This window comes from Mycolicibacterium sp. 624, from assembly GCF_040548615.1.
Classification (GTDB): Bacteria; Actinomycetota; Actinomycetes; order Mycobacteriales; family Mycobacteriaceae; genus Mycobacterium.
In genome coordinates this window covers 1-57,671 of sequence record NZ_JBEPRZ010000003.1, presented here as the reverse complement: position 1 = coordinate 57,671, position 57,671 = coordinate 1, and the positions used below count along the sequence as shown (strand labels likewise).

At 66.2% G+C, this 57,671-nt stretch carries 51 protein-coding genes, 1 tRNA gene and 1 rRNA gene (1 of these 53 running past the window's edge); 26 read left to right on the top strand and 27 right to left on the bottom strand.

Features of this window, described 5'->3' with window-relative positions; all coding sequences use genetic code 11:
• Positions 1-37: the 5' end (the start) of an NAD(P)/FAD-dependent oxidoreductase gene (locus ABIA65_RS13175; RefSeq protein WP_354523818.1), read on the bottom strand. It extends 1,418 nt beyond the left edge of the window; only the first 37 of its 1,455 coding nucleotides appear in the window; the start codon lies at positions 35-37; its stop codon lies off the left edge, out of view.
• Positions 37-1,584 carry an FGGY family carbohydrate kinase gene (locus tag ABIA65_RS13170; RefSeq protein ID WP_354523817.1) on the bottom strand — a complete coding sequence of 516 codons (1,548 nt, stop codon included), beginning with the start codon at positions 1,582-1,584 and terminating at the stop codon, positions 37-39. Before ABIA65_RS13170 ends, ABIA65_RS13175 begins: the two co-directional genes overlap by 1 nt.
• A 110-nt stretch (positions 1,585-1,694) precedes the next feature.
• Between ABIA65_RS13170 and ABIA65_RS13165 the strand changes: the two genes are divergently transcribed.
• Positions 1,695-2,468: a DeoR/GlpR family DNA-binding transcription regulator gene (locus ABIA65_RS13165; RefSeq protein WP_241405050.1), complete on the top strand. Its 774-nt coding sequence runs from the start codon at positions 1,695-1,697 to the stop codon at positions 2,466-2,468.
• 16 nt (positions 2,469-2,484) lie between these two features.
• Here the strand turns inward: ABIA65_RS13165 and ABIA65_RS13160 are convergent, their stop codons facing one another.
• Genes ABIA65_RS13160 through ABIA65_RS13150 form a run of 3 tightly spaced genes read right to left on the bottom strand, consistent with a single transcriptional unit; the run spans position 2,485 to position 6,118 of the window.
• Positions 2,485-3,276, bottom strand: a complete 792-nt coding sequence (locus ABIA65_RS13160) for a bestrophin-like domain (protein WP_354523816.1) — start codon at positions 3,274-3,276, stop codon at positions 2,485-2,487.
• Positions 3,273-4,670, bottom strand: a complete 1,398-nt coding sequence (locus tag ABIA65_RS13155; protein WP_354523815.1) for an FAD-binding oxidoreductase — start codon at positions 4,668-4,670, stop codon at positions 3,273-3,275. The genes ABIA65_RS13160 and ABIA65_RS13155 overlap by 4 nt, the downstream gene beginning before the upstream one ends.
• The gene (locus ABIA65_RS13150; protein WP_354523814.1) at positions 4,667-6,118 is read right to left on the bottom strand and encodes an APC family permease; all 1,452 of its coding nucleotides are present in this window, start codon (positions 6,116-6,118) and stop codon (positions 4,667-4,669) included. The genes ABIA65_RS13155 and ABIA65_RS13150 overlap by 4 nt, the downstream gene beginning before the upstream one ends.
• A gap of 188 nt (positions 6,119-6,306) precedes the next feature.
• Between ABIA65_RS13150 and ABIA65_RS13145 the strand changes: the two genes are divergently transcribed.
• The 6 genes from ABIA65_RS13145 (at position 6,307) to ABIA65_RS13120 (ending at position 11,384) form a co-directional block, all read left to right on the top strand.
• On the top strand, positions 6,307-6,849 hold the full coding sequence (locus tag ABIA65_RS13145; RefSeq protein WP_354523813.1) for an excalibur calcium-binding domain-containing protein: 543 nt from the start codon (positions 6,307-6,309) through the stop codon (positions 6,847-6,849).
• A 223-nt stretch (positions 6,850-7,072) separates the two neighbouring features.
• A complete protein-coding gene (locus tag ABIA65_RS13140) occupies positions 7,073-8,437 on the top strand; it encodes a flavin monoamine oxidase family protein (protein WP_354523812.1) in 1,365 nt (454 codons plus the stop codon).
• 339 nt (positions 8,438-8,776) lie between these two features.
• Positions 8,777-9,349, top strand: coding sequence for a VldE C-terminal domain-containing protein (locus tag ABIA65_RS13135; RefSeq protein WP_354523811.1), 573 nt, complete (start codon positions 8,777-8,779; stop codon positions 9,347-9,349).
• A gap of 43 nt (positions 9,350-9,392) precedes the next feature.
• The gene (locus ABIA65_RS13130; protein ID WP_354523810.1) at positions 9,393-10,070 is read left to right on the top strand and encodes a VldE C-terminal domain-containing protein; all 678 of its coding nucleotides are present in this window, start codon (positions 9,393-9,395) and stop codon (positions 10,068-10,070) included.
• Between the two features lie 323 nt (positions 10,071-10,393).
• Complete coding sequence (locus ABIA65_RS13125) at positions 10,394-10,909, top strand: hypothetical protein (protein ID WP_354523809.1); 516 nt, start codon at positions 10,394-10,396, stop codon at positions 10,907-10,909.
• The gene (locus ABIA65_RS13120; RefSeq protein WP_354523808.1) at positions 10,860-11,384 is read left to right on the top strand and encodes a hypothetical protein; all 525 of its coding nucleotides are present in this window, start codon (positions 10,860-10,862) and stop codon (positions 11,382-11,384) included. The genes ABIA65_RS13125 and ABIA65_RS13120 overlap by 50 nt, the downstream gene beginning before the upstream one ends.
• A gap of 362 nt (positions 11,385-11,746) precedes the next feature.
• Here ABIA65_RS13120 and ABIA65_RS13115 read toward each other — a convergent pair whose 3' ends face one another.
• Positions 11,747-12,220 carry a winged helix-turn-helix transcriptional regulator gene (locus ABIA65_RS13115; RefSeq protein ID WP_354523807.1) on the bottom strand — a complete coding sequence of 158 codons (474 nt, stop codon included), beginning with the start codon at positions 12,218-12,220 and terminating at the stop codon, positions 11,747-11,749.
• Between the two features lie 106 nt (positions 12,221-12,326).
• Here ABIA65_RS13115 and car point away from each other — a divergent pair, with 106 nt between their 5' ends.
• The 18 genes from car to ABIA65_RS13025 all read left to right on the top strand — a co-directional run bounded on the left by car (position 12,327) and on the right by ABIA65_RS13025 (position 37,404).
• Positions 12,327-15,836 carry a carboxylic acid reductase gene (car, locus tag ABIA65_RS13110; RefSeq protein WP_354523806.1) on the top strand — a complete coding sequence of 1,170 codons (3,510 nt, stop codon included), beginning with the start codon at positions 12,327-12,329 and terminating at the stop codon, positions 15,834-15,836.
• 15 nt (positions 15,837-15,851) lie between these two features.
• On the top strand, positions 15,852-17,279 hold the full coding sequence (locus ABIA65_RS13105; RefSeq protein WP_354523805.1) for a DHA2 family efflux MFS transporter permease subunit: 1,428 nt from the start codon (positions 15,852-15,854) through the stop codon (positions 17,277-17,279).
• Positions 17,280-17,314: 35 nt separating this feature from the next.
• Positions 17,315-18,130 (top strand): oxidoreductase, encoded by an 816-nt coding sequence (locus ABIA65_RS13100; protein ID WP_354523804.1) that lies wholly within the window; start codon positions 17,315-17,317, stop codon positions 18,128-18,130.
• A 131-nt stretch (positions 18,131-18,261) separates the two neighbouring features.
• The gene (locus ABIA65_RS13095) at positions 18,262-19,503 is read left to right on the top strand and encodes a PucR family transcriptional regulator (RefSeq protein WP_354523803.1); all 1,242 of its coding nucleotides are present in this window, start codon (positions 18,262-18,264) and stop codon (positions 19,501-19,503) included.
• An 87-nt stretch (positions 19,504-19,590) separates the two neighbouring features.
• Positions 19,591-21,636 (top strand): fatty acid desaturase, encoded by a 2,046-nt coding sequence (locus ABIA65_RS13090; protein ID WP_502919557.1) that lies wholly within the window; start codon positions 19,591-19,593, stop codon positions 21,634-21,636.
• A gap of 711 nt (positions 21,637-22,347) precedes the next feature.
• Positions 22,348-22,914 carry a TetR/AcrR family transcriptional regulator gene (locus ABIA65_RS13085; protein WP_354523801.1) on the top strand — a complete coding sequence of 189 codons (567 nt, stop codon included), beginning with the start codon at positions 22,348-22,350 and terminating at the stop codon, positions 22,912-22,914.
• Positions 22,915-22,962: 48 nt separating this feature from the next.
• Positions 22,963-23,931 carry a quinone oxidoreductase family protein gene (locus ABIA65_RS13080; RefSeq protein WP_354523800.1) on the top strand — a complete coding sequence of 323 codons (969 nt, stop codon included), beginning with the start codon at positions 22,963-22,965 and terminating at the stop codon, positions 23,929-23,931.
• 30 nt (positions 23,932-23,961) lie between these two features.
• Positions 23,962-24,387 (top strand): nitroreductase family deazaflavin-dependent oxidoreductase, encoded by a 426-nt coding sequence (locus tag ABIA65_RS13075; RefSeq protein WP_354523799.1) that lies wholly within the window; start codon positions 23,962-23,964, stop codon positions 24,385-24,387.
• Positions 24,388-24,470: 83 nt separating this feature from the next.
• The gene (locus ABIA65_RS13070; protein ID WP_241405040.1) at positions 24,471-24,713 is read left to right on the top strand and encodes a hypothetical protein; all 243 of its coding nucleotides are present in this window, start codon (positions 24,471-24,473) and stop codon (positions 24,711-24,713) included.
• Between the two features lie 9 nt (positions 24,714-24,722).
• The gene (gene frdA, locus ABIA65_RS13065) at positions 24,723-26,462 is read left to right on the top strand and encodes a fumarate reductase (quinol) flavoprotein subunit (protein ID WP_354523798.1); all 1,740 of its coding nucleotides are present in this window, start codon (positions 24,723-24,725) and stop codon (positions 26,460-26,462) included.
• A 28-nt stretch (positions 26,463-26,490) separates the two neighbouring features.
• Positions 26,491-27,234: a succinate dehydrogenase/fumarate reductase iron-sulfur subunit gene (locus ABIA65_RS13060; protein WP_354523797.1), complete on the top strand. Its 744-nt coding sequence runs from the start codon at positions 26,491-26,493 to the stop codon at positions 27,232-27,234.
• Positions 27,231-27,623 carry a succinate dehydrogenase/fumarate reductase transmembrane subunit gene (locus ABIA65_RS13055; protein WP_354523796.1) on the top strand — a complete coding sequence of 131 codons (393 nt, stop codon included), beginning with the start codon at positions 27,231-27,233 and terminating at the stop codon, positions 27,621-27,623. Before ABIA65_RS13060 ends, ABIA65_RS13055 begins: the two co-directional genes overlap by 4 nt.
• Positions 27,620-27,985 (top strand): fumarate reductase subunit FrdD, encoded by a 366-nt coding sequence (frdD, locus tag ABIA65_RS13050; RefSeq protein WP_354523795.1) that lies wholly within the window; start codon positions 27,620-27,622, stop codon positions 27,983-27,985. Before ABIA65_RS13055 ends, frdD begins: the two co-directional genes overlap by 4 nt.
• 1,400 nt (positions 27,986-29,385) lie before the next feature.
• Positions 29,386-30,216: a toll/interleukin-1 receptor domain-containing protein gene (locus tag ABIA65_RS13045; RefSeq protein ID WP_354523794.1), complete on the top strand. Its 831-nt coding sequence runs from the start codon at positions 29,386-29,388 to the stop codon at positions 30,214-30,216.
• A gap of 73 nt (positions 30,217-30,289) precedes the next feature.
• Positions 30,290-30,901 (top strand): hypothetical protein, encoded by a 612-nt coding sequence (locus ABIA65_RS13040; RefSeq protein WP_354523793.1) that lies wholly within the window; start codon positions 30,290-30,292, stop codon positions 30,899-30,901.
• Between the two features lie 155 nt (positions 30,902-31,056).
• Positions 31,057-34,914, top strand: coding sequence for a DUF8371 domain-containing protein (locus ABIA65_RS13035; RefSeq protein WP_354523792.1), 3,858 nt, complete (start codon positions 31,057-31,059; stop codon positions 34,912-34,914).
• Between the two features lie 113 nt (positions 34,915-35,027).
• Positions 35,028-35,939 (top strand): hypothetical protein, encoded by a 912-nt coding sequence (locus ABIA65_RS13030; RefSeq protein WP_354523791.1) that lies wholly within the window; start codon positions 35,028-35,030, stop codon positions 35,937-35,939.
• A gap of 1,093 nt (positions 35,940-37,032) precedes the next feature.
• Positions 37,033-37,404: a hypothetical protein gene (locus ABIA65_RS13025; protein WP_354523790.1), complete on the top strand. Its 372-nt coding sequence runs from the start codon at positions 37,033-37,035 to the stop codon at positions 37,402-37,404.
• Here the strand turns inward: ABIA65_RS13025 and ABIA65_RS13020 are convergent.
• The 9 genes from ABIA65_RS13020 to ABIA65_RS12980 all read right to left on the bottom strand — a co-directional run bounded on the left by ABIA65_RS13020 (position 37,386) and on the right by ABIA65_RS12980 (position 44,978).
• A tRNA-Pro gene (locus tag ABIA65_RS13020) sits at positions 37,386-37,459 on the bottom strand. The genes ABIA65_RS13025 and ABIA65_RS13020 overlap by 19 nt on opposite strands.
• A gap of 119 nt (positions 37,460-37,578) precedes the next feature.
• Entirely contained in the window at positions 37,579-38,346 is a 768-nt protein-coding gene (locus ABIA65_RS13015) for a sulfite exporter TauE/SafE family protein (RefSeq protein WP_502919570.1), read from the bottom strand.
• A 49-nt stretch (positions 38,347-38,395) separates the two neighbouring features.
• On the bottom strand, positions 38,396-39,340 hold the full coding sequence (locus ABIA65_RS13010) for a sulfite exporter TauE/SafE family protein (protein ID WP_354523788.1): 945 nt from the start codon (positions 39,338-39,340) through the stop codon (positions 38,396-38,398).
• A gap of 254 nt (positions 39,341-39,594) precedes the next feature.
• The gene (gene der / locus ABIA65_RS13005) at positions 39,595-41,010 is read right to left on the bottom strand and encodes a ribosome biogenesis GTPase Der (RefSeq protein WP_241405027.1); all 1,416 of its coding nucleotides are present in this window, start codon (positions 41,008-41,010) and stop codon (positions 39,595-39,597) included.
• A 25-nt stretch (positions 41,011-41,035) separates the two neighbouring features.
• Positions 41,036-41,722: a (d)CMP kinase gene (gene cmk / locus ABIA65_RS13000; RefSeq protein WP_354523787.1), complete on the bottom strand. Its 687-nt coding sequence runs from the start codon at positions 41,720-41,722 to the stop codon at positions 41,036-41,038.
• Complete coding sequence (locus ABIA65_RS12995) at positions 41,719-42,465, bottom strand: pseudouridine synthase (protein WP_354523786.1); 747 nt, start codon at positions 42,463-42,465, stop codon at positions 41,719-41,721. The genes cmk and ABIA65_RS12995 overlap by 4 nt, the downstream gene beginning before the upstream one ends.
• 1 nt (position 42,466) lies before the next feature.
• Positions 42,467-43,291 carry an SMC-Scp complex subunit ScpB gene (scpB, locus tag ABIA65_RS12990; protein WP_354523785.1) on the bottom strand — a complete coding sequence of 275 codons (825 nt, stop codon included), beginning with the start codon at positions 43,289-43,291 and terminating at the stop codon, positions 42,467-42,469.
• Complete coding sequence (locus tag ABIA65_RS12985; protein WP_241405023.1) at positions 43,288-44,118, bottom strand: segregation/condensation protein A; 831 nt, start codon at positions 44,116-44,118, stop codon at positions 43,288-43,290. The genes scpB and ABIA65_RS12985 overlap by 4 nt, the downstream gene beginning before the upstream one ends.
• Complete coding sequence (locus ABIA65_RS12980; protein ID WP_241405022.1) at positions 44,115-44,978, bottom strand: ParA family protein; 864 nt, start codon at positions 44,976-44,978, stop codon at positions 44,115-44,117. Before ABIA65_RS12980 ends, ABIA65_RS12985 begins: the two co-directional genes overlap by 4 nt.
• A gap of 107 nt (positions 44,979-45,085) precedes the next feature.
• Here ABIA65_RS12980 and ABIA65_RS12975 point away from each other — a divergent pair, with 107 nt between their 5' ends.
• Positions 45,086-45,844, top strand: coding sequence for an O-methyltransferase (locus ABIA65_RS12975; RefSeq protein WP_354523784.1), 759 nt, complete (start codon positions 45,086-45,088; stop codon positions 45,842-45,844).
• Positions 45,845-45,869: 25 nt separating this feature from the next.
• On the opposite strand, the gene xerD is transcribed toward ABIA65_RS12975, so the two are convergent.
• From xerD to rrf, 12 genes are all read right to left on the bottom strand, one after another.
• Complete coding sequence (gene xerD / locus ABIA65_RS12970; protein ID WP_354523783.1) at positions 45,870-46,853, bottom strand: site-specific tyrosine recombinase XerD; 984 nt, start codon at positions 46,851-46,853, stop codon at positions 45,870-45,872.
• Positions 46,850-47,464: an NUDIX domain-containing protein gene (locus ABIA65_RS12965; RefSeq protein ID WP_354523782.1), complete on the bottom strand. Its 615-nt coding sequence runs from the start codon at positions 47,462-47,464 to the stop codon at positions 46,850-46,852. The genes xerD and ABIA65_RS12965 overlap by 4 nt, the downstream gene beginning before the upstream one ends.
• Complete coding sequence (pyrG, locus tag ABIA65_RS12960) at positions 47,457-49,262, bottom strand: CTP synthase (RefSeq protein ID WP_241405018.1); 1,806 nt, start codon at positions 49,260-49,262, stop codon at positions 47,457-47,459. The genes ABIA65_RS12965 and pyrG overlap by 8 nt, the downstream gene beginning before the upstream one ends.
• 135 nt (positions 49,263-49,397) lie before the next feature.
• Entirely contained in the window at positions 49,398-50,330 is a 933-nt protein-coding gene (locus tag ABIA65_RS12955; RefSeq protein WP_354523781.1) for a copper transporter, read from the bottom strand.
• A gap of 11 nt (positions 50,331-50,341) precedes the next feature.
• Complete coding sequence (steA, locus tag ABIA65_RS12950; RefSeq protein WP_354523780.1) at positions 50,342-51,526, bottom strand: putative cytokinetic ring protein SteA; 1,185 nt, start codon at positions 51,524-51,526, stop codon at positions 50,342-50,344.
• A gap of 106 nt (positions 51,527-51,632) precedes the next feature.
• On the bottom strand, positions 51,633-53,396 hold the full coding sequence (gene recN / locus ABIA65_RS12945; protein ID WP_241405015.1) for a DNA repair protein RecN: 1,764 nt from the start codon (positions 53,394-53,396) through the stop codon (positions 51,633-51,635).
• A complete protein-coding gene (locus ABIA65_RS12940; RefSeq protein ID WP_241405014.1) occupies positions 53,396-54,319 on the bottom strand; it encodes an NAD kinase in 924 nt (307 codons plus the stop codon). Before ABIA65_RS12940 ends, recN begins: the two co-directional genes overlap by 1 nt.
• Positions 54,316-55,122: a TlyA family RNA methyltransferase gene (locus ABIA65_RS12935; protein ID WP_354523779.1), complete on the bottom strand. Its 807-nt coding sequence runs from the start codon at positions 55,120-55,122 to the stop codon at positions 54,316-54,318. The genes ABIA65_RS12940 and ABIA65_RS12935 overlap by 4 nt, the downstream gene beginning before the upstream one ends.
• 6 nt (positions 55,123-55,128) lie before the next feature.
• Positions 55,129-55,329 carry a hypothetical protein gene (locus tag ABIA65_RS12930; protein ID WP_241405012.1) on the bottom strand — a complete coding sequence of 67 codons (201 nt, stop codon included), beginning with the start codon at positions 55,327-55,329 and terminating at the stop codon, positions 55,129-55,131.
• Between the two features lie 8 nt (positions 55,330-55,337).
• Positions 55,338-56,360 (bottom strand): HAD-IIA family hydrolase, encoded by a 1,023-nt coding sequence (locus ABIA65_RS12925; protein ID WP_354523778.1) that lies wholly within the window; start codon positions 56,358-56,360, stop codon positions 55,338-55,340.
• A gap of 1 nt (position 56,361) precedes the next feature.
• Complete coding sequence (locus ABIA65_RS12920) at positions 56,362-57,186, bottom strand: tetratricopeptide repeat protein (RefSeq protein ID WP_354523777.1); 825 nt, start codon at positions 57,184-57,186, stop codon at positions 56,362-56,364.
• Between the two features lie 147 nt (positions 57,187-57,333).
• Positions 57,334-57,446, bottom strand: a 5S ribosomal RNA gene (rrf, locus tag ABIA65_RS12915).
• Positions 57,447-57,671 lie beyond the last annotated feature (225 nt).

The window sequence follows — 57,671 nt, the reverse complement described above, 5'->3', positions numbered from 1 at the left end:
CGCCGATGACCGCGATGTCGTAATGCTGTGTGCTCATCAAATCCGTTCCTCGGACCGCCGTTGGGCGGCAGTTGTCAGCGCGGGCGGCTCAAGCGCGGGAGTCGCCTCGACGAACTCACGCCACCTGGCTCGCTCGAGATTCCGTTGGCTCTCGGGCAGTGTGGGTTCGACGGTGCAGGTGAACTTGGCACGTGCGGCAAGTCCGGCCAGATCCAGTTCGCCGGCGCCGATGGCAGCCAGGCCCGCCACCCCTGCCGCGGTGTTGTCGTGGTGATCGGCGATGGCGATGGGGCGTCCGCAGAGGTCGGCCTGGCGCTGCATGAGCGCCTTGTTTGCGCTCAATCCACCGTCGGCGCGCAGCACCGCCGCTGCGCCGAGTTCGGCATCGATGGAGTCGACGACGTCGGCGACACGGTGCGCGATCCCGTCGACGACGGCGAACGCCAGGTCTTCCCGGGTGGTGGAGGCGCGCAGACACGCCAGCACGCCGGCGGCCTCGGGTCGCCACCACGGCGCACCGATTCCGGTGAAGCTCGGCAGGAAGAGCGGGTGTTGCATGCGCAGGTCGTGGTTCGACACCGCCGCAGCGGCGGCCGCCAGTGCTGTGACCTGCGAGGCGTCCTGCGCGAGGCCGAGGCTGACGAGCCAGTCGATGGCGGTCGCGGCGCTGAAGACACCGCCCTCGATCGCCCATGCCTTGGGCTCACCGGACACTGTCCACCCGTAAGTCGGCATGAGGCCATGGCCCGGGCGTCGGGGTTGGGCACCGACGTTCGTGTCGATGAAACAGCCTGTGCCATAGGTGATCTTGGTGTCACCCGGCGCGATGGCGCCGAGAGCGGCCAGTGCCGCCAGCTGGTCGGCCGCGCTGGCGTACAGCGGCGCTCCCAGCGTTGTCGGCAGCGGTTCGGGCAGGACGGTGTCAACGATGGCGGGCAACAGGTCGATGTCTATTCCGAAGGCGGCCGCGGTCGCTGGGTCGAACCGCAGATCGTCCAACGCCATCAGTTGGGTCCGACTGGCGGTGGACGGATCGGTCAGATACGCCCCTCCTGCCAGGCGATGGATGAAGAACGTATCGAGTGTGCCGATGGCCAGTGTCCCGGACGCCGCCGCGGCGGCCACTTCCGGGAGGTTCTGCAGCGCCCATGCGATCCGGGCCGCGGAGTAGTACGGGTCCAGCCGCAACCCGGTGACGTCCTCGATCCGTGCCGCCGAGGGCGTCGCCCGCACGCTGTCGACAATCGCGCCGGCGCGACGGTCGGACCACAGGATGGCCGGTGAGAGCGGTTCGCCAGTGCGGCGGTCGAACGCGATGATCGATTCGCCCTGATTGGCAAGACCGATGCCCGCCAGTTCGGCACCCGGCACCGATGCGACGGCTTCGCGGACGGTGTCCTCGATCGCGGCAAGGAGAGCATTGCCGTCCTGCTCATCCCAGCCGGGGCGCGGGTGCCTGGTGAGCGACTGGCGCCGAGCGGACGCGACACAGGTACCGGAGTCGTCGTACAGATTGGTCCGGGTACTCGTGGTGCCCTGGTCGACACCCGCCCACACGCGGACCGGCGTTTGATGCGCCACCATTCGTGAACCTCCCAATCGAGACGACGATCACACGATCGAATCACAATCGATCATTTCTGACAACTTAATGATCGATACTGATCGTTAGTGATCATCAGTAGAGTGCATCTGTGCCCGACCAACACGCCGAGGAGCGCACCGCGCACCTACTGGACCTGATCTCGCGCCAACAGTTCGCCTCCATTGACGACATGCAGCGTGCAACCGGTGCCAGCGCCCCGACGATTCGCCGTGATCTGGCGGCGCTGGAGAAGCGTGGATTGGTCAGGCGCGTCCGAGGGGGCGCGTCGCTGACGACGTCCTCCAGCACGCTGGACGAGGCCTTCGAGCTTCGGCGCAAGCGAAACGCGCGTGAGAAGGGCGCCATCGCGCTGGCGGCGTCCAAGTTGATCGATCCGCCGGCATCGCTGCTGCTCAACGATGGCAGCACGACCCTCGCGCTGGCCGAGGAGTTGGTCTCGCAGGCAAAACCGTTGTGGGTGGCGACATCTGCACTCAACCTCGGGGAGCGCTTGGCCAGCGTCTCGGCCATCGAGGTGGTCGTGATCGGCGGGGCGTTGCGGGCATCCTCGTTCGGCACCAGCGGCCCTCTGGCCACCGCGGCACTGTCTCAGATCACCGTGGACACGACGTTCCTCGGCTGCGACGGAATCGATCTCGAGCTCGGGCCGCGCTACAACAGCCTCCTCGACGCGGAGGTCGCGGCGGCGATGGCTCGACAGGGACGCCGGGTCGTGGTGCTCGCGGACGGCAACAAGGTCGGGCAGCGCTCCCGCGCCGGATCCATCGACTGGTCAGACGTCGACGTGCTGGTGACCAATCAGGTGGGCCCCGAATGGCAGGAGCGCCTGCGCGCCGCTGACGTCGAGGTGATCCAGGTCTAGCCGCTGGTCCAGGCCGTTACGTAACGGGTTGGGACAGCACCCATTCCACTTCCTGCAGCGGGTCTGAGGAGGTCGAGATCGCCCCGACGTACGGATGGGACAGTTCCAGTACGAGAAAGAGATTGGCGGCGACGATCGTGCCGACGATGGCCACCATCGGGTAGTGCAGCACGGGTCGCTCGACGCCGTAGATGACGACGGTGCCGACCACCATCGCGCTCGTCAGGAAGATCACCACCCACAGCGGCCAGGGCGGTCCGGTGTCATCGCGGGCCGTGAGCACTCGCACGGTCCGCGCCTGACTGACCTTGTCCAGGTTCGCAAACGACGTCGCGAGCATCCTCTGCTGGGTGTCGGTCGTGGTCTTGACCTGGCCATAGGCGGCGTAGAGGCGGGCCAGCGCATTGTCGGCCTCACGCGAGCGAACCTCACCCGCTCGGGTCCACTCGTCCACGGCGGCCCGCTCGTAGTCCAGAAGGCTCTGCCGGACGCGGTCGCGGTCTGCGGTGTCGAACACGACCGAGTCCCTGGCCATCTGTGCCGCGGCGGCGCCCTCGGCGCGTGCATTGAGGTCTGCGGTGTTGACCTGACCCCACATCGAGGACACCACGAAGCCGATGAAGAACGCGTAGACGAATCCGATGAAGCCGTAGGTGAACTTGGTGACGTCGTTGTGCCCGTCCTGCGTGAGCACCGGGAACCGGCGCCGCAGGTACATCTGGGCGAGCATCGCTCCGCCGGCCACGACGACGATCAGGCCGACGAGCAGCAGCCCGGCGGGGATGTGGGTCACGATCCATCGGCTCACGTGTCCCTGTCCTCCGGTGGCGGGGCGGGGGGAATGCTCTGCTCGAAGCTGAACACGTTGTGCGGGTCGTACGTCGCCTTGATCGTGCGGAGGCGGTCGAGGTTGGATCCCCAGTAGGCGCTCCCCCAGTCCGCCGTGCCGACATTCGGCACGTTCACGTAGGCGCCACTCACGAAGGGCCGCAACGCCTCTCCGAACTCGTCGATCCAGGACTGGCACGTCGCGGTCAGTGGGTCGGCCGTCGCCGGTAATCCACCACGGGTGCCCCAGCCGGCGCCGGGCTCGGCGTAGAAGAGCGCGTCGCGGTGCGCGAACGCCGCGCCGCCGGAGGGCTCACTACCCGTGACGGCTCCCCCGAGGGCGTTGGCGAAGTAGTTGCAGTCCGGCGTCGGGGCCCTCGACATGAACCAGGCGACCAGGTCGATCGCGGCAGCCGGGAACGGGTCACTGATGAACTGCGAGAGGAACTTCCAGTTCGCGGGCTCCTGGAGGGTCGGGACCTGGAAACCCGCGTAGGTGTCGGCCCAGCTGGCGCTCGTCGATGACACCACGGGACTGCCCACTGACAGGATCGGCGCCAGCAGCCGCATCGCCTCGTCTTGCGACCCGGATGCGAGAACGCCGATCAGTGCGATCTCCTCGCGGTGGATCTCGAGCTGGCTGGTGAGGCGGTCGTCGACGTGAGGGGCGGAGCGCTGCCACGCGTCGAAGATCGCCGAGAGGTCGTCCAGGCCTGGCCATGTCGCGGTGACGTAAACGGTCTGCGACAGTGGATGAATCCTGTAGGTCAGGGACGTGACGATCCCGAAGTTGCCGTTGCCTGCTCCGCGCAGCGCCCACAGGAGGTCGGCGTTCTCGGTCTCGTCGACGGTGATCGCTGTGGCACCACCGCCGTTCGACGCGATGACGACCTCCGCCGCCAGGAGGTTGTCGCAGGCCATCCCGAAGCTGCGGGTGAGCAGCCCGAAGCCGCCGCCGAGCGTCGCGCCGACCAGTCCGACGGTCCCCTCGGTCCCGGTCGGCGCCGCGACGCCGGCCCTGCCGAGTTCGGTCACGGCCTCCAACTGGTTGAGCCCCGCGCCGACTGTCGCCGTGTTCGAGACCAGGTCGATCGATGCCGACTTCATCTCGCTGACGTCGATCACGATCCCGTTGTCGACGCTGGACCAGCCCTCGAGGCAGTGCCGACCGCTCCGCACCCGAACCGGGGCACCGTTCTGCCGCGCCCACGTGAGGGCGTTGACCACATCGCGCGTCTCCTGGGCGAACACGATCACCATCGGTTCGTGGGTGAAGAGCAGGTTCCAGCCGGCGCTTGCCGTCGGGTACTCGGAGTCGGCCGGACACACGACTCGGCCGGTCAACCCGGCCGGTCGTGCAGTGGCCGAGGTCATTCGGTGGCCTCGGCGTCAAGCACCTCGCGGTGGAACACCAGCATGGTGGCGAAGTAGACGCCGCCGGCGAGGATCAGGCCAAGCACAATCAGGACGGGCACGAACGCGGCCTCGGGGGTGACGAGCACAAAGAGCACGAACGCCACCCAGATCATCGCCGCGACGGCGACCGGCAGTTCGAAGCGCCCGAGGCTGAAGCCACCCTCCTTGTGCTCCAGGCGTTTACGCACCACCAGGTAGAGAATGACGATCGCGCCGTAGATGAGTGCGGGCAGGATGGTCGATCCGATGATGAGCTGCAGCAGTGCCTCACCGGGCAGTGCGAGCATCAGGACAATCCCCACGGCCAGGATCAGGATGGTCGCCGGCACCGGGGTCTGCGTGCGCGGGTTGACCCGTCGCATCAGGGCGTGCGCGGGGAAGCGCCCGTCGCGCGCCATGGCGAACACCTGCCGCGAGCAGGCGGCCATCACCACCATCCCGGCACCGAACATCGCGAACACCAGTCCTGCCAGCAGGATTCGCTCCGCGACGGGGCCGAGTTGGCTCCGGATGATCGCGGCCACCGGTGAACCGCCGGTGCTCACCGCGGTGACGTCCTTGATCGCGACGGTGAGAGCGATCAGGAACACCAGCCCGAGCACGCCCGCCGCGACCACCGATGCCACGATCGCGCGCGGAACACTACGGAAGGGGTCCTTGGCCTCCTCGGCGAGATTGGCCGCGGAGTCGAAGCCGACAAGTGTGGTGAGGCCCATGATCATTCCGGCCATCAACCCGCCGCCGATGGCGAAGTAGTCGGGCGAATCGGCGGTGATGCCGCGGGAGGTGAGATTGTCGACGTCGCCGCTGCCGGTGAACACCATGACGGCCGCCAGACCGATCACCAACACCACGACGATGGCCAGCTCAACACCGACCGCGCCGGAGGTGATCATGCCGAGCAGCCGCGTGGAGGCGATGACCAACGCGGCCTGAACGATCATGATCGCCACGGTGATCAGCCGGGCCGTACCCTCGTCCTCCGCCATGCCGAGCAGCGGCATCAGTGCCTGGCTGGCCAGCGCATTGTCGAGCGCCACGACGGCTATGGCAAGGTACCAGAACGTCAACCAGCCGAACAGCCAGCCGATCCTGGGGCTCGCCAGTCGCGAGGCCCATTGGTAGGACGAGCCGCTCAACGCGATGCGGGCCGCGAACTGCGCCACCACCAGCGCCACCAGACCCTGCCCGACCGCGGCGGCGATCCACAGCCAGATCCCCACCGGACCCGCGCTGACAAGCACATCGTCATACGTCGCGAAGATGCCGACGGCCACCGAGATGAACGCGAACGAGATCGCAAACACCTGAAACGAGCCCAGAGTTCGCTTCAGCTCCGGCTCGGAGCCACTCCCCTGACTCTGTTCGTGCGCGGTAGCGGGGTCCGCCACGTTCTCTGCCGTCATGTGACAACCGACCTTCCGTGGCGGGTAGTGCACGAACAGTAATTGACCGGAGGAGTACATTCGTCCTGAAATTTGCGATTGCGTCAGAATCGACGTCGGCGATCCGGGTGGCATCCACGCCTACCAGCGACGTTGGCCGGAGATCACCGGTCCTGCCAACCGCAGCAGAATTGCCCGGGGGGGACGCCGTGACCAAACAACCATCACCCACGCCTGGCTGGTACCCAGACCCGAGCGGCATAGCAGGGCAGATGTATTGGAACGGTGACGAATGGGGATCACCACCACCCAAACCGCCGTCCGACAAACGTCGACTGCTCATCGCCGGCGGTGTCGGCGGCGCAGCGCTCCTGGCAATCGCTCTCGGCAACATGGGTTCTGGCAGCGATAACGCCACGCCAACGGCAGCGACCGTGACGAAGACGATGACGGTGACGGCCTCGCCGACGACGGTGACGGAGACGTTTCCGCCGGCGATTTCGACAGTTACCGTCACAGCGGCGGCTCCTCCCGTTCCCTTCTTCGAACCACCGGCCCCAGAGTCCGAACCACTGCCTCCCGCGCCGGAAGCACCGCCATCCATCGTTCCGCTGGTGCCTCAGATCCCGTCGAGCGCCTACTACGGAAGTTGCGCGGCAGCGCGTGCCGCTGGCGCGGCACCCCTCTATGTCGGCGAACCCGGCTATCGCTCAGGTCTGGACAGGGACGGCGACGGCGTCGCCTGCGAGTGATGAGGTCGGTATGACGACGCCTGCCTGGCGCGAGACCTGTCGGACATCCCGCCGCTGACTGCTTGCCGACGCAATCGGGTGGCACCCGCGTTATTGACATCCACAACAGCTCCGAGTACGCGTACTAGCTGGACATGTATTTCGCCCGCCTTGATTCGCGGGCGCGAGCAGCACTGTGCCCGGCCGGGGCGGCCGCGCGCAGACAAACCAATGGGGTTAGCTCATGGCCGACGTGGACTTCTGCGTAGTGGGAGCTGGATTCGCTGGATTGACCGCCGCGCTGCGCCTGAAACAGGCGGGTCATTCGGCGGCGTTGCTGGAGGCACGCGATCGCGTCGGTGGCCGCACGTTCACCGAGGCCCGCGACGACGGGGCGTGGATCGATCGGGGTGGTGCCTGGATCGGACCGGGACAGGACGCCATCTACGCGCTCATGAACGAGTTCGGGGTGCCGAGCTACAAGCAGTACACCGACGGCGAGGCCATGATGTTCGTCGACGGCAAGAAGTACAGATACAAGGGCACCATTCCGCTGTCGATGAGCCCGTGGGCCGTCGCGAATATCGGCACGGTCTTTCTCGAACTGACGCAGATGTGCAAGTCGATTCCGGTGCACGCCCCGTGGGAGGCACCCAAGGCGCAGAAGTGGGATCGGCTGAGCTGGGCGGCGTGGCTGGACCGGCACACCCTGTCCAAGGCCGCCCATGAGCTGCTGGAATCCTCAATTTCCGGGCTGTACACCTCGGCGGCCTCGGAGGTGTCGCTGCTCTTCGTGCTGTACCAAATGGCCTCGTCCGGTGGGCCGGGCTTCGTGCTGGGCGTCAAGGACGGCGCCGAGGACGCCCGGCCAGTCGGCGGCATGGGTGCCATCCACCGGGCGGTCGCGGCCGAGCTCGGCGACGCGATTCATCTGTCGAAACCGGTCCGCCGTATCGCCCAGGACGCCGATGGGGTCACGGTGCACGCCGAGGACATGGTGGTGCGCGCGCGTCGGGTCGTCGTGGCGGTGCCGATCTCGATCGCCAGCCACATCCTCTACGAACCGATGCTGCCGGTGGATCGATCGTTTCTGCACCAGCGGATGCCCACGGGCGCGGTGTACAAGATCGCTCTGGTCTACGACACACCGTTCTGGCGCGCCGATGGCCTGTCGGGCCAGTCCTTCGCACCGGGGTCACCGGCGAACCTCACGATCGACTCCTGCACCGACACCGGTAGCCCCGGAGTGCTGACCGTCATCACCGAGGGGCCCGTCGCGCGCCAGATCGGACAGCTCACCGAGGCCGAGCGCAAGAAAGTGGTGCTCGAGGCCGTCGCCGAGCGGTTCGGCGATAGGGCCCTGACGCCTATTGACTACGTCGAGCAGAACTGGGCGATCGAGCGCTACTCGGGCGGCGGGATGATCGCCCACACCCCACCGGGTGTGCTCACCGAGTTCGGGCCCGCCCTGCGCGAACCCTGTGGCCGCATCCACTGGGCCGGCACCGAGAGCTCGGCTGTGATGTACGGATTCATCGACGGCGCCGTCCGCTCCGGCGAGCGCGCCGCCAAAGAGGTGATGGCGCGCGAAGCGGTGGCGGTCGCCTGACCCAAGCGCCCACTTCCATAGGCACTGCCGAGACAATTGGTCAAGAGTGTCAACATGCGGCGTTGCTCACACTGGCCAAGTCAGTGTGATGTGTTCTCTCCCACCCGCATACGCACCCAAAAAGTCAGCGACTGGTTTCACGCATTCGAAAGATGCTGAATCACAGCACATTTCAGAGTCGCGCTGTCGCGACTAGCGCGAAATGGCCGCTGCGCGCGATATTTTCACACCACACCAGATATGTAGCGACGATTTGCTTTTCCCCGTAGACCCGCCGGTAGGGTCCCCGCGGTGAGAAGGCACAGGTTAACCAACGCCCGGCGCCGCTGTCAGGTAGCCGTGGCAGCGGTAATCGTCCCGGCCGCCACATTGCTCGCCACAGGCGCCGACACCGCCCCGAGCACGGTCGCTGCGAGCACCGAGGAAACGGCGCCCAGTGCCGTGGAGCTCGTGACACCACCCCCGCCGATCCAGGCAACCCCACCCGCGGCCCGACTGGTGGTCCGGCACGTGTTGCCCCCCGGTGTCGCACCCGAGAAGGGTCTCCAGGTCGAGACCATCCTGGCGGCCCGCGCGGTCAGCGGGATGTTCCCCGAGATCCTCAACATCGGTGGGGTACGGCAGGACTCCATGCGATGGCATCCGAACGGTTTGGCGATCGACGTGATGATCCCGAACTATCGCTCGGCCGAGGGCAAGGCCCTCGGTGACCGCATCGTCGCGTTCGTCCTCGAGAATGCGGAGCGATTCGGCCTGAACCACGCGCTCTGGCGGCAGACCTCCTACGGTCCCGGCCGCGCTCCGCGTCAGATGAGCAGCCGCGGCTCGGACACCCAGAACCACTTCGACCACGTGCACATCGCCACCAACGGCGGCGGGTACCCGACAGGCACCGAAACCTACTTGCGCTGAGTCTCGGCCGCTTTCGGCCACACGCGTCTGACGTGCCAGTAAAGTGCTGCTCGTGGGCAGCAAACCGTTAGCCAACGGACGGGGCCGCGCATTCGCGCTCGCGGCCTCGGTCCTGCTGGCCGCAGCCATGGTCTACGCCCAGAACACATCGGCGCCCTGCTGCGATGAGACTGCGGCGGTGGCGCCGACAGACCCGGGATCGGCAGCGCCCGGCGCCTCCGATGTCGCCAGCCCCGCGAAGGCGGAGTTGATGGCGGCGAGCACGCCGTCGGCAGCCTGGGACTTCCAGTTCGCGCTACCCGCAGGCATCACGCCGGAGCAAGGCCTGCAGGTCAAGACCATCTGGGTGGCCCGCGCCATCAGCGTGTTGTTTCCCGAGATCACCACGATCGGCGGGGCCCGGCAGGACCCCTTGAAGTGGCATCCCAACGGGTTGGCGATCGATGTGATGATCCCGAACTACCACTCCGAGGCGGGTATCGAGCTCGGCAACCAGATCGCCGGGTTGGCACTGGCCAATGCGGAGCGCTGGGGCGTGCTCCACGTGATCTGGCGCCAAGGCTTCTACCCCGGCATCGGCGCGCCAAGTTGGACCGAGAACTACGGCAATGAGACGGCCAACCACTTCGACCACGTGCACATCGCCACCAACGGTGGCGGGTATCCGACCGGCAAAGAGACCTACTTCATCGGGTCGATGAACCCAGCGCCGTCGAACTGAGCGCTGGCCGGCGCTCGCGATCTGAACTGCCGCCATCTGCCCGGCGACGTAACCCGCATGCCATCCTCGAGTTGTGGCGCGAACATGGTTGTCGGTGACGGTGGAGCTGCTCGGTGGACGCGGCGAGGAACTGTGGCCATGGCCCGGCTTCGTCTTCGCGGTTGGACCGTCGCATACCTTCATGGACCTCGCGAATGCCATCAACGACGCGTTCGCCCGCTGGGACAGGTCTCACCTGTCGATATTCATCCTTGCCGATGGAACGATTGGTCACCGACACAGAGACCGGCGCCGAGCTGGCTGGGTCGATCGGTGGACCCGTCATGGAACCGGTAGACATCGAGTCGGCCAAGGTCGCTCGGCTCCTGATTCCCGGTGCGGAGTTCCAGTTCAACTTCGACCTGGGCGATGACTGGACTCACCGCTGTGTGGTCGGCGACGAAAAGGTCGACGCCGCGGAGGTGCTGGGAATCACGCCAAGGAAGCCCCTGCCTTACTGGGGATGGGGCAACATCCCGGACCAGTACGGGCGCCGGTGGGCCGACGACGACGGGCAGAGTCGCGTTCCGAGCAGACCCCCCCAACCCCATCCGATGGTGCTACACGCGTGGCCCGGACAGCAGCAGGTGCCTTGCCTCGACCTGCCCGAGCTGCGCCAAGCCATGGGTGCAGGAGATGCGGCGCGCTTCCTCGCCGCGTTGAGCGGACGTGACGTCGACGACGCGCTGCAACAGGTGGGGGGCCGGTCTGCCGATGGCGCTGGAGCAGCGACGGGAGCAGGCCGAGTCGGTGACGCTGTCGGTCATCAACCGGCTGACTTGGCGCGCTGGCCCGGGTGACGAGGCGCTGGCCGAGGACCTGCTCGCGTGTCTGCGTGACGAGCCGTTTGCAGGGCGTGTGGTAGCGGTTGACCTCGAGATGCTCGGTACCGAACAGGAGGGGGACCTGGGCATGTCGACCGGTGGCTACGTCGACCTGCGCACCGGGGACGTGCACGACGACAGCAGCACTGACCCGATGATGGTCGGGGAGGACGCCGCAATCGACGTGGAAGAGCCCGGCCGTTGGCTCCGATTCGATCGGACCGGTCCGCGGGACGGTTGGCGTGATATGGCGGATTTCGCTGCGCGGCAGCATGATCCGGCGCTGCGGGAGCGGATGCAGACGGCGATCGAGGGCAAGGTCGCGTTCCACCGGTTTCGTGACCTCGTTCACCAGGAGAGCCTCGCCGAGCAGTGGTACGCCTTCTCCACCGACCGGCAGCTGGGTCGTGCCCGCGAGTTCCTCGCCGGCGAGGGTATTCGCGTGCGCTGACGAAATCCCCGCCCACGCCGGCCGTGCCCTACTCATACTCTCAATATGCCACGCAGAACGGCCTAATTGACCGGTCATCGATGGGCCTCAGGTGGGACGCACTGCAAGACCCTCTCATCCCTTGCCGATGTGCCCAGAGCACATCAACGGCTCGGTTATGGCCCACTTCAGTCGCGCCGCGGGAGCGTGTACTTCAGCTCAGCTCCCCGCAATTCCATGGAAGTCCAGCCGAAACCACCTCAAAGAGGCTTCAATGTGAGCGGCGATGGCGCTACGGGAACTGGAAGCTGCACAGGTCGGCGGCCAGTCCACGAGTACATCGCAGACCGGACGGTCGAACACGTTTCGCATGCATTGACACGTCAACCGCGCCGCGCGGCCTCGATATCGGCCGCCGACACCGGATGCCCTGCACCACAGCGAATCTCAACCTCAATGGGCGCCCCACACTCCGAGTGCTTCAACTCGACCCGGCCCCCGTCGGCGCGGACCCAGCGGTCACCCCAGCGCATCAATGCCAGCAGCGCAGGCAGGAAGTCCTCGCCCTTCTCGGTGAGGTGGTAAGCCTCCCTGCCGCGCTGGCCGGGTTGGTGGTACGGCCGCTTCTCCAGCAACCCTTCGTCGACGAGCTCCCTCAGCCGGGTGGCGGTGATCCTCTCGCTGAGCTTGGCCCGCCGGGAGAACTCCTCGAACCGGTGCGCGCCGTAGAACGCTTCCCGCAACAGCAACAGGCTGGCGCGGCGCCCGACGACGTCCAGCGCCGCCGCGACGGAGCAACCGTCCGCCGACCAGGCATCACGGTCGCTGAGCCCGCCGGTGAGTGTCATGGAGGTCATAGCAGCCATCGTGCCAGCTGACTTGCCTTCAGTAAAGTCAGGCGCCTAGGGTCTGACTAGACAAAGGCACAGCCAGAGAGTGTGGGCATCGAGCACAGGAGACCGCGTGACCGCTGGGATACCGACCGCAACCGCGGTCGACGCCGACCCCCAACTCCAGGCAGCCGTTCCGCGTCCCGACGTGCTCGGCGCGGCGCGTCGCCCCGGGTTGCGGTTGTCGCAGGTACTGCAGACCCTGGCCCAGGGATACTCCGACCGTCCGGCACTGGGCACCAGGGACCGCGAGACGATCCGCGACGAAGCCGCCGGTCGCAGCGCCACACGATTGCTCCCCGCGTTCACCACCGTGACCTACGGCGAGCTCTGGTCCGATGTCCGCGCCGTGGCCGGCGCGTGGCACCACGACCACCGTGATCCCATCCGGCCGGGTGATTTCGTGGCGGCCATCGGTTTCTCCAGTGCCGACTACCTCACGATCGACTTGGTGTGCGGCTACCTGGGACTGGTGTCAATACCGCTGCAGCACAACGCCACATCATCTCGGCTGACACCCATACTCGACGAGACCAGGCCGCGGGTACTCGCAGTCGGTGCGGCCTATCTCGAACTGGCCGTGGAGTCGGCACTCGGGATGAACCAGCTGTCACGGGTGGTCGTGCTGGATTACCGCGCCGATGATGTGCAGCACGCCGAAAGCCTGCAGCACGCCCGCGACACATTCTCGGCCGCGGGGATGGACGTCACCATCGAAACCCTGCCTGCGCTCATCGCGCGGGGCAGGAATGCCCCCGACGCCCCGATCTACACCGACGGATCCGACGACCGGCTGGCGATGATCCTCTACACCTCCGGCAGCACCGGCACACCCAAAGGTGCCGTGTGGACGGAGCGGATGGTCGCCACACTGTGGACGATTCCCACGAAATCGACCGAGTCGGCGGTGATCAACGTCAACTTCATGCCGCTCAACCATCTGGGCGGACGGCTGCCACTGGCGGCGTCGTTCCAGACCGGCGGCACCAGCTACTTCGTCGCCGAGAGCGACCTCTCGACGCTGTTCGAGGACTGGGCGCTGGCGCGACCCACCGACCTGGGCCTCGTCCCCCGCGTCGTGGACATGCTCTTCCAGCGTTACGCACAGATCATCGATCGGCTGGTGGCAAGCGGCGCCGACCCGGACGTCGCCGAACAGAACGCCAAGACCGAGGTGCGCGAAAAGCTGCTCGGCGGACGGGTTCTCGGCGGGTTCGTCAGTACCGCCCCGCTGGCCGCGGACATGCGCTCGTTCCTGGAATCGACTCTGCACACCGAATTGGTGGACACCTACGGACTGACCGAGATCGGCGCAGTCACCACCGACGGCAACGTCGTACGGCCACTGGTCATCGACTACAAGCTGATCGACGTCCCGGAGCTGGGCTACTTCAGCACCGACCAACCCCATCCCCGTGGCGAGCTACTGGTCAAGAGTGCCGCCGCCATGCCCGGTTACTACAAGCGCCCAGAGCTCACCGCCGAGGTCTTCGACGCCGACGGCTATTACCGCACAGGCGATGTCGTGGCCGAAATCGCACCGGATCGGCTGGCCTATGTCGACCGCCGCAACAATGTCATCAAACTGTCCCAGGGTGAGTTCGTCGCCGTGGCCCATCTGGAAGCCATTTACGCCGGCGCCCCACTGATCCGGCAGATCTTCGTCTACGGCAACAGCGAGCGCCCCGCCCTGCTTGCCGTCGTCGTCCCCACCGACGATGCGTTGGCCACCTACGGCGGGGCCAACGCCGAACTGAAGGCTGCCGTGCGGGCCGGACTCTCGAAGACGGCCCGCGAGGCCGATCTACAACCCTACGAGCTGCCGGTCGACTTCCTGATCGACACCGAGCCGTTCACCTCCGACAACGGGCTTCTCTCCGGAGTGGGAAAGCTGCTGCGCCCCAAACTGAAAGAACGTTACGAGTCCGAGCTCGAGCACATGTACGAGCAGCTGGATGCCTCCCGGGCCGACGAAGTACGGGCGCTGCGGGACGCGGCGCGCCACCAACCGATCATCGACGTCGTCGTCCAGGCGGCCGCAGCACTGCTCGGCACACCCATCGCCGAAGTCACCCCCGGTGATCGCTTCCTGGACCTGGGCGGAGACTCTCTGTCGGCGCTGACGTTCTCGAACCTGCTGCAGGAACTTTTCGCCGTGGAGACTCCGGTGGGAGTACTGACCGGGCCGACAACGACACTGGGCGACATCGCGGACTACCTCACGCGCGAGGCCGGGGACGGGCCATCCGGCCCGACTGCGGCCAGTGTGCACGGATCGAGCACCGGCTCGATACATGCCGCCGATCTCACCCTCGACAAGTTTCTGCCGAAAACCCTTCTGGCGGAGGCCGCTGCCATGCCGCCACCCGAGGACAGCGCACCCGGCGTCGTTCTGTTGACCGGCGCCAACGGCTATCTGGGTAGATTCCTGGCACTGGAATGGCTGCAGCGCCTCTCAGAGACCGGTGGCACACTGATCTGCCTGCTGCGCGCCGCCGACGACGACTCCGCCCGGGCACGTCTGGAGGACGTCTTCGACAGCGGCGACGCCGGACTGCTCGAGCACTTCCGGACGCTGGCCGCTCATCTTGAGGTCATCGCCGGCGACATCAGCCAGCCACAATTCGGCCTCGACCCGCACATCTGGGACGGCCTTGCCCAGCGGGTCGACCTCATCGTCCACCCCGCCGCCCTGGTCAACCACGTGCTGCCGTACCGACAACTGTTCGGCCCCAACGTCAATGGAACGGCCGAGGTCATCCGGCTGGCACTGCGCACCCGGCTCAAACCCGTCAGCTACCTGTCCACGGTGTCGGTCGCGATGACCGTCGAGCCCGGACGCTTCCAGGAGGACGGTGACATCCGCGAGATCAGCCCGGTGCGACCGATCGACGACTCCTACGCCAATGGATACGGCAACAGCAAATGGGCCGGCGAGGTGTTGCTGCGCGAAGCCCATGATCTCTGCGGTCTGCCGGTGTCGGTGTTCCGGTCGGGAATGATCCTGGCCCACCGCCGCTACGCCGGTCAGCTCAACGTCCCCGACATGTTCACCCGCCTGATCTACAGCCTGCTGGTCACCGGTCTGGCCCCCCGATCCTTCTACGAGACAGGCCCTTCGGGGCAGCGTGCACGTTCCCACTACGACGGCCTGCCCGTGGACTTCGTCGCCGAAGCGATCACCGCGCTGGGAAGCGCAGCCGGTCCCGGCTTCCGCTCCTTTGACGTGATGAACCCGCACGACGACGGTGTGTCCTTGGACGTGTTCGTGGACTGGATGATCGAGGCCGGACACGCCATCAACCGGGTGGACGATTACGGTGACTGGCTCAATCGGTTCGACACTGCACTGCGTGCCCTCCCTGACCCACAACGGCAGCATTCGGTGCTTCCGTTGCTGACGGCCTACAGCCGACCGGAACCGCAGGTGCTGGGTGCGCTCGCCCCCGCGGAGGGGTTCCGGCACGCCGTGCAGCAGCAGAACATCGAAGGCGCCGAGGACATTCCACACCTGTCGCGACAACTGATCGAGAAGTACGTGTCGGATCTGTTCGCCCGCGGCCTAGTCCCGCAACGCGGCTGACGTCGAGGCCACGACATGACCACCTCCGCCAACACCCGGCCGGGCGCCGTCCTGGTGATCACCTCATCGGCGGCTTTCCTGGCGACGCTCGATCTGTTCATCGTCAACATCGCCTTCCCCGCCATCAGCGCTGACTTCCCAGACGCCGACTTCGGCCAGATGTCCTGGGTCCTCAACAGCTACACCGTCGTCTTCGCCGCGGTTCTGGCTCTGGCCGGCCGCCTTGCCGACCGCTACGGACACCGGCGGGTCTTTCTCATCGGGCTGGCGATCTTCACCGCCGCATCCGCGGCCTGCGCGCTCGCGCCCCACCTGTGGGCGCTGGTGGCCGCCAGGACCGTCCAAGGCGTCGGCGCTGCGCTGATCACACCGACCTCATTGTCGTTGCTGCTCAACGCCTGGCCCCCCGAACGGCGCGCCAAAGCGGTCGGCACCTGGGCCTCGGTGGGAGCGGTCGCAGCCGCTCTCGGGCCACCGCTGGGCGGCCTGCTCGTCGCTGCGGGATGGCAATGGGTATTCCTGGTCAACGTTCCCATCGGCGTCGTCACCATGGTGGCCGCGGTACGCATCCTTCGCGAATCCGACATCGCCTCGATCGGAAGACCCGATCTGCTCGGCGCTGCTTTCCTGGTGCTCGGGGTCGGTGCGCTGGCCTACGCGTTGGTCGAGGTTCCCGAGCGTGGCTGGGGCGCAACAATAGTGATCACTTCACTCCTCGTCTCTGTGGTGGGCATGAGCGCGGTCGTCATCCGATCGCGCCGCCATCCAGTGCCCGCGTTGGATCTGGTGGTGCTGCGTGTCCCCCAGTTCGCGCTGGCCACTGTCATGATGCTGGCGTTCTCGTGCGGATTCGCCGGGATGCTCCTTGTCAACGTGCTGTACCTCACCTCCACCTGGGGCTGGTCTGCTCAGGCCGCCGGTGTCGGCCTTGCGGCCGGCCCGGCTGTCGTTGTCGTCGTCGCCCGGCAGGCGAATCGTCTTGCGGCAAGGCTGGGGATCGGAGCCGTCGCCACCCTGGGCGCCCTGAGTTTCATGGCCGGTGCGCTCTGGTGGCTGTGGCGGCTCGGCCCCTCGCAGAATTACCTCGGCGGCTTGCTGCCCGGTCAGCTGCTGACCGGGCTGGGGGTCGGGCTCATCCTGCCCACCCTGTCCTCGGTCGTGGGGTCCGCGCTGCCGGGACCACGCTGGGGTTCGGGTTCGTCGCTGATCAATGCCGCCCGCCAGGTCGGCTCCGTACTGGGCATCGCGCTGATCGTCACCGTGGTCGGGACGCATATCGCGAGCGCTCCGACGGCGTTCGCCTCCATCCGCTCGGGCTGGGCGCTGCTGGCCGCGGCCGGAGCTGCCAGTGCCGTCGTCGGCCTGGCCTTGATCGCCGTGGAGTCTCTGGCACACAGGCGTTTACGAGGAACGCGACACGAGAGTCCGCTGAGAGCAGCATGACCACACCACCGCACACAAGTCAGGAATGAACCCACATGCCATCATCGCACCCCGTCGCACTCATCACCGGCGCCAACTCCGGTCTCGGTAAGTTCGCCGCCCTCGGTCTTGTCGAGGCTGGTTTCGACGTCGTCGGCACCAGCCGCAACACCAACGGGCTGGAGCGACGCCGCGGCGTGACGCTCCGCGACCTCGACGTCACCAGCGACGAGTCGGTCGCCGCGCTCGTCGAGGGCGTGATCACCGACTTCGGGCGCATCGATGTCCTGGTCAACAATGCCGGCATGGGACTCGCCGGGGCCACCGAGGAGAACTCGATAGCGCAACAGCAGAAGCTGTTCGACATCAACGTCTTCGGCGTCATCCGGATGACCAGGGCCGTGCTGCCGCACATGCGGGCCCAGGGAAGCGGACGGATCATCAATATCTCCTCCATCTTCGGATTCATGCCCGCCCCGTACATGGCGGCCTACAGCGCGACCAAACACGCCGTCGAGGGATACTCCGAGTCCGTGGACCACGAGGTCCGCGGCCACAACATCAGGGTGTTGCTCGTCGAGCCGGGCGGCACCAGAACCGGTTTCGACGACAACACCACGGCACCGGACCACCCGCTGGATGCCTACGCACGACAGCGAAACCTCGCCAACCAGGTGGTGGCCGAGCAGGTCAACGGCGGCGATGACCCCACGACGGTAGCCAAGGCCATCGTGGCCGCCGCCACCGATGTGAACCCCAAGCTGCGCTACCCGGCCGGCGTGAAGGCGCGCCAGCTCAGTGCCATGCGCCGTGTCGTTCCCAGCCGCATCTTCGACAAGCAGTTGCGTAAGACCTTCGAGCTCACAGTCTGAATCGGCGTGGAAGGGCCGGAGGTTCTCGCCCCCGCCGGTGTCCGGGGATTGTGCGGTGGGTATCAAGTCCGAATCCATGCGGCAAACCCGGATCGTGGTGCTTGCTGCGCCGGCGCCGTTAGGGTGCATTGATGGACGCGCGAGAACCACCGGCCCGCGGCGCGATGGCGGGCACCGGGATCGCCGCATCTTTGTTGACGAATGTGTCCGGCCTGGCCGAGGACATGCTGGAATATCTGGCTGATCGAATACCGGAGGTCGGAGCGGACGCCGAGCTTCGCGGACTGACCTTGGGATCGTGCTCGTCGAATCTTGAAGCGGCACTGTCGATGTTTCGTCACGGGATCGATGTGGCGGCGGCGCAGGCCCCAGTGACAGCGCTCGAGCATGCACGAGCAATGGCGTCGAGAGGACATAGCGTCGATGTGATGCTGCGGTTCTACCGTCTGGGTCACGAATATTTCACCGAGAAGCTCTCCGTCGCGCTCACCGACAACATCGGGGACCCCGTTGTCGCCCTGAGTACGTTCATCGATCTGGAGCGTTTCGGGTTTCGCTACATCGACCGAATCTCCAGCCTGGTTGCTGCCGAATACGTCGCCGAGCTCGACCGACGTCAAAACCAGGCACGCGCCGAACGCGACGAAGTCGTGCGGGCACTGCTCGCCGGTGAACGCATCGACAACGCACGCGCCGAACGTATGCTCAGCCATCGGCTCACCGGCCGACAAATCGGATTCGTGTGCTGGACCGACGATCGCAGTGTCAACCTCGACCGGTTCGCCAGACACGTCGGCCGGCATCTCGGAGCAAGTCACTCACTCGTCGTGGCAGATGGCCCACTCGCAGTGTGGGGATGGGCACCGGTTAGCGGGGACATGCCCACCTCGCTCACGAAGATGGCGACCGAACTTCCGAGCGGGTACAACAACGTTCACATCGCCGTCGGCTCACCGCATCCGGGGGCGGCTGGGTTTCGGACCTCCCACCTCGAAGCCATCCGCACCCGTCGGATCATCGACCTGTCTGGCCGCGTGGCGCCCTCGATCACAGCGTTCACTGATATCGCGCTGGTGGACGCCATCTCGCGCGACCTGGATACAGCAAGAGCTTTCGTCGCCGCTCAACTCGGCGACCTCGCCCGCGACGATGCCAAAGTGCGGGACGAACGCGCTGCACTGCTGGCGGTACTCGACGCCCAAGGCAGCCTGATTACCGCAGCACGCGCGCTGGGGATCCACCGGAACACGATCTTGCAGAGAATGCGCCGCGCCGAACAGCGCAGGGGCCGACCCGCGACCATCAAGACCGCCGAACTGCACGCTGCCCTGCTGGTCTGCGGGGTGCTTCGCGCTGCCGTCCTGCCCGACTGATCGTCTCACCGCTCACAGCCCCAGACCACACCCGATGTGCTCACAGCACACCACGCAGGGCTGAAAGGGCCTTGATGACCGCCACCCATGGTCAATAGGTTTCGAGTCACCACCCCCAAAGCACGATCGAGGAGTCTGACGGTGACCACGGCTCAACACTCCCAGCCCTCGCAGCTTGCCTTGCCTGATCCGGGTGAGCAGGTTCCGACGCTGTCCTGGCCGATCGTCGGCATCTTCGCCTTCGCGCTCGCGCTCTTCGGCGCGTCAACCTGGGTCGCGCTGACCGACACTTTGCCAGCGATCGCGACCATCGCCGCCAGCGCCGCAGCAATCTTCGTCATGTTCACCGTGTTGCACGATGCGTCGCACTACTCGATCAGTTCACATCGTTGGGTCAACGTCGCTTTCGGCCGAGTGGCGATGTTCTTCGTTTCGCCCCTGATCTCATTCAAATCGTTCGCGTTCATCCACATTGAGCACCACCGCAACACCAATGACGGTGCCAACGATCCCGATCACTTCGTCAGCGCCGCTCCCTGGTGGCAGCTGCCAGTCCGCTTCCCAGCGATGGATCTGCCGTACATCGGTCTGTTGGTACGCAACGCGCGCAGGCGCCCGCGGGCCGAGCTCGCCGAGACGGTGGCGTTGATGACCCTCACGGTGACGCTGATCGTGTGGGCCGCCTTCGCCGGTCAGCTGTGGACGTTCGCGGTGATCTATCTGATTCCCGAGCGGGTGGCGATGTTCGTGCTGGCGTGGTGGTTCGACTGGCTGCCGCACCACGACCTGGAAGACACCCAGCGCGAAAACCGCTATCGCGCAACCCGCAACCGCGTCGGCTCGGAGTGGATTTTGACTCCCCTGCTCTTATCGCAGAACTATCACCTGGTCCACCACCTACACCCATCCATCCCGTTCTACCGTTACGTCGCGGCGTGGCAACGCAATGAGGCCTCCTACCTCGACCGCGACCCCGCAATGAACACCGTCTTCGGCCAGCAACTGGATGCCACGCAGTATCGCGAGTGGAAACGCCTGAACGGAAAACTCGCCGCGCTGCTCCCGGTCCGAGTTCCGCGATCTTCGGCGGCACACCATGCCAGTACCCACTCGATACCCGTGAAGAGCGTCGAGCCCCTCACCCCCGGCAGCGTCAAAGTCACCTTCGACGTTCCCGATCACCTCCGCGACAAGTTCGGATTCCAGGCCGGCCAACACCTGACCGTCAATCACGCCATCGGCGGTAAGGAGGTGCGGCGAAACTACTCGATCTGCACCTCGGCCACATCGGGACAACTGGCGATCGGCATCCGGCAAGTCAACGGCGGGGTGTTCTCCACCTTCGCAGTCGACACACTTCGCGCCGGCGACGTCCTGGAGTTGATGTCCCCCACAGGTAGCTTCGGCGCACCCCTTGACCCACTTGCTCGGCGCGACTACGTCGCGGTGGCCGCCGGCAGCGGCATCACACCCATCCTGTCGATCGTGAGCACCACCATGGAGATCGAGACCGAGAGCCGGTTCACACTCTTCTACGGCAACCGCACCGCCGAGTCGACCATGTTCGCGGCCGAACTCGACGAACTCGAAGCGCGATACGCAAATCGGCTCCGCGTCTTTCACGTCCGGTCGGCCGAATCCCACCATCCCGAATCTCTTCGCGGACGAATCGACATGACGAAAGTACAGGAGTTGCTCGGCGGCGGCATCACCTCCATCGACCGGTGGTACCTCTGCGGCCCAAGCGATCTCGTCACAACCCTGCAGCACGACCTCACGTCCGAGGGCGTGCCGTCCGAGCGGGTACACCTCGAACTGTTCCGCGGCACGCACCGAGTCACAGTCCACGATTTTCCCAAGTCTGACGTGACCATCACGCTGGCAGGGTCAACGCACACCGTGGCACTCGCCGCCGGTGACACCGTCCTCGACTCCGCACTGAAGAACAACATCGAAGCGCCTTACGCTTGCCTCGGCGGGGCGTGTGGCACCTGTAAGGCCAAGCTCACCATGGGAGCAGTAGCCATGGAGCAGAATTTTGCACTCCGTGCAGCGGAGCTCGAGGCCGGCTTCGTCCTGACGTGTCAGTCGCATCCCACCACGTCCACAGTCGCAGTCGACTACGACGCCTGACAGCATCGACCAGATTCGGGCTGACGCAACCCCGACTGACGGGCCAAACCCCCACCGTCGGGATTCGTCACATCTCGGTCAAAAGCGTATCGCCGAAGCGCGACAATCGCGGGCACGACGCCCTGTTGAGGGTGGTGACCCGCCACTGGGCGCCAGTCCGGTACCTACGCAGGAGCCGCTTCCAACGCCCGCACGTTCCCGACACCGCCCACTACGACGACCACGCGCCCGGCGTCGTCTACATTCCGGGCTCGGACGACTGGCGCTGACATTGCTCACCCAACCGGTCCGCGAGGACCGCGGACGCCCTACTGCAGATCTTCGCAGTCGGGCTTCGCAATCGGGTCCGACCGCCCGCAAGTCCCGCTGCAGCTCAGCAAGCCCACCGCTGCCTGGGCGTTCTCAATACCGTACACATTCATCGACAGATCAGCCGAAGGCGCTCACGCGTACTCTTGCGCACCAACAAAATGTACTTAACGCCAATGGGGGTCAAAATGGCGGTCACGCAAGGTTCCGACTCGATCGGAAGATGAAACACCGCCTGTGACCAGGCGGTTTAATCTGTCGGGCTGATAGGAACCGCCGGCGCGACCGCCTCGTACCTCGGCGGGCACTTCGGCTCCGGGCACCCTGTCCCCGGACATGAAGAACTCGCTTGGCTTCGCCAAATTACTTGAACGATCATTCCAGCATAGCTATGGTTAACGTATGGCCAGAACCCGTCAGTTCGATGCGGATGCCGCGCTCGACGCCGCGATTGGCGTGTTTCGCGAGCATGGTTTCGAGGGCAGCTCGGCCCAGATGCTGGTGGCTGCGATGGGGATCGGGCGACAGAGCCTCTACGCGACCTTCGGCGACAAGTGGCAGCTCTACTGCTCGGCGGTTCGGCGGTACGGGATGGGTGAGTGTGCTGCCCACCTCGATGCCCTACGAAGTGGCCCGCGCGCCATCGACGGCATCGAGGCGATGCTGCGCCGGGTGGTCGAAACTGCTGATCAACCGTGCCTTGGTGTCGGCTCGATCTGCGAGTTCGGCGCATCGCGGCCCGACCTCGCAGAGATCAACGACGCACTGGCGGATGGTTTGCACGCCGCCGTCGCGGGGCGGATTCGTGACGCACAGCGTGAGGGCGATATTGCCGTCCACATCGATCCAGACGTCGCCGTTGGGTTCCTCGTCGCCAACATTTCCGGCATTCGTGTCGCCGGCCGTGGCGGCGCGGGTCCCACCGCTCTGACCGAGATGGCCGCCATGGCGTTGCGAGCGATCCGATAGCCCCGGCTTTCTCTCATTATTGAATAACCATTCCCGATAGGAGTAGAAATGAAGGCAGTGACGATGAACGGCGCTGGTGGCCGGGAAGTGCTGGAGTACGTCGAGCGTGCCGATCCCACGCCGGGTCCTGGCGAGGCACTGGTGGAGATCGCCTACGCGGGCGTGAACTTCATGGACATCGGCGTGCGACAGGGCATGGCATGGACCGAGATTCCCGACCCGAAGATCCTCGGAGTCGAGGGCGCCGGGCGGGTGCTGGCGTTGGGTGCGGGCGTCGAGGACATCTCAATCGGTCAGCGCGTCGCCTGGGTGTACGCGCCGGGAAGCTATGCCGAGCGGATCGCGATTCCGGCGACGTCGCTGGTGCCGATCCCCGATGCGATCGATGACCGCGTGGCTGCCTCAGTGATGATGCAGGGCCTCACCGCAAGTCATTTCGCGACCGACTTCTACCCGGTGCAGCCCGGCGACACCGCGTTCGTCCACGCGGCCGCCGGGGGCCTGGGGCTGCTGCTGACCCAGATCATCAAGCTGCGCGGCGGTCACGTCATCGGCCGCGTCTCCTCGGAGGCCAAGGTCCCCGCGGCCAAGGACGTCGGAGCCGACCACGTCATCGTCGACAGCGAGGGCCGGTTCGCGCAGGAGGCACTGCGGCTCACCGGAGGCGAGGGCGTGCACGTCGTCTATGACGGCTCCGGACCGTCGACGTTCCAGGGGTCCCTCGATGTACTGCGCCGATCGGGCACGTTCTGCTGGTACGGCCCGGTGCTTGGCGGACCCGGTCCGATCGACATCATGAGCCTGCCGAAGAGCATCAAGATCGGCTACGCGGTGTTCCAACACCACATCGCCACTCCTGCCCTGCTCCGCGCCCACACCGCACAGCTCTTCGACTGGATCGCCGAGGGCAAGCTCAAGGCCCAGATCTTCGGCGAGTATCCCCTGGCCGACGCGGCACAAGCCCACGCAGACATGGAGAACCGCAAGACCGTGGGCAAGCTGTTACTGGTGCCGTAAGGGCTTGCGCAGAATCGAGAGGACCACATCATGGACAAACACGAGTTCGACGAGATGAACCGAACGGTGATCAGCGAGTTCCGTTCCACGGGAGGCACAGCCGGCGGTGTGTTCTCCGGTAAACCGCTGATACTGCTTCACCACATCGGCGCGAAGTCCGGAACCGAGCGGATATCGCCACTGGTGCCGTTGCTCGATGACGGCCGCATCTTCATCTTCGCCAGCAAGGGCGGTTCCGACAAGAACCCCGACTGGTACGGCAACCTCGTAGCCCACCCGAATGTCACCGTCGAACTCGGCGCCGATGCCTTCCTGTCAACAGCGCGGACGCTAGAGGGCGACGAACGCGACGCCATATATGCGAAGCAGACCGCCGTGGAACCGCAATTCGGCGACTACCAACGCAAGACTTCGCGCACCATCCCCGTAGTCGAGTTGGTCAGAGCCAAGGATTGAACGGTCTCGCGCGGAAGCCTTCTGCAGGCATATCCTGGTGACGTGATCTAGATCACTCGCCTGACATCGGAGGAGGCGGGCCGATGGATACAACATTGACGCACTTCACGAAGCAGAAGGCGCCCTGCGGGCGCACGGTAGATGGTGATCACCACGTCGAGGGTGATGATGACGGCTTCAAATACGACGACCTCAAGTACGCCTGCGGCTGCCGCGAGATCCGGCATGTGTACCACGACGGAACGACGCGCTTTCGGACCACACGACATGACGGCAAAGTCCTGAAGGACGAGCGCACCGGCGAACACGAGACGTTCGAGGCGTGAGCGACCGCGATGACGGCGTCACACAACATAGCGGTGATCGGCGGGGGCGGTGCGGGACTGCGCGCGGCGATCGCGATCGCCGAGACGAATCCACTCCTGAGCGTGGCGATCGTCTCCAAGGTGTACCCGATGCGCAGCCACACCGTGTCGGCCGAGGGCGGCGCCGCCGGCGTGGCAGGCGAGGACGACAGCCTCGACGAGCACGCCTACGACACCGTGTCCGGGGGTGACTGGCTGTGCGACCAAGACGCGGTCGAGGCCTTCGTGGCCGAGGCGCCTCGCGAGTTGTTGCAGCTGGAGCATTGGGGCTGTCCGTGGAGCCGTAAGCCGGACGGCCACATTGCCGTTCGCGCATTCGGCGGCATGAAGAAGCTGCGCACGTGGTTCGCCGCCGACAAGACCGGATTTCACCTGCTGCACACGCTGTTTCAGCGGGTTCTCGCCTACCCCGACATCGTGCGTTACGACGAGTGGTTCGCGACGACCTTGCTCCTCGACGATGGCAGGGTATGCGGTGTTGTCGCCATCGAGCTGGCGACCGGGCGCATCGAGACCATCCTCGCCGACGCCGTGATCGTGTGCACCGGCGGATGTGGGCGCGTGTTTCCGTTCACCACCAACGCCAGCATCAAGACCGGCGACGGAATGGCCCTGGCGTTTCGGGCGGGCGCACCGCTGAAGGACATGGAGTTCGTCCAGTACCACCCCACTGGACTGCCGTTCACCGGAATCCTGATCACCGAGGCGACGCGCGCGGAGGGTGGCTGGTTGCTGAACAAGGACGGCTACCGCTACCTGCAGGACTACGACCTCGGCGAGCCCACTCCCGAGCCGAAGCTGCGCAGTATGGAGCTGGGGCCCCGGGACCGGCTGTCCCAGGCATTCGTGCACGAGCAGGAGAAGGGAAGGACGGTCGACACCCCGTACGGACCCGTCGTCTACCTCGACCTACGGCACCTGGGCGCCGACCTGATCAACACAAGGCTGCCGTTCGTGCGTGAGCTGTGCCGCGACTACCAGCACATCGACCCGGTGACCGAACTGGTCCCCGTGCGACCCGTGGTGCACTACATGATGGGTGGCATTCACACCGATATCGACGGCGCCACAACGCTTCCCGGGCTCTACGCCGCAGGCGAGACTGCGTGCGTCAGCATCAATGGCGCCAACCGGTTGGGCTCGAACTCGCTGCCCGAGCTGCTGGTGTTCGGCGCCCGAGCCGGCCGCGCCGCCGCGGAGTACGCCACGACCGCCCGCGGCGCCTCACCTTCAGTTCAGGCGCAGGCACGCACCGAGACGTTGCGACTGGAGCATGCGCTCAGTCGCCATGTCGATGGGGACGACCGAATCGCCGACATCCGGGCGGACATGCAGGCCACATTGGAGACGGCCGCCGGAATCTACCGTGATGGACCCACACTGACGAAGGCGGTCGACCAGATCCGGGTGCTGCAGGAACGCTTCGCGAGAGTCGGGATCGAGGATCACAGCCACACGTTCAACACGGAGCTGACGGGGCTGCTCGAGCTGTCAGGGATGCTCGACATCGCGCAGACCATCGTCGAATCCGCCTTGCGCCGAGAGGAATCCCGCGGTGCGCACCAACGCACCGACTTCCCCAAACGCAACGACGAGCGCTTTCTGGCACACACGGTGATTCATCGAGAATCCGACGGAGCCGCGCGCGTCGACTACCTTCCGGTGACGATCACGCGCTGGCCTCCGGGCGAGCGTGTCTACGGGAGGTAGGGGCGAGCGAGCGACGGGAGGTGTAGTGATGGCGCAACGAATCGTCATGGAGGTCTCCAGGTATCGGCCGGAGATCGAGTCCGAGCCGGTCGTGCAGGCCTACGACGTGCCCGTCACCCGCGAGTGGGCGATCCTGGACGGCCTGAACTACATCAAGGATCAGCTCGACGGGACGCTGACCTTCCGGTGGTCGTGCCGGATGGGCATCTGCGGCAGCTGTGGCATGACGATCAACGGCGACCCGAAGTTGGCGTGCGCGACCTTCCTCGTGGATTACCTACCCGGACCCGTGCGAGTCGAGCCGATGCGAAACTTCCCGGTGATCCGCGATCTCGTCGTCGACATCAGCGACTTCATCGCCAAGCTGCCGACCGTCAAGCCGTGGATCATCCGCGAGGACGAGCTGTCCGTCGAGGACGGCGAATACCTGCAGACCCCAGCAGAACTCGACGAGTACAAGAAGTTCAGCATGTGCATCAACTGCATGCTGTGCTACTCGGCATGCCCCGTGTACGCGCTTGACCCCGACTTCCTCGGGCCGGCGGCGATCGCGCTGGGCCAGCGCTACAACCTGGACTCGCGCGATGAGGGCGCGGCGGACCGTCGGGACGTCCTCGCGGCGGACCACGGCGCCTGGGCGTGCACCCTGGTGGGCGAATGCTCGACGGCCTGTCCGAAGGGAGTCGATCCGGCTGGCGCCATACAGCGTTACAAGCTCACCGCGGCAACACAATCGGTGAAGCAGCTGCTGTTCCCGAGGAGCGCGCGGTGACCACGCCGGCGCCCGCGTATCGTCAGCCGATCGCCAGGTTCTGGTGGGCGAAGCGGCGGTCATACCGGCTGTTCATGCTTCGCGAGATCAGTTGCATCTTCGTGGCCTGGTCTGTGGTGTATCTACTGCTGCTGGTGCGTGCGATTGGCGCCGGACAGGATTCCTACCTTCGGTTCCTGGACTGGAGTGCCAATCCGTTTGTGGTCTCGCTCAATGTTGTCGCACTGATTTTCCTTCTGCTCCACGCGGTTACCTGGTTCGGTTCGGCGCCGCGCGCGATCGTGCCCCACATTCGGGGACGCCGTGTACCCGCTCGCGCGGTTCTTGCGGGGCACTACGCGGCGTGGGTGGTCGTCTCGGCGGTGCTGGCCTGGGTGGTCCTGTCATGAGCACATCCACGCGGCATCAACGGTCGGCCGAGCCGTTCCTGTGGCTGCTGTTCAGCGGCGGTGGCATGGTGGCCGCACTCGTTCTGCCCGTCCTGCTGCTCCTGTTCGGGGTGGCGTTTCCGCTCGGGTGGCTCGACGCCCCGGACCATGCCCACCTGCTGGCGGTCGTCCGGAATCCGCTGACCAAACTGGTGCTACTCGGCGTGTGTGTCCTCGCCCTGTTCCACTTCGCGCACCGCATCCGGTTCACGATCGAGCACGGGCTGCAACTGGGCCGGTTCGACCGTGTCATCGCGCTGTGCAGCTACGGCACAGCGGTACTGATATCCGCGGCGGCGGTTTGGGTGATGCTCACTGTCTGAGGGCGTGCGGACGAGACGATGTGCCGCTGCAGAATTCGACCGAATACGGGGCCTTGCCGGCGCCCCACCGGGTATAGAGAGGAGGTCCCCGCTGGATTGTGTGCCGCGTTCGAGTAAGGGCAGAAAGCGGCCGTTCCTGAATCTCGAAAAACGGACTTGGACTGCGTCGGGCTGAAACGATCTAAACCTTCAACGTTTTGAACTCCAGTCAAACTTCAGCCGAATTAGGCTGTTTTGCAATGCATCTGAACGGCATTTAGCAGGAGGAACGGCGTCAGGGCGCCCCTGCCGGACAGCCGGATTCCGACCTTGTTGTGACAACATCCGAGACGGTGTTCCGAATACGGGTTGCCATCCTTCGACGCGGAAGCGACGTTTGCTGGAAATTGTTTGTGGTGTTTGGCCGGGAGGCGCTGAGGCGCTCCGCAACAAGTACCTGGGGTAGCCGGAGCAGGGCTAGGTATGACACCCAGTCCTGTACCCGAGTGCCCATCGGTCAATCAGGAACCTCAACTCACCCGGTCTCGCACCACTCCACCAGCGGATCACCCAGACCATATTCCACCAGCGCCTCCGGCACGTTCGCGTATCGCGCCAGCGCCCGGAGATGGGTCCACGTCGCGATCGCCGCGAGCACCATCGTTTGGCCGAGGTGTAGGCCGAGGAGTGCATAGCCACTTCCGCACGCCGCACACGGACCGGCGGGTGGGAATCAACTCCGAGACTTCCGACCGACTGAACCGCCCGTGTTTCACGGCCGAGAGCAGCGTGCACGGCAGGCCCGCTTGTTCGGCTCCGAGCCCGGACGCGGCGAACATCTCCCGCCAACGGCGGTCTCCATCGCGGCTTGTCCGCATCCACCTAGTCGGAGCAGACGAGATACGGCGCCACCCAGTCATTCGCCTTCTTGCCACGCACGGCCCGCATCCCCGCTGTCGCCCCCACCGCTACGTGATTATCCGCGAACGCGGCGATGTCGGCGCGCGACTCTGGGTCGGTGAAGTCCTATGGGAGACTGTAGAACCCGTCCAACTCCTCGTTCAAGTAGCGCTGCAGACGCCGCTCTCGTATTACCCCGCCGAGAATGAACCCCGCTTCCCCGGCCATCCACACCGGTCCGCGCCAACTGGCATGGCGAGTAAATGCCCCTCTGCCCCGGCAGCACAGCCGCGATCCCACGGTGGAGGTCGCATTGCGCGCCTACGGCGGGGCTGACTCATCGCCAGACGTTTCCGCAGGTCACTGAGGCAATGCCAGTTCAGACGCGATGGGCGCCGTTCACACACGCGCAGATCGTTCCGTATCACGCATGACATTCAGTCCCCGACAGTACTTCCGAAACCAGCGGCATCGAGTTTCCGGAGGTATGTAGTGTTACCTCCGATTCGGAGGGGGAACCTGTGGCACAAGAGACGCCGTCGCGCCATGTATTCATCTCATACGTACACGAGAACTCAGACAAGGTTGACCAGCTCTGCGAGGTTCTCAAAGCCGTCAACATTCCGTACTGGCGGGACCGTTCGAATCTCGGTCCCGGCGAGGAATGGAAGGCCAAGATCCGCGAAGCCATCCGATCGGGCTCAATGGCGTTCTTGGCCTGCTTTTCCGAGGAGTCGCGCGCCAAAGACCGGTCTTACATGAACGAAGAACTCACGCTCGCTGCAGAGGAGTGGCGGCTCAGACCGCCCGGGCGCACTTGGTTAATTCCCGTTCGCTTCGACGATGGCCCCGTGCCCCAAGTGGATCTCGGTGCCGGCAAAACGCTGGAAGACCTCAACTACTCTGATTTATTTGGGCAGGCGCTAGTCGCGAATACCGCCCAACTGGTCGAAGCAGTCAAAGAAGTCATGGGGCTGGCCCCTAGCCGCGACAACGAGTCGATCCAGACCGCGATTAATGAATCCACAGCGGATGAGCGGCCAGAAAAACTGCGGCGATTGACCAAGGACATGATCCGCGACACCGCACGAGATATAGACCTTGACGATCTGATCAGCGACGAAGTAGCGAGAGTCCGAACAGCAGTGCGCGATACCGACCGGTTCCCGACCTCGTCACCGGGCGGTACCAACAGCGAGTTAGCGGTCCATGCCGCCGAGATTGTCCTCGATTACTGGACGCTCACTGAGCCGTTCGTTTGGTCACTACAAGTCGCGGCACGCTACGGAACTCCGGACACGCTATCGCCATGGATCAAGGGGCTAAAAAGCCTTCGCAGCGGAAGGCAATAAGATTGCCGGCGGGCACACCTACTTGCTCGGCTTGAGATTTGTCCCGTCCCTCATCTCGGTTTTCACTGCCGGCATGGCAACTTCCGGCCAAGGTAAATGGGACAACTTCAAAGCGCTTCTTGTCGGTACCCAAGTCGCCGACCGCAGTTACGACGCGGCACCGAAAGTCGCTCTCGTAGAGGCGGTTAGCCCATACAAACCCTTCGAGTCCGACCTTGTCCCTCAACTGCTCGCCAACTCAGTAACACAAGGCGAGGATCTCGCGACAACCCAAGCGCGTATTGATCAGGGGAACTACTCGAAGCGTCACACACCGACTGCGGATTGGCTTCACCACATACTGAGACCAGCTTTTGCTCAACAGTTCCCAGACGACGAAGACTACGACGTCGCCTTTGACGCAACCGAGGTCTTTTTAGGACTGGTGGAGGAAGATCTCCTGAATGTCCGTCATGCAGATGAGGATCGGCAGTGGTTGAGGGGATCTCACTGGTTTGGACGGTCGGCCTGGCGGTCGCGCAGATATGACAACCCTGTTGACGATTTCACCAATCAACTTGCCTCTCAGGGTTCGTCGTGGTCGCCGTTGCAAGCGGGCTTATTCGGCGGCGAGATAGGGCGCGCAGAGGCCGCACTCAACCAGTACCGCGAACAATTCGTACAAGCTCGCGGCCGCTACTGGTAGAACGAGTAAATGCCTCAGTGACACGCCATGACGAACCTCCTCCAAGTCTCAACGCAGCGACAGACGATGCGTCGCAAAGAAGCGGTATCGCCCGCCGGTTAGCTCCGGTAGGCAATAAGATCCCGCGCACCCAACACGGACTCCTCGACTCCGCGATGCTGGAGTACGACTGGTACTCGGGCGAACGACCTCGATCATCAGACGACATGGTCGGCAAACGGAGTTCGTACGTGCTCCTCGCACCCGGCGGAGCGGGCAAGACCACGCTCATCGACGCGATCGAACGTCGGGAGCCCGCCAGTGAGTCGGTAGATCTTCGGATGCACAGCACGCAATCCCTGATCGCGGCGTTCGACCAGCTTTCTTCTGGCAAGTCCGCATCGGCGGCCGCACCGCAGGTCACCGTGTTCGTCGATGCCATCGACGAGGCACTCCAATTGGACCCCAACATCGGACACGTACTGGTCAAGCTTCTGGGGCGCCCCGGGATGAGCAACCTGGCATGGCGGTTCGCCTGTCGACCCGCCTCTTGGACTCCCGCACTCGCAAAGGGGATGCGCGCGGCCCTGCCGGGGTTCGAGGAACTAGAGCTTCTCCCTCTCGGCATCCCAGACATCCGGGCGATGGCAGCCGGCGACGCCGATGCCTTCCTTGACGACGTTGAGCAAGCCGGCCTACTCCGTCTGCTCGCACTCCCCCTGCATGCGTCTAACCTGCTCGACGGATGGCGCCCCTCTCAACAGCTGCCGGCAGATCGGTCAATGGCCATGCAGCACGCTTTAAACCGAATGCTCAGCGAGGGCAGTGCAACCCGCCTGCCCGGGCAACTCGACGACCACCGGCGCCAGGTGATCGCCGAACGACTGGCCGCATTTTCGACATTCTGCAGCGTGGGGAGCTATTCGCTCCAGCAGGCCGGCAGCGTCAACGATGCCCCGATGGCGGTGAGCGCGGTGCCAACTCATGCCGAACCTGACCTGGCCGGTGCTCCCCTAACCGTGTCCGACGTTCAGGAGGTACTTGGCACCGCGCTGTTCGCCGCTGCTGGACAGGGCAGCGTGGCGTTCACGCACCAGTCGTACGCGGAGTATCTCGCGGCGGCGTACCTTCGGCGACGCGGTGTGGCCGGCCAACGGCTGGTCACGCTGCTCGGTGCTGGTGTCAACGGTCTGGTTCCCGGACCGATGATTGAAGTCCTCGGTTGGTTGTTAGCGAAGGGCGCACCGGTGCCCGATGCCGTAATCGCCGAGAACGCCAAACATCTGCTGAGCACGGCTGGACTGGAGTTGGCTAACGATCAGGTGCGCGGCAGCGTCGTTGAAGCACTGCTTCACGGTGCGGCCGCGGGCGTGTTCGAAGGCGGTTCGCGCGCAGACACTTCGGTGCTATCGCATCCCGGATTGACCGGACAGATACGGGAGGCCGCGAGGAGCGCATCCAGCACCTGGGTGATGTTCTGGATTTGTCGTATTGCCCGACAGTGTGTCGTCCACGAGGTCGCCGACGACCTCCTCGCCATCGCACTCGAGTCTTCCTGGTCCGCCATGATCCGAGCCGAAGCGGCTACTGCCTTCGCCGCAGTGGCACCAGGCGACCGTCGGTCGGAACTGGCGCCGCTACTTGAACTGGACACTACGCAGGACCCACAGGACGAGATCCTTGCTGCCGCGCTGCGAGCAGTACTGCCCGACGCCGTAGACTTCCACCTCATACGAGGCGCTATTCGCCCTAGATTCAATCCGCACTTCATCGGTGGCTACGAACGCTTGCTCAGCGAGCTTCCCGCGCTCATACCCTCCGCTGAAGTTCTCCCGACTCTCACTGATGCACTGCGGCGTCAGCCTGAGGAGGGCGACCGGGCATTCGACGATCTCATCGAAGGACTTCTCCAGCGCGCATGGGAGACGAGGGACCCGTCAACCGCCGAAGCAATCGGAATCGCGTTGGCCACTGATCGACTCGGCCGTCGCGTCGATCTGCCGTGGCAGACCGAAGACGACCGGGATCTCCGTCGAACTATGGCCGCCGCCGCATTGGGCGCGCACGAGCACGCTTTCGTGGCGGTGCTCGACTTAGGAATCCTGACCCCTTCAGATCTCGGCTGGCTCCTTGACTGGATGTATGTAGCGTCGCCCGAAGCCCTTCCACGGGCTCGGGTGGTGGCCCGAAACCTGGCCTGGAACGTGGCCGACGCCGAGTCGGCCGATCGCATCCTCTCATTGGACGAGGACCATCCGGCCTATCAAGAGCTCAAGTCGTTTCTGGGCCATCAAGACATCTCGTCGCGACCACGCTGGGTAAGCCACGCCGGCAGTGCCGACAGCGCCTCTTTGGCCGAGGAGATCTCGAAACTGCGCGCTGCCATCGAGCATTGCCGTACAGCCATGGGCGATTGGTGGTACGTCTTTGCTGCGCTGACGGGCCAGCACCTCGACGCCAACCGATACCTCGACTGGGATCTGACCAGTAGACGGCTGTGGTCGGAATTGAGCACGGGCGAACAGGACGAACTCCTGCTCGTCGGCATTGACTATCTCAATGTCAGGACGCCCGCTGTTGACCGGTGGGCCGGCCGGGACGTGCTGCCAGCCGACGATGCTCTGCCGGACTGGGCCGGCGCAAACCTGGTGGCGACGCTGATCATGCAGCGTCCGGACCTACTGCCCAACGTGGATCAATTGGCATGGGTTAGGTGGGCTCCGGTAATTACCGCGATGTCGCACTACTCGACCGAGCAGTCGTGGCTGCGAGAGCTTCGGGGTACGGTGCCGCAGGGGGCACAAGAGGCGATCGATGTTGCGCTGCGCGAACAGGTCCGATGCATACCCAAGATCGCGTACGCCTACCACCCACTAGGCGACTTCTCCGATGGACGCCTGCTCACCGCCGTCGAACATATTGCTCGTAGCGCGAACGAGTCCGCGGCCCGACGTGAAGAAGCCTTTGGTGTACTAGTCGCGCACGCTCCCGATGTGGCGCTTGCGGTCGCAAGAGCAGCAATGAGCGAAAGCGACGTCCCCGAAGCAGCGTTCACCACACTTGTCAAGTTGGAGCCGGAACATCTGATCGAGGGATGGATCGCACAAAACCAGCTCGGCCCGCTCGTACATCTGCGCGACCTCGATCCCGAACAGTTATCCGACGAGTCGCTGACCGGCCTGGCCCGTCTACTCCTCGACAAGCTACCTTTTGCTCAAGACCCCGACGATGTCCACGACTACGCCGAGCGAACCCCGGCCGCGGTGGCACGTCGGATACGGACACATCTATTGCAGTCAATCGCGAGTCGTGGCATGGCCACTGCTCTCATCAGTCTCGCGAGTAATCGGCCAGCAACAGACAGCGACCGGATCCGTCAGCTACTGCATCAAGCGCGAATCCGCGAGGCGATGGTGAACTGGCGGCCCCTGGCTCCGGTCACGCTCATGGAACTACTCGACGGCGGCGACGCGAGACTGATTCGTGACAGTGCCGGTCTACTCACGGTGCTCTGCGAACAGCTCACGCAAGTTCAAAACGACCTGCGCCGGGGAGGATTTCGAAGCCTGTGGGACGGCGAGCCCGGAAAAAGCAACGCTTCGCCGAAGGGCGAGGACACGATATCTGACTGGCTGGTGGAACAACTGCGCCTACGTCTCAAGCCCCACATCGTCCTGGATCGCGAGATACAGGTCACGCGTCGCAAGGATGCGGGCGTAGGCACCCGTATCGACATCACTGCCACCTCCGGAGGAGCTCAGATTGCGCGGGTGCCCCTAGAGGCCAAATTGGTCAACAACCGCGAACTATCAACCGCGCTATCGGATCAACTTGTGGTCAAGTACATGGACCCCACCGAACTCACTCACGGCCTCTACCTCATTTACTGGACCGCACCCGAACTCCGCCCCAAAGGATGGCGTAAAAAACACCCGGATTCCGGGGCACTGGCTGACGAACTTCGGGAGCAGGCTCGACACCAGCTTCCTCGCAGACACGTCGACGTCTTCGTCTTGGACATCGGCCCCTCCTGATCCAGTCGCGACTCGACTACAACCGGACTTCGGATGAGGCCTCGCTTGCTTCTCAATTCCTCGCACCGACGGGCCAGTGGGTTCGTGCCCGACCTGCCGGGCATTATGGCGGCATGGCGAAACGCTGGGACGCATGGATGGCCTGGAACCGGCGCGGCTACCTGAGCGCGTTCGAGCGACGACTGAACAGAGTGCTCACAGGTGCCGTAGTCGTGGCGTTGGTGGGCGCCGCACTACAACACGTTTTTCTGGCCAACGTGCCGGAGGTCATTCCCATGGGTGCGAAGTGGGGCGGCCTGCTCTACGACCTAGCCATCGGATACATCGGTGCATTCATCGTCTACGTGCTGCTTGTGAGGATTCCCCTGCGACGGGACCGCCGGAATTACTACGGTCACCTTGGGCCCCTGATCGTGCGCTTGGTTGCCGAGGCGAATGACCTTGTGGTATCGCTCAATAGGGCCGCGGGCCTGGAGACCGACGTACTGACCACAACGCGCCCAAACACCCAGGCGAACATCCGAGAGATGCTTGGCATGCTAACCCCCGACAGCGCGGCCGACCACGTTGTCTTCACTGCGAACGGTATGCGAGACGGCACGGTTGCGGACGTCGTGACCTTCCACGTGCATAGGGCACGAGCCATAATCGGAGAAATCCTGGCGTTCGCGCCCAACTATGACTCTGAAGTAATCGAACTTGTTGTGGCGCTCCGGGAATGCCAGTTCTTTCAAACCTTCGAAGTACGGGAACCGTCGTGGCGCATCGGCGGCGGGCCCGACGTGGCCTCCCTTGAGAAGCCGCTCTTCAATTACCTACTGCTAGCCGATCGCCTCAATCGCTATCGGGAAAGCAACAACATAGTCGGAAAGCCCACGACCTACCCCGAGCTAATCAACATTTACACCTCGTACTCGGGTGAGGACAGCACTGCGGTGCCGCTTCGTGATGAAATCCCTTCGCCGCCACTCAGGATCCGGCTGGGTACGCGAACCGTGGATGTCGGCTGCAGTCCGAACGCCTAGTGGCGAGCGCGTCGGCTACGCCTTAGCGCCCGTTTCCTCCAGGCACCGCGCCCCGCTGTCGTCGTAGAACTCGACGGCGCCCGTTGGCCGTCGCGATTGCCCGGCGCTACCAGAGGTTGGACGGCTCTCCGGCAACAAACGTTCGGCGTGGAAACCCGGATGGCGTCGGCCTAGGCCGATCGCGCCCGGCGGGCAGGCCTACTCCACCGCACCACTCAAGGAAGGACGAAAGCATGGGCAAGAGAGCGAACGGTGAGGGCCCGGTTGCCAAGCGCGCCCGCGGCGACTGGGAGGCGAAGTTGGCCTATGCCGGCCCCACATAGGCCAGCGTCGGCGCACGTCGTTCTACGGGTCGACGCCAAGGCGGTCCGCGAGGAGATGAGCCCGGCGCGCGAGCGGTTCGCGAAGGGGCGCGACGCGCAGCGTCGGCGACTGGCTGACACACTGGCGGGCCGCCAGCCTGGCGGCGTCAGGTCGCAAGGAATCGACGCGGGTTCTCTACGCGACGTTCTGCCGTCGCCACCTGGAGGCTGGGCCGTCCTTGCCGGGCCTGGACGGCGCCGTGCGGGATGGCCTGTTGGCCCGCAATCCGGAGCCCCTCATGAAGGGTCCCGGCGTCGAACGCAAGGAAGGTCGGCACCTGGATGTCGACGACGTGTCGGCGGTCCCGCGGGCCGCCGAGGGGTCGCGATGCTACTCGGCGCTGGCCCTGATCGCGGCACGACGGGACTGCGCAAAGGTGAGGCGCTGGCCATGCGGTGGGATCGCGTCGACCTGGGCAGCTGGGCGCTCAAGGTAGCCGCCACTATTGGGAGCATCGAGGATCGGCTATTGATCACCGAGTCCAAGACTGCGAGGTCCCGTCGCACGGTGCCGCTCACTCCCGTCGTCGCGACGCTCCGACGACAACGCACGGCCCAGAAACGGGACCGGGCGCGGGCTGGCTGCGAGTGGGCGGATAGCGGACCGGAGTTGACCAACGAACTTGGCGGCCCCGTCAAACCGCGCAGCCTACTGCGCGTCATCGAAGTGGCCGCCAAAGCAGCCAGAGTGCAGGGCGTTGGCGTGCACACCTTGCCGCACTTCTGCGGCCGTGGCGTGGCTGGAGGCCGGGGCCCACATCAACGCCGTCGCCAATCTGCCCGAGCATTCGTCGGTCACCGTCACCGGCTACCTGGACGGAGGCACCTCCGACGGGACCGCCCGCGCGGCCGTCGACAGTTTGGGTCAGGCACTCTGCGCGGTCGAGCTGATTTGGGTCAACGGTTTGGGTCAAACAAGAAAAGGGCACCTTTCGATTCCTCGAAAAGTACCTCTGACCTGCCTCGGGCTGACAGGAACCGCCGGCGCGACCGCCTCGTACCTCGGCGGGCGCTTCGGCTCCCGGCATTCTGTCCCCCGACATGAAAAAACTCGCTCGGCTTCGCCGGCGAGTTTCTTTCATTGTCGGGCTGACAGGATTTGAACCTGCGACCACTTGACCCCCAGTCAAGTGCGCTACCAAGCTGCGCCACAGCCCGCGGCGCTGCCGGGATCGCCGGCAGCAAGGCGAAATGTTACCGCAGCCATGCCCCACAATCCCAACCGCCTCGGGCGGCGCGGCGTGTGACCGGTGTGGTAGGCGGTGCTACCCCCTCGGCTACACCATCAGCAGTCGGACAAGCCCGATCAATCCGACGACGACGATCACCGCGCGCAACACGTTCGGCGACAGCCGCCGCCCGTAGTGCGCGCCGAGGAACCCGCCGATCAGCGACCCCACGGCGATCAGTCCCGCGGCGGCCCAACTGATCCGGTCGAAGGCCACCAGCGTGTAGGCCACGGCCGCGACGATGTTGACGAGCAGCGACAGCAGGTTCTTCGCCGCGTTCATCCGCTGCATGTCCTCGGGCAGCAGCGCGCCCATGACCCCGATCAGCAGAATGCCCTGCGCCGCGGTGAAGTAGCCGCCGTAGACCCCGACGGCCAGCGTGCCGGCCACCAGCGCGACCATCCGCCCGGCCGACACGTGATCCACCGAGCGTCCGGCGTCCTCGGCGCGCTGCCGTGCCCACGCCTGGATGCGCGGGCCCAGGATCACCAGTGCCAGCGCACCGATGAGCAACACCGGCACCACGGAGACGAACACCCGCTCGGGCAGGTGCAGCAGCAGCCACGCACCGAATCCCGCGCCGATCAGCGAGGCCGGGATCTGCCAGCGCAGCCGGTCCCACTGGCCCCGCAGCTCGCGGCGATAACCCCAGGTGCCGGAGACGCCGCCCGCGACCAGCCCGACCGCGTTCGACATCGTCGCGGTCACCGGCGGATAGCCCAGTGTCACCAGGGTGGGAAAGGTGATCAGCGTCCCCGATCCGACTAGGGCGTTGATGGCTCCGGCCCCGACCCCCGCGAGGGCGATCAGGATCATGTCGACGACTGGCACGCCCGTACGTTAGTGGGTGCTCCTTTGGCCGCCGTCAGCGAGCGTCGTCCGCTGCCTCGGTCGGGTGTGCTACCTCATCGGCCTCGACCGCGACCTCAAGCTCGTCGGGCACGAACTCGGGCGCCTTCGAGACCTTCCACGCCACGTACAACAGCGACGCCCACGCGACGACGATCGTCGCGTAGATCAGCGTCGACACCGGCGAGTGGATCCCGAAGTACTTGATCAGCTTCTGCGAGTTGGTCAGCACGATGACGCCGCCCACCGCGGTGCCGAGCAGCGCCGGGCTGATGCGGCTGACCAGCCACGCCGCGAACGGCGCCGCGATGACGCCACCGAGTGCCAGCCCCAGCACCACGAGCAGGTTCTCGAAGAACTCCGCGCGCAACCCCACCAGGAAGCCCAGCGACGCCGACAGCGCGACCAGGAACTCCGAGGCGCTCACCGAGCCGATAACGGTCCGCGGCGCGGTCTTGCCGCTCGACAGCAGGGTGCTGGTGGTGATCGGGCCCCAACCACCGCCACCGGAGGCGTCGATGAATCCGCCGAACAGGCCCAGCGGGGCCAGGAACTTCGCCCCGTGCTTGGTCGCACCGACCTTGACGACCGGGGCTGCGCGCAGCGAGAACCGCAGCAGCACGTACACGCCGATGCCCAGCAGGATCGCGGCCATGAGCGGGGCGGCGTCCTCGGTGGACAGCGCCGACAGCACCGTGGCGCCGACGAACGCGCCGACGGCTCCGGGCACACCGAGCTTGAGCACGATGGTCCAGTCGATGTTCTTGAACTTCCAGTGCGACAGACCGGAGGCGAAGGTGGTGCCCACCTCGGCGAGGTGAACCGCGGCGCTGGCCTGCGCCGACGCGACACCACTGAGCACCAGCAGCGTCGAGGCGGTGACACCGAAGGCCATGCCGAGCGCACCATCGACGAGCTGGGCTCCGATGCCGACGAAGGTGAAGATTATGAGCGAACGCATGGGTTCGGCTGCTTTCGACAGATGGCCGCAGTCAAGCGGCGGCCATGGTGATCATGGGCGCGAATCAGCTGCGCGCACAACACCATTCGTCGAAAGCGATGAACCGCCGCGAGGGCCAGAACGGCTCCAACGCGTACGCCGAAGACGGGGCGGTACGGAAGGCCCGTTCAGCCATCACCACTCCTGCCTCGTCTATGCGGTCGGCTAACCATACTCAACGCCAGCGCGACCTGCACATTCCCATGCCACAACCGCTACTTCCGCTTCGGCGCGCCACGCTTCTCGCGGACCCGGACGTTGATCCGGACCGGGCTGCCGTCGAACCCGAACGTCTCGCGCAGTCGACGCTCCAGGAACCGGCGGTATCCGGCCTCGAGGAAGCCCGACGTGAACAGCACGAATGTCGGCGGGCGCGACGTCGCCTGGGTGGCGAACAGGATCTTGGGCTGCTTGCCACCGCGCACCGGCGGCGGCGTCGCCGCCACGATCTCTTTGATCAGAGTGTTCAAGCGGCCCGTGGAGATGCGCTTGTCCCACGACTCGAGCGCGCTCTCGATGGCCGGCACCAACCGGTGCACACCGCGGGCGGTCTTGGCCGAGATGTTCACCCGCTGCGCCCACTGCACCTGACCGAGCTCGCGCTCGATCTCCTTGTCCACCTCGTATCGGCGCTCCTCGTCGACGAGGTCGGCCTTGTTGAACGCCAGCACCAACGCCCGCCCCGCCTCGATGACCATGGACAGGATGCGCTGATCCTGCTCGGTCAGCGGCAGCGACGAGTCGATCAGCACGACGACGACCTCGGCGGCGTCAATCGCGCCGCGGGTCCGCACGGAGGCGTAGAACTCGTGCCCGCTGGCCTGCCCGACCTTGCGTCGCAGACCCGCCGTATCGATGAACCGCCACATCTTGCCGTCGAGTTCGATCAGCGAGTCCACCGGGTCGACCGTCGTGCCCGCGACATCGTGCACCACGGAGCGGTCGTCACCGGCGAGCCGATTCAGCAGCGAGCTCTTGCCGACGTTCGGCTTGCCGACCAGGGCGACGCGGCGCGGTCCCACACCGCCCGCGGGCAGCTCGGAGGTCTGCGGCAGCGCCTCGAGCACGACGTCGAGCAGATCGGCGACGCCCCGGCCGTGCACCGCGCTGACGGAGTACGGCTGGCCCAGCCCGAGCGACCACAGTGCCGCCGCCTCGGACTCGACGCGCTCGCTGTCGACCTTGTTGGCCGCCAGGAACACCGGCTTGCCGGAGCGCTGCAGCCGTTTGGCCGCGGCCTCGTCGGCTGCCGTCGCACCCACCACCGCGTCGACCACCAGGATGATGGCGTCGGCGGTCCGCATCGCGACGGTGGCCTGCTCGGCCACCAGCTGCTGCAGACCCTTCGCGTCGGGCTCCCAGCCGCCGGTGTCCTGCACGACGAACCGGCGTCCGAGCCAGTTGGCGTCGTAGGACACGCGGTCGCGGGTGACGCCCGGGATGTCCTGGACCACCGCCTCGCGGCGGCCCAGGATGCGGTTCACCAGGGTGGACTTGCCCACGTTCGGGCGGCCGACCACCGCCACCACCGGTGGCGGGGCCAGGTCCTCGTCGAGATCGGCTACGAGGTCCTCGGTGCCGACCTCCCAGTCGGTCTCGTCGGACCAGGTGCCGTCGATGTCGTCACTCATTTGTGCCTTCTCTTCGCGCAAGCGGTCACGGATGAACCCCTGCGCGTTGTTCAACGAGGTCGAGCAGATGTGCGACCACCTCGTGTTGGGTCATATCGCTGGAGTCCACGACGATCGCGTCGTCGGCAGCCCGCAGCGGGGAGACCGCGCGGGTGGAGTCCAGGTGATCGCGGCGCTGCACGTCGGCGAGCACGGCGTCGTAGTCGCCGGGCAGGCCCGCGGCGACGTTCTGCTCGTTGCGCCTGCGTGCACGCTCCTCCGCCGACGCGGTCAGGAAGATCTTCACGTCGGCATCCGGCAGGACCACCGTGCCGATGTCGCGGCCCTCGACCACGACGCTGCCCGGACCGTCGGCGAGCTCGCGTTGACGCTGCACGAGCCGCGTGCGCACGGCGGGCACCGCGGAGACCGCCGACACCGCCTTGGTCACCGCGTCGCCGCGGATCTCCGCCGAGACGTCCTCACCGGCAAGGTAGGAGCGGTCCTCGTCGGGATCGAAGCCGACCGCCAGATCAGCCTCGGCGGCCAGCGCCCCGATCGCGTTGGCGTCGGCCAGGTCGATCCCCTTGCGCAGCACCGCCAGCGTCACGATCCGGTACATCGAGCCGGTGTCGAGGTAACGCGCCTGCAGCGCACGCGCCAAACCCCTTGACACCGAGGACTTTCCGGTACCGGCCGGCCCGTCGACGGCGATCGTCACAGAGCCACTCACATTCCTACCGCCTTGTACAGTTCGCCGACTTCCTTGCTGGTCAGCACCCGGATACTGCCCGGCCGCTGCTCGCCGAGTGCAACTGAGCCGATGTCGGTGCGGACCAACTCGAACACCGGATACCCGACGGCGGCGAACATCCGCCGGACGAGGCGCTTGCGGCCCTCGTGCAGGGTCACCTTCACCAGCGACTTGCCGGGCACGGTGTCCACCATCGCGAAGTCGTCGACCCGAATGGGGCCGTCGTCCAACTCGATTCCGTCCTTGAGCCTCTTGCCAATGCCGCGCGGCACGGTGCCGTTGAGCGTCGCGAGGTAGGTCTTGGGCACCTCGTAGGACGGGTGCATGAGGCGGTGTGCCAACTCACCGTCGTTGGTCAGGATCAGCAGTCCCGCGGTGTCGGCGTCGAGGCGTCCCACGTGAAAGAGCTTCTTGTTGCCCCGAATTCGGTGCTCGATGAGGTCGCCGACACACGCCCGCCCCTGATCGTCCGACATCGTCGAGTGCATGCCGCGCTCTTTGTTGATCGCCAGGTACACCATCGTGTCGTCGATCTTGATGCGCGCGCCGTCCACGCGGATCACCGAGTTGTCAGGGTCGACGCGTGTGCCCATCTCGGTCACGATCCGATCGTCGACCGAGACGCGACCGTCCATGATCATCCGTTCGGCCACTCGTCGCGACGCAACGCCGGCCTGCGACAGCACCTTCTGAAGGCGGACGCCCTCTGTTTCCTCGTTCATTTCAGTCCTTGTCCACGTCGAAGGACAACGGCTGCTCGCTCACTGCAGCACCGCCGAGCTTGACGAATCTGGGTTCGTCACCGAGGGTTTCGGTGATGTCGTCGATGACGTCGACGTCCGGTAGCAGAGGCGCGATATCGGGCAGGTCGGTCAGTGACGACAGCCCGAGCCGCTCCAGGAACAACTCTGTGGTCGCGAACGCGGCGGCTCCCGAGTCGGGGTCCGTGCCTGCCTCGGTGATCAACCCGCGGGCCAGCAGCGTGCGCATCACCGCGTCCACGTTCACGCCACGCACCGCGCTGACACGCGCTCGGGTGACGGGCTGGCGATAGGCCACCACCGCCAGTGTCTCGAGCGCCGCGCGGGTCAGCTTCGACCGCGTGCCGTCGAGCAGTAGCCGTTCGACATACGGCGCGTACCGGGACCGGGTGTACATGCGCCACCCTCCCCCGGCCTCGCGCAGGTCGATACCGCTGTCGCGGGCGGCGAGCTCGGCGGCCATCACCGTCAGCTTGGCCGCCACTCGATAGGCCGGCTGATCGATCGCCGTGGCCAACGCGTCGGCGGGCACCGGGGTGTCCACCACCAGCAGCAGCGCCTCCAGCACAGCACCGAGCTCGTCGTCATCGAGTTCGACGTCCTCGAGTTCCGGGGTCTCCGCGACGTCGCCGTCGACGTCTACGTCGCCGGCGACATCTACGTCGTCGTCGCCCAGCTCGGTCGTGGCGTCCTCAGCGGCGTCTTCAGCCGCCCCTTCAACTGCGTCACCGGGTTCGTCTTCAGCGGTGTTCAGGGCCCCATTGAGCCGGTCGATATCGTCTGTCATGAGTCTTCTTCCACCGCAGCGGCCAGGTGTTCGTTGGTCGGCCGGTCGCCGGTCCACGAAACCTGTAGCACTCCAAGCGGTTCTGCCTGGTCGAATGCTACCGCCCGGGCACGGAACAATTCGAGCAGCGCCAGGAAGCGCCCGACGATCTCGATTCCGCCGGTGCAGTCGGCCACCAGGTCGGTGAACGAAGCCCACTGGCCGATACCGCGCTGTTCCAGCAGGCTCAGGATGTGCCGGGCCTGCTCCGGCACCGACACCGCCTGAATGTGCAGGTGATCGGTGCCGACCGTCGGAACCGGGCGCGGCGAGAAGGCGGTGGCCGCGATGTGCGCGAAGCTCTCGGCGTCCACACCCAGCATCACCTCGGGCAGCAGATCGGAGTAGCGGTCCTCCAGCGAGACCGCACGCGGGTAGCTGCGCAGCGCGGCCGCCTCGAGTTCGGCGAACATCACCGCGACGTGCTTGAACGCCCGGTACTGCAGCAGCCGGGCGAACAGCAGGTCACGCACCTCGAGCAGGGCCAGGTCCTCCTCGTCGTGCACGTCACCGGCGGGCAGCAGCCGGGCGGCCTTGAGGTCGAGCAGAGTGGCCGCGACGACGAGGAACGCGGTGGTCTCGTCGAGTTCGAGAAGTCGCCCGATCTCCTTGGTGTAGGAGATGAAGTCATCGGTGACCTGGTGCAGGGCGACCTCGGTCACGTCGAGTCGGTGCGCGAAGATCAGCTGCAGCAGAAGGTCGAACGGTCCGTCGAAGTTGCTCAGGTGAACCTGGAACCCTGCCTGCGGTGCTTCTTCCGAACTCGCGGCTGTGGTGTCGGTGGTCACGCGCCGAACCGGTCGATGACCTCACGTGCCAGTGCCCGATACGCTTGGGCGCCACCTGATTTCGGTGCCCACGTCGTGATCGGCTCACCGGCGACGCTGGTCTCGGGAAAACGGACCGTCCTGGTGATCACGGTGTCGAAGACCAGATCGCCGAACTGCTGCACCACGCGCGCCATCACCTCACGCGCGTTGACGGTGCGCGGGTCGTAGCGGGTGACGAGGATGCCGCTGATGTCGAGCTTGGGGTTGAGCCGGTCGCGCACCTTGGCCACGGTGTCGGTCAGCAGCGCCAGCCCGCGCAGCGAGAAGTACTCGCACTCGGTGGGGATGATCACACCGTCCGCGCACGTCAGTCCGTTCACCGTGAGCAGTCCGAGCGACGGCTGGCAGTCGATCAGGACGTAGTCGTAGCGGTCCAGTACCGGATACAGCGCGCGGTGCAGTGACTGCTCCCGGCCCACCTCGTTGACCAGCTGGATCTCGGCGGCGGACAGGTCGATATTGCTGGGCACCAGGTCGAGGCCCTTGACCCGCGTGCTGATCAGCACGTCGTCGATCGACACCCGGGGCTCGACCAGCAGGTTGTGCACGGTGTGCGCGAGTTCGTAGTGCGGTACGCCCAGACCCGCTGACAGGGCGCCCTGCGGGTCGAGGTCGACCAACAGCACCCGACGGCCGTATTCGGCCAGGCTGGCGCCGAGGTTGATCGTCGACGTGGTCTTGCCGACGCCGCCCTTCTGGTTGCACATGGCGATGACCTGGGCCGGTCCGTGCGTGCTCCGGGGCTTGGGCTCGGGGATCACCCGCGGCGGCCGTCCGGTCAGGTTCATGCCGTCGGCGGTGCCACCATCGTCGGTCATGAGAGACCGCCCCTGGTCAGACAACCCTCCGGCGTGGCGAACATCCTGGAAAGCTTAACGGGACAAGAACGCCCTGGACTGCAGACCCGCTGGCCTAGGCTGAGGAGATGAGCTGGAAACAGCGCCTGCCCTTCCTTCGGTGGTCGCTGGTGCGCATGGCGCTGGGCATGCCGGAGTTCATCCGAACAGGTCAGATCGGTGACGGCCGAGAAGAGGCGGCCGCGGCCTATGTCGAGGCCCACGCCCGCGGCGGTGACGTCGACCACGTTCTCGAGACCATCGACGAATTCGCCCGGGAACAGTCCATGCTGATGAACATCGGCGACGAGAAGGGCATCATCCTCGACGCCGCCGTGCGACGAGCCGCCCCGGCGCAGGCCCTGGAACTCGGCACATACTGCGGCTACAGCGCGATGCGCATCGCCCGCGCAGCGCCCACTGCCAGGGTTTACTCGGTCGAGTTCTCCGCGGCCAACGCCGCCATTGCCCGTCGGATCTGGGCACACGCCGACCTCGACGACCGGATCACCTGTGTCGTCGGCACCCTCACCGACGGCGGCAAGACCCTCGATGCCCTCGACGCCCTGGGGTTCACCGCGGGGTCGCTGGACTTCCTGTTCATCGATCACGAGAAGAGCGCCTACCTGACCGATCTCGAGAGCATCCTGGACCGCGGCTGGCTGCACCCGGGCTCTGTCGTGGTCGCCGACAACATCCGCATCCCCGGCGCCCCGCGCTACCGCGCCTACATGGAGGAGGAGCAGGACAAGCGCTGGCACACCGTCGAGCACAAGACGCACGTCGAGTACCAGACCCTGTTGCCCGACCTCGTCCTCGAGTCGGACTACCTGGGCGAGCCGACCTGACCCGGCCCCCTACCGCGCAGCCCCACTACCGCGCGCGTGGATGCGCGCCGGCCCAGACCTCGCGTAGCGCGCTGACGGTCACCAGGGTGTAGATCTGCGTGGTCGTCACCGACGCATGGCCGAGGAGCTCCTGAACCACCCGCACGTCGGCGCCGCCCTCGAGCAGATGAGTCGCGAACGAGTGCCGCAGCGTGTGGGGTGACACCGCAGACCCGATGCCCGACCGCTCCGCCGCGTCCTGCAGCACCTGCCAGGCGCTCTGCCGTGAGAGCCGCCCTCCGCGGGCGTTGAGGAATATGCCGGGTGTGCCCCTGCCCCGGCGCGCCAGATCGGGCCGCCCGCGCACCAGGTAGACGTCGAGCGCGTTGACGGCGGGTCTGCCGATGGGCACCAGACGCTGCTTGCCACCCTTGCCGCGGAGCAGGACGGACCGGGAGTGCACGTCGACGTCGTCGACGTCGAGACCAACAGCCTCCGAGATGCGGGCGCCGGTGGAGTACAGGACCTCCAGCAGGGCCCGGTTGCGCAGGGTCAGCGGGCCGTCGGTCTCGGCGTCCCCACCGGCTCCGTCCAGCAGTGCCAGCACCTCGTCGACGGTGAGGCTCTTGGGCAGCCGGCGGCTCGGTGTCGGCGGTTTGACCGCACGGGCGACATCGAGGTCGGTGACGCCCTCGGCCGCGGCGAATCGGTGCAGCCCCCGCACGGCGATCAACGCGCGAGCCGCGGAGACAGCCGACAGGGCGGGCGTGCCACCGTCGGGGTCCCCCTTGCGCAGCGCCACCAGGAACTCGCTGACATCGGTCTCGGTGACATCGCGCAGGTCGGTGATGCCGCGCGAGACGAGGTGCTCGGAGTACCGGCGCAGGTCGCGCCGATAGGAGCTCAGCGTGTTCGCGGCCACACCGCGTTCGATGGTCAGGTGGTCGACATAACCCTGCAGCTGGCCGTCGAGCGCGCCACCGCCAGGAGCTCCGCTCCCCGAGACATCAGCGGAGCGGAGCGTGGTCATGCCTGCCTGGCCCGGAAGGCGGTCGGCTGGTCGATCCACGGCGCGTCGACCGAGCGCAGCGCGCCCTCGTCAGACATGTTGGCAGCAGCCAGAATTCCGGCCACGGCAAGGGAGTTGACGATCTCGCCGGCGAACACCATCCGCACCGCGTCGGCAAGCGGCACCCGTCGCACGACGAGATCGGCCTCCTCGTCGTGCGCGGCGGGCCGCCCGATCTCGGTCAGGTCAGTGGCCAGGTACACCCGCACGCACTCGTCGCTGAAACCGGGCGCGGAGACCACGTCGACCAGCACGTGCCAGTGCTGTGCCGCCAGCCCCGCCTCCTCCTCGAGCTCGCGGGCCGCCGTGAGGTGCGGCGCCTCATCGCCCAAGTCCAGGAGCCCGGCGGGCAGCTCCCACAGTCGCCGGCCTACGGCGTGCCGGTACTGGTGGACCAGAACGACGTTGCGGTCGGTGTCCAGCGCGACGATGGCGACGGCGCCGAAGTGCTCGATGATCTCGCGCCGCGCCGTGCCGTCGCCGGGCATGCGCACCTCGTCGGCGCGCAGCGCGAAGATCTTTCCGACGTAGAGGGTTTCGCTGGCGACGGTCTCGAAGTCGTGGTCACCCACGGTGCACTGGCTCTTGCACGGCCGGCAGCTCCGCATCCGTCGCGTGCTCTGTCCCGTTGGCGCGCTCGGCAGCCGTCGACTCCTCGCGCGAGCGCTCGTCGGTGAGCTCCATGGGAAGCCGTTCGGCGGCCTTGTAGTTCAGCGCCGCGCCGATGAACGCCGCGAACAACGGGTGCGGCCGGGTGGGACGGCTCTTCAGTTCCGGGTGGGCCTGGGTGCCGACGAGGAAGGGGTGGATCTCGGGCGCATACTCGACGAACTCCACCAGATGACCATCCGGGGACGTCCCACTGAACCGCAACCCGCTCTCTGCGATCCGGTCCCGGTAGGCGTTGTTCACCTCGTAACGGTGACGGTGACGCTCGGACACCTCGGTGGCCTGGTAGGCCTCCGCCACAATCGATCCCGCGTCCAGGGCGGCCGGGTAGGCACCCAGTCGCATGGTGCCGCCGAGATCGGCCTCACCGGCGACCGCATCGCGCTGATCGGCCATCGTGGAGATGACGGGATCGGGTGTCTCGGGGTCGAACTCCGCCGAGTTGGCACCGTCGATGCCGACCGATCGGGCCGCCTCGATCACGATGCACTGCAGTCCCAGGCACAGGCCCAGCAGGGGTACGCCCTGCTTGCGGGCGAACTTGATAGCGCCCAGCTTGCCGTCGATGCCGCGGATGCCGAACCCGCCGGGGATCAGGACCCCGTGCACATCGCTGAGCACCGCTGCCGCACCGGCGTCGGTCTCGCAGTCGTCGGAGGCGACCCACCGGATCTCGACCTTGGCGTGGTGCTTGAACCCGCCGGCGCGCAGCGCCTCCGCGACCGAGAGGTACGCGTCGGACAGGTCGATGTACTTGCCCACCAGCGCGATCCGCACGGTCTCCTGCGGCTCGTGCACGCGGCGCAGCAGGTCATCCCACTCGGTCCAGTCGACGTCGCGGAACGGCAGGTTGAGCCGGCGCACCACGTAGGCGTCCAGCTCCTCGCGGTGCAGCACCTTCGGGATGTCGTAGATCGACGGGGCGTCGGGCGTCGAGATCACACCGTCGATGTCGACGTCACACATCAGTGCGATCTTGTTCTTCAACGGCTCGGGCACGTCGCGGTCACACCGCAGGATCAGCGCGTCGGGTGAGATGCCGATGCTGCGCAGCGCGGCGACCGAGTGCTGGGTGGGCTTGGTCTTGAGTTCGCCCGACGGAGCGAGGTAGGGCACCAGCGACACGTGCAGGAAGAACACGTTGTCGCGGCCCACCTCGTGGCGGACCTGACGAGCCGCCTCCAGGAACGGCAGTGACTCGATGTCGCCGACGGTGCCACCGATCTCGGTGATCACCACGTCGGGCCGGTTGCCCCGGGCATCGGGGGCGGCCATCGCCAGGATGCGGCTCTTGATCTCGTCGGTGATGTGCGGAATCACCTGGACGGTGTCGCCGAGGTACTCGCCGCGCCGCTCCTTGGCGATCACCGACGAATACACCTGTCCGGTGGTCACATTCGCCGACCCGGACAGGTTGCGGTCCAGGAAGCGCTCGTAGTGGCCGACGTCGAGGTCGGTCTCCGCGCCGTCCTCTGTGACGAACACCTCACCGTGCTGAAACGGGTTCATCGTCCCGGGATCGACGTTGAGGTAGGGGTCCAGCTTCTGCATCGTCACCTGAAGGCCGCGCGCGGTGAGCAGCTGGCCGAGGCTACTGGCGGTGAGCCCCTTGCCCAGTGAGGACGCGACACCACCACTGACAAACAGGTGTTTGGTAGTGGTCTGTGGGTGCTTGCGTAGCGGTTTTGACTGGCCGGACAACAGCAACCTCCGTGGCGATGGGGCAGGACTTGATTTTCTATGCTGATGTCCAGCTCGGGGCCTGCCGACCCACGGAATCTCACCCTAACACCGACTCCGACAACCTGGTGCTGACGCGCCGAGGCGGCCGCGACGTTACTGCGGGATGGTCACCGCGGTGGCGCCCTGCCCGACGCCGTACTGGCCGGGCTGGCCTCCGTTGGCCAGGTCGGCCAGTCCCAGCACCGTGGTGATCCGACCCGATTGCGCGTCGACGTCGTCGACGGTGCTGACCGCGTCGTTGAGACCGGAGTCGGACCTGATCACCGCGACGGCGGCGGTGCCGGTGGCCGAGCCGGCGCGGCCCGCGACGACGGTTCCGGTGCCATGCGGTGCGAGACCGGCAGCGAGGCGCGCCACGGTGGCGCCCTGATTGCCCGCGGTGTCCCCGGGGTTTCCACCGGTCACGATCAGCGCGGTGTCGGCGACGCCGATCCGCTGATCGCCGTACGACAGGAAGCCGGTGTCGCGCAGTGTGGCAAGAACGGTGTCACGCTGCGCGTCGTCCACGGCGGGGTCCTTGCCGCGCAGCAGCGCGATGCCCAGCAGGTCCCCGGCTTGGGAGCCCTGGTCGACCAGCGAAGTGGTGAGCTGGCGCCCGGCGGGCACGATCGGCGAGTTCACCACCGAGAGCAGTTTCTCCGCCGAGTTGGCGTCGACGAACTCCTGAGTCAGCGCGATAGTGCCGGCCACAGTGCCGCCGGCGGTGCCGACGTAGCGCGCCACCGAGTCGACGTCATCGTCAGCCGCATCGGGCGTGCGGAACACGATGACCGACTTGCCCTTCAGCGCGTCACGCAGGATCCGCGGCGACATCTGCGCATCGAACTCGCCTGCCGCGTTCAGCCTCTCGTTGAGCGCGTTCTTCTCATCGGTGAGGCCGTTGATCTGGTTCTGCAGTTCGTGCTTGTCGTCGCGCAGACCCGATAGCAGGGTGTTGGACAACAGGCCCGAACCGAGCATCACCCCAATGGCTAACGCCAGGAAGACCGCGGCAAGGGAGATCGCATGCGTGCGAAGGGAAATCAAGCCAGACTCCTCTAGGTGACCCAGCCCTGGACCCAGAGCGAGAACTGATTCCAGTACTCCGAGACCCACTGCAGTACCGCGGCATCCGTGCGCGACACCCACAGCGCGACGACGACGGCCACCAGCATCGCGAGTACGAGAAGCGCGATGGCTCCACCGGAGATTCGGCTGCGGTACAGCGTGGCGACGGCCTTCGCGTCGACCAGCTTCTCCCCGACCTTGAGGCGGGTGAGGAACGTCGACGGATTGCTCTGCTGCCGTGAGCGATCGAAGAAGTCCTCGATGTTGGCGGTGTGACCCGCGGTGACGATGAGCGATGCGCCGTGGTGATCGCACAGCAGCAGCGCCAGATCCGCGGCCGAACCGGCGGCGGGGAAGGTCATGGCGCCGACGCCGAGGTCCTGGATGCGCTCGAGTCCCTTCGCGTGCCCGTCGGCGTCAGCGGGCAGCACCACCTGAGCGCCCGAACGAAGCACCTCAACGCTCATGACACCGGGGTCCCCCACGATGAGCGCGGGCCGGTAGCCGGCCTTTCGCAGCACGTCGGCGCCCATCCCGACCCCAACCAGGACCGGTTGGTACTCCTTGATGAAGGGCTTGAGGGCCTTGAGGTCGTCAGCGGCGGCGGGCCCCTCGGCGACCACGACGACGTGCCTGCCGCGGACGTCGACGTCGATGTCGGGAATGCCCATACCGTCGATCAGCAACGGGCTCTCGCTGCGGATGAACTCGATGGTGTTGCCCGCGAAGGCCTCCAGATGGGCGACCAGGCCGGTCTTCGCCTCGATCATCAGGTCGTGGATCTCGAGGTCGGTCCGCTCATGGCCGAGCGCGATGCGGCGATCCCCCGCGTACACGCCGCCGTTGTGCAGGCGTACGCGCGCGCCGTCCTTGACCTTCTTGAACACCTCGTCGCCGGTCTCGTCGATCAACGTCACGCCGTTGGCGACCAGCACCTCGGGGCCGAGGTTCGGGTAGCGGCCAGAGATGGACGGTGAGGCGTTGACCACCGCTGCCACCTGAGCCTCGACGAGGGCGTCGGCGGTGATGCGGTCGAGGTCCAGCGCGTCGATCACCACGATGTCGCCGGGGCCCACGCGTCGGAGAAGTCGATCGATGTCGCGGTCGACGCGGGCGGTTCCTGTGACACCCGGCCGTGGGCCGGCGTTACGTGAGAGCAGCGCTGACATCTTCATGACGCCGATTCTGTCGGCCAACCCTCAAGTGAAGGTGGAGGCGCGCCGTAACACCCGCCTCAGAAGTTATGTTTTGTCACATCCGTAACACGGGTCGGATGCCGTTTCATGACGATGCCTCCTGCCGGGCCGCCTCCAGCAGCTCCCGCGCGTGGGCCCGCCCGCTGTCGGATTCGCCGAGCCCCGCGAGCATCCGGGCCAGCTCAGCGACGCGCGCGTCGTCATCGAGGTTGCGCACCTCGCTCGACTTCCCGCTCCCGTTGGCGCTGTCGACAACAAGGTGGACGTCGGCGTACGCCGCGACCTGAGGCAGGTGGGTCACCACGATGACCTGATGGGTGCGCGCCAGCCGGGCCAGACGGCGGCCGATCTGGACCGCGGCGCGGCCGCCGACCCCAGCGTCGACCTCGTCGAAGACCATCGTGGTGCCCTCGGCCGACGCGGCCAGGACAACCTCCAGCGCGAGCATCACCCGCGACAACTCGCCGCCGGATGCGCTCTTGGCCAGCGGCAGCACGTCGCTTCCGGAGTGCGGCGTGAACCCGAACTCGACGGCGTCGACGCCGTCGTGCCCGGCGTGCACCGTCTCGCCGGTGGGCAGGGTGATCGGCGCCGAGTCGTCGGCGCGGGCAGGTATCGGTGCGACGCTGATGCCGAACCCGGCGCCCGCCATGGCCAGGCCCGCGAGCTCCGCGGTGACGGCCTTGGACAACGCCTTCGCCGCCTTGGTCCGCGCCTTGGTGATGACGGCAGCCGCCGAGACCACGGCGACCTCGAACTCGGCGACACGCGCCGCCAGAGACGCCAGTGCCTCCTCCGACACGTCGAGTTGGGCCAGTCGCCCGCGCGCCTCCTCGGCCCACGCCAGGACGCCGTCGACATCGGCCGCGTACTTGCGCGTGAGGTTGCGCAGCTCACCCTGACGGGCCAACTTCGACTCCAACGTGCTGGCGTCGGTGGGCAACTCGGACAGGTAGTCGCCGAGCTCGGTCGACACATCGCCGATGACGGCTAGCGCCTCACCCAGCCGCTCGGACAGCGCCTGCAACGACGTGTCGTCCGTCGCGCCGAGGGCGGCCTTGGCCTGGCCCACTCCGTCGAGCGCCGACGTCGGCTCGGTGGCGGCTTCGTCGCCCAGTTGACCGGACAGCGCGGCGCGCGCCACCTGTGCGGCCTCACGCAGCGCATCCAGTTCCGAGAGCCGACGAATCTCGGCCACCAGTGCCTCGTCCTCCCCCGATTCTGGTGCGACGGTGTCGATCTCGTTGATCCCGAACTGCAGCCGGTCGGCTTCCTGCGCGAGCTCACGGGCCCGCTGCCTGCGGTCAGTCAGATCACGGCGCGCGGTCAGCCACCGCTCCCGCGCCTCGCGGTAGCGCGCCAGGGCCGACTCCACGTCGACGTAGCGATCCAACGCCGCGAGCTGCTCCTCGGGCTTCATCAACCGCAACTGGTCGTTCTGCCCGTGCAGGGCCAGAAGCTCCGTGGTGAACGTGCTCAGTGACTTCGCCGGCACACTGCGTCCACCCAGATACGCCCGCGACGGGCCGTCGCGGCTGACCGACCTGGCCGCGATCACACTGCCGTCGTCGTCTCGCTCCGCACCCGAGGAGTCCAGCACCTCATCGATCCGCGTGGTGACCGTCGAGCCGAGTTCGGTTGTGGTGAAACGGCCCTCGACGACGGCGCGGGACGATCCCGAGCGCACCCGAGTGGCGTCCGCCCGCGCTCCACCGAGCAGGTGCAGACCGGTCACGACCATCGTCTTACCGGTGCCCGTCTCCCCCGTCAGCACCGTCAGGCCACTGCCGAACTCCGCGGTGGCGGCACTGATGGCACCCAGCGCCTCGATCCGAATCTCGGCGAGCACTATTGCCCACGCCAACCCGTGACCGGCAACCGGAACTTGCGCACCAGGCGATCGGTGAACGGCGCACTGTCCAGGCGCACCCACTTCAGCGGTACGGCGCAGCGGGTCACCTCGAGCCGGCCCCCGGCGGGCACCACCATCTCGCGGCGACCGTCGCAGAACACCATGGCGTCGTAGCCGCCCGCCTCGATCTCGATGGCGATGGCCGCGTCGGGACTGGTCACCATGGGACGCGCGAACAGGGCGTGAGCGTTGTTGGGTACCACCAGGATCGACTCCAGATCGGGCCACAGGATGGGCCCGCCCGCCGAGAATGCGTAGGCCGTCGACCCCGTCGGCGTGGACACCAGCACCCCGTCGCAGCCGAACGACGAGACGGGTCTGCCGTCGACCTCCAGCACCACGCCCAGCACGCCCAGGCGCGGCCCCTTCTCGAGGCTGGCCTCATTGAGCGCCCACCCTCGCTGTGTGATGTGCCCTCCGACGCGTACCGCCACGTCGAGCGTCATCCGCTCCTCGACGCGGTAGCTGCGGTTGATGACGTGATCGAGCACTGAGTCGATGGCCTCAGCCTCCGCCTCGGCGAGGAAGCCGATACGGCCGAGATTGACGCCCAGGACCGGAATCTCGACGTTGCGCGCAAGTTCGGCGGCGCGCAGAAACGTTCCGTCGCCACCGAGGACGAGAACCAGTTCGCAGCCCTCGGCGGCGCGCTCGTCGGCGTCGACGACATCGATGTCGACGCCGAGTGCCCGCATGTCATCGGGAGCCAGGTGCAGCGAGCCGCGGTCAACGGCCTCGGCCGCCAGTACGCGCAGGCCGATGTCGTGGTCGCCGAGCACCTTCTCGACACGCCGCGCGGTCTCGGTGGCCTCATCCCTGCCGGTGTGAACCACCAGCAGCACTGTCCGATCACAGCTCACTGCGGGCCCTCCGTAACAGCGCGCCGGACGGCCTGTTCGAGCGCGGGACCGTTCAGCGGATTCGCGGTCCGCGCCCGCAACCGCAAGAAGTACTCGACGTTGCCCGACGGGCCCGGCAGCGGGCTCGCGGTGACATCGACGGTGTGCCAGGCCAGTTGGGCGGCGCGGTGGGCCACCGACAGGACAGCGTCAACGCGCAGTTCGGGATCGCTGACGACACCGCCCGCGCCCACGCGTTCCTTGCCCACCTCGAACTGCGGTTTCACCATGGGAACGATATCGGCGTCCTGTGACGCGCATGACGTCAGTGCGGGTAACACCGTCGCCAACGAGATGAACGACAGGTCGGCCACGACGAGGTCGACGGGGCCACCGATCAGCTCGGCGGTCAACGTACGCACGTTGGTGCGCTCGACCACGGTCACCCGGGCGTCCGATCGCAGGGACCACGCCAACTGGCCGTAGCCGACGTCCGCCGCGATCACCTCGGCCGCGCCCCTGTCCAGAAGCACCTCGGTGAATCCGCCGGTGGAGGCGCCCGCATCCAGGCAGCGCAGGCCGTCGACGGGGACCTCGAACGCGTCGAGCGCACCGATCAGCTTGTGGGCTCCGCGCGACACCCAGCTGCGCTCGTCGGCGGAGACGGTGAGGCTGGCATCCAGGGAGACGGCCGTCGCGGGCTTGGCCGCGGGCATACCGTCGATGCGGACCCGGCCCGCGCCGATCAGTTCCGCAGCCTGCTGCCGCGATCTGGCCAGGCCACGCCTGACCAGCTCCACATCAACCCGGGCTCGCCGTGTCACGTCGGTTTACCGTTCGTGATCCGGCGCCGCGGTACTCCCAGCCGACGAACCGCGTTCGACCGACTCCAGTGCGCGGACCAGCAGATCGTGCGCCTGCTCCAAGCGCACCGCGATGGCTTCCACATCAGAGTCGGGAGCATCCGGCGCAGGCAGATCGGACAGCAACGCAGCGATCTCCAACCGGATCTGGTCGGGGTCGGTAGTCATGTCGACACTCACGCTAGTCGATGGGCCGGCTCCAGCAGCGACCAGCGCGCCAATGCCTCGCGGGCGATGTCGTCGGCCGCTTCGATGCGCAACGGCCCACCGTTGCGCCCGGCGTTCCAGACGGCGCTGGCGGTGGCGCGGACAACGGTCAACGGGTCCTGCGGATCGACTCCGGTCGAACGGACGGTGACCGAGTCAGTCCCGATCTCGACCTGCCATGCCGGATGGGCGGCGATTCGCAGACCATCGCCCGGCTCGCGCAGCGACCGCAGGTCGGGCGCCAGGTGGGTGGGCCGCTCCTGTGGGACGGCGTGGACCATCTCGGCCGCCGTGCTCACGCCGGTCAGCACCAGAAGGCTGGGCAGGCCGGCGGCATTCGCCCCCGCGATGTCGGTGTCCAGACGGTCACCGACCACCAACGGGGAGTCGAACCGTCCGCGTGCCAGCGCGTCATTCATGAGCGTCGGCTGGGGCTTGCCCGCCACCTGCGGCTGGCGGTCGGTGGCCGCGCACAGCGCCGCGACCATCGAGCCGTTGCCCGGCAGCAGACCACGCTCGGACGGCAGCGTGCGATCCACATTGGCGGCCACCCACAGGGCGCCCGCCCGGATCGCGAGTGCGGCCTCGGCGAGAATCGCCCAGCCGGTCTCGGGCGAGTGACCCTGGACGACAGCCACCGCATCGCCATCCCACGTGCGCACCGGAATCAGGCCGACGTTGCGCACTTCGTCGGCCAACGAGTCGGTGCCGATGACGAGGACACTCGAGCCCGCCGCCACCTGCGCCGCGAGCAGATGTGCCGCGCTCTGGGCGCTGGTCACCACGTCGTCGGCGTTCGCCGTAAAGCCAAGGGAATTAAGGTGTTCGGCGACCTGGGCGGGTGCACGCGAGGCGTTGTTGGTGACGTACAACGTCCGAGCCTCGACCGCAGCGAGTGTCTCGACCGATCCCTCCGTCGCCTCATGGCCGCGGAAGACGGTGCCGTCAAGATCCAGAAGCAGGCAGTCATGCGCCTGCGCCAGCGTCGTCACCTCAGGACAACTCCGTGATGCGCTCTTCGGCGTCAGTGGCCCCTTCGAGGTCGGACGCTGCCGCATTCATGAACCACTGCAACGCCTCCGACCGCCGGTCCAGCGCCAGCAGAGTGTCGGCGTATGCGTAGAACAGTCGTGCGGCCGTGAGGCCGGTGCGGGTGGGGTCCAGTTGTGGCGAGGACAGGGTTGCGAGCGCCTGCGTGTGCTGACCGAGATCCGAGCGGGCGCCGGCGACGACGATGCGCAGTTCGTCGGCGTCATCGCCCTCCAGCTGCTCGGCCTCGGCGGTACGGGCCAGTTCGATCGCCTTCTCGGGCCGACCGACACCGCGCTCGCAGTCCGCGATCACCGGCAGCAGCGGTGACTTACTGCCCATCCGCCGCGCCGCCCGGAGCTCGGCAAGCGCCTGAGCCCAGTCACCACAGTGGTAGGCCGCGATGCCGACGGCTTCGCGGACAGCAGCGATGCGCGCGGCACGACCGCGGGCGGCCTGAGCATGTGCCAGGGCAGCCTCGGGGTCCTCTTCCAGCAGGTCACCGGCCGCCACCAGGTGGCGTGCCACGTAGTCAGCGGTCGCCTTGTCCAGGGTCAGGAGTTCGCCGCGGATCTCCGGGGCCAGTTGCTTGGCCTCGACGTTGGCCGGAATCAATGGACCGGAGCGATCCTGGGAATTGTCACCGGTGGATTGTGGGCGCCTGGCCCGATCGGGCCCCGACGAACGCGGTGCGTTGCGGCGGTCGCCCGACGGCCGACGCGGCCCGCCGGCGCGATTAGCGTTCTGCGGGCGGCGGTCACCGCCGCCTCCCTGCCTGTTCTCGGCCACGTTCTGCCTTCCTGCCGTCCCGCAAAAGGATACGGGTCATATGGCGATACGCGAGCATTGAGTAATTCGCATTGAATTCGAATTACACAATGGCGCGAATACAGAATCACCCCCCACGCAATTGTGGGGGGTGATTCTTTAAAGGGTGTTCGGCGGTGTCCTACTTTTCCACCCGAAAGGGTAGTATCATCGGCGCTGGTAGGCTTAGCTTCCGGGTTCGGAATGGTACCGGGCGTTTCCCTGCCGCTGTGGCCGCCGTAACTCTATTTTCTTTTCAGCCCCTTGCACGCTGCCCATGGTGTGGGTGGTGTGTTTTGGTGGTGGGGTGTGGTCAAACGTTGTTTGACTGTGGTTTGTGGTTGCGCGAGCTTAGTGGTGTTACACGTTTTCTCCAACAATTGGTTTCTGTTGGTGTGTGTAAGTTTTCGGCCGGTTAGTGCCAGTTCCCTGCGCCCATTACTGGGCTTCTAGGTCTGGTCTATCAA

Coding starts and splice junctions, on each gene's coding strand:
- ABIA65_RS13115 (WP_354523807.1), bottom strand. CDS start 12,220: ATGACCTCCATGACACTCACCGGCGGGCTCAGCGACCGTGATGCCTGG.
- ABIA65_RS13125 (WP_354523809.1), top strand. CDS start 10,394: ATGGAACCGGTAGACATCGAGTCGGCCAAGGTCGCTCGGCTCCTGATT.
- frdD (WP_354523795.1), top strand. CDS start 27,620: ATGAGCACATCCACGCGGCATCAACGGTCGGCCGAGCCGTTCCTGTGG.
- ABIA65_RS13170 (WP_354523817.1), bottom strand. CDS start 1,584: ATGGTGGCGCATCAAACGCCGGTCCGCGTGTGGGCGGGTGTCGACCAG.
- ABIA65_RS13075 (WP_354523799.1), top strand. CDS start 23,962: ATGGACAAACACGAGTTCGACGAGATGAACCGAACGGTGATCAGCGAG.
- steA (WP_354523780.1), bottom strand. CDS start 51,526: ATGAAGATGTCAGCGCTGCTCTCACGTAACGCCGGCCCACGGCCGGGT.
- ABIA65_RS12975 (WP_354523784.1), top strand. CDS start 45,086: ATGAGCTGGAAACAGCGCCTGCCCTTCCTTCGGTGGTCGCTGGTGCGC.
- ABIA65_RS13040 (WP_354523793.1), top strand. CDS start 30,290: ATGGCAACTTCCGGCCAAGGTAAATGGGACAACTTCAAAGCGCTTCTT.
- ABIA65_RS13085 (WP_354523801.1), top strand. CDS start 22,348: ATGGCCAGAACCCGTCAGTTCGATGCGGATGCCGCGCTCGACGCCGCG.
- ABIA65_RS13015 (WP_502919570.1), bottom strand. CDS start 38,346: ATGATCCTGATCGCCCTCGCGGGGGTCGGGGCCGGAGCCATCAACGCC.
- ABIA65_RS13010 (WP_354523788.1), bottom strand. CDS start 39,340: ATGCGTTCGCTCATAATCTTCACCTTCGTCGGCATCGGAGCCCAGCTC.
- ABIA65_RS13140 (WP_354523812.1), top strand. CDS start 7,073: ATGGCCGACGTGGACTTCTGCGTAGTGGGAGCTGGATTCGCTGGATTG.
- ABIA65_RS13070 (WP_241405040.1), top strand. CDS start 24,471: ATGGATACAACATTGACGCACTTCACGAAGCAGAAGGCGCCCTGCGGG.
- ABIA65_RS13090 (WP_502919557.1), top strand. CDS start 19,591: ATGGTCAATAGGTTTCGAGTCACCACCCCCAAAGCACGATCGAGGAGT.
- ABIA65_RS13060 (WP_354523797.1), top strand. CDS start 26,491: ATGGCGCAACGAATCGTCATGGAGGTCTCCAGGTATCGGCCGGAGATC.
- scpB (WP_354523785.1), bottom strand. CDS start 43,291: ATGACAGACGATATCGACCGGCTCAATGGGGCCCTGAACACCGCTGAA.
- ABIA65_RS13100 (WP_354523804.1), top strand. CDS start 17,315: ATGCCATCATCGCACCCCGTCGCACTCATCACCGGCGCCAACTCCGGT.
- xerD (WP_354523783.1), bottom strand. CDS start 46,853: ATGACCACGCTCCGCTCCGCTGATGTCTCGGGGAGCGGAGCTCCTGGC.
- ABIA65_RS13105 (WP_354523805.1), top strand. CDS start 15,852: ATGACCACCTCCGCCAACACCCGGCCGGGCGCCGTCCTGGTGATCACC.
- ABIA65_RS12930 (WP_241405012.1), bottom strand. CDS start 55,329: ATGACTACCGACCCCGACCAGATCCGGTTGGAGATCGCTGCGTTGCTG.
- der (WP_241405027.1), bottom strand. CDS start 41,010: ATGAGTGACGACATCGACGGCACCTGGTCCGACGAGACCGACTGGGAG.
- ABIA65_RS13150 (WP_354523814.1), bottom strand. CDS start 6,118: ATGACGGCAGAGAACGTGGCGGACCCCGCTACCGCGCACGAACAGAGT.
- ABIA65_RS12980 (WP_241405022.1), bottom strand. CDS start 44,978: ATGACCGACGATGGTGGCACCGCCGACGGCATGAACCTGACCGGACGG.
- ABIA65_RS13095 (WP_354523803.1), top strand. CDS start 18,262: ATGGACGCGCGAGAACCACCGGCCCGCGGCGCGATGGCGGGCACCGGG.
- ABIA65_RS13035 (WP_354523792.1), top strand. CDS start 31,057: ATGCTGGAGTACGACTGGTACTCGGGCGAACGACCTCGATCATCAGAC.
- ABIA65_RS13155 (WP_354523815.1), bottom strand. CDS start 4,670: ATGACCTCGGCCACTGCACGACCGGCCGGGTTGACCGGCCGAGTCGTG.
- frdA (WP_354523798.1), top strand. CDS start 24,723: ATGACGGCGTCACACAACATAGCGGTGATCGGCGGGGGCGGTGCGGGA.
- ABIA65_RS13030 (WP_354523791.1), top strand. CDS start 35,028: ATGGCGAAACGCTGGGACGCATGGATGGCCTGGAACCGGCGCGGCTAC.
- ABIA65_RS13080 (WP_354523800.1), top strand. CDS start 22,963: ATGAAGGCAGTGACGATGAACGGCGCTGGTGGCCGGGAAGTGCTGGAG.
- ABIA65_RS12995 (WP_354523786.1), bottom strand. CDS start 42,465: ATGAACGAGGAAACAGAGGGCGTCCGCCTTCAGAAGGTGCTGTCGCAG.